This window comes from Streptomyces sp. NPDC059355 (genome assembly GCF_042752335.1).
GTDB lineage: Bacteria > Actinomycetota > Actinomycetes > Streptomycetales > Streptomycetaceae > Streptomyces.
On record NZ_JBHYXN010000043.1, the window covers coordinates 1 to 56,184 of the forward strand.

Here is a 56,184-nt window from a genome sequence, read left to right on the forward strand (position 1 = left end):
GGTCCCGGTACGGCGCCCACGGTCGCCGCGAGGTCCGCGCCGCCCCCGGCGGGTGCGCCCCGGCGCCGGCCGGTCGGGGCGGCGGGCGGGGGGCCCGCCTCGGCGCTCTTGCGTCGACGGGCGGCCCGCCGGTCCCCGGTGCGCGGGGCGGGCACCACGGCGGGCTCGGGGTCCGGGGCGACGGCCTCGTTCCCGTGCACCCCGGTGAAAGGACTCTCGCTCACGACGCTCGCTCCACTGGTCCGGCCCCATCGGTTCGGGCACGGCACCCTAGCGGACGTCCGTCACTCACCAAAGCCGTACGACTACCCGGCGTGTCGAGCGGGTGGGTGGTCCCAGGGCGTGTCCGCGAAGTGGCGCCGGCCGCCCGGAGGGCGGTCCCGCGGCGTCCGGTGCAGGCGGGACTTCGCGGACACGCCCTGACGGCCCCTCAGTAGTCGAAGGCGCGCGCCGTGTTCGCCGCCAGGGCGGTAGCCATCGCGTCCTCGTCGATCCCCCGCACCGCCGCCATCGCCCGTACGGTCAGCGGAATGAGGTACGGCGCGTTGGGGCGTCCGCGGTACGGCGCCGGGGTGAGGTACGGGGCGTCGGTCTCGACGAGCACGAGCTCCGGAGGGGCCGCGGCGAGGGCCTCGCGCAGCGGAGCGGCGTTCTTGAAGGTCACGGTCCCGGCGAAGGACATGTAGTACCCGGCGGCGGCGCATTCGCGCGCCATCTCGGCGTCCCCGGAGTAGCAGTGGAACACGGTCCGCTCGGGCGCGCCCTCCTCGCGCAGGATGCGCAGGACGTCGGCGTGGGCCTCGCGGTCGTGGATGACCAGGGCCTTGCCCCGGCGCTTGGCGATCTCGATGTGGGCGCGGAAGGAGCGCTCCTGCGCGGCCATTCCGTCGGGTCCGGTGCGGAAGTGGTCCAGCCCGGTCTCGCCGACCGCCTTCACGTGCGCGAGCTTCGCGAGCTCCTCGATCTCGGCCAGCGCCTCGTCGAGCGCGGCTTCGCCGCCGCCTGCCCGGGCGCCCTGGCGGGACCATCCGTCGGGGTCCCCGAGCACGATGCGGGGCGCTTCGTTCGGGTGAAGGGCGACGGCCGCGTGGACGTTCTCGTACGCGGCGGCGGTCTCGGCCGCCCAGCGGGATCCCTTCACGTCGCAGCCGACCTGGACCACGGTGGTCACGCCGACCGAGGCGGCCTTGGCGAGGCCCTCCTCGACGGTTCCGCCCTGCATGTCCAGGTGGGTGTGGGAGTCCGCCACCGCCACCCGGAGGGGTTCGGGCAGCGGCGGCGGGGTGTCCTTGGAGGCAGTGCTCATGGAACCGATCTTATGACCGGGCCCTCGGACGCTCGGATCCTCAGGGCTTCAGGCCCTCAGGGCTTCAGGCCCTCAGGCCCTCATGCCCTCAGGACCTCATGCCGTCAGGCCCTCACGACCGGCGGAAGCGTCGCATCAGCCGCGAGAGCCAGCCCCCGCGCCGCGCGCCTTCGTCCGCCGACACGGGTCCGGGGGCGTCGTGCAGCGGGATCGTGCGCTGCTTCGGGGCCCTCGGGACGTTCGCCCCGGCCGGCACCGGGCCGGCGATCCCGGGCGAGATGCGGTGGTGGTAGAGCTTGTCGATCGTGCCGAGAACCGAGGACACCTGGCCTTCTCGCATGATCCGCACCACGTGCCCGCCGCAGTTGTGGCAGGTCGGGTTCGACAGCGGAGAAGGGACCCGCTCGCCCTGGACGGTGTAGATGATGAAGGGCTGGCCCTCGCCGTCGACGTGGTGCTCGATCTCGTAGCCCTGCTCCCAGCCGTAGCCGCACTTCATGCACGCGAAGGAGTAGGCCTCGTGCACGGTGTGCACACCAGGCTTCGGCAGGGAGACGGGTACGGCCACTGCGGGCGCGGGTACGGGTGCCGAGGTGTCTGCGATCTCACTCATGCCAGCTCCTCTTGTTCCACTGGTGCCATTGCCAGTGGACGCCTCTTCGGGCAGGAGCGCATCAGGCCCTGTCGACTGTTGGACGGCCTTTGGGCGACTCATGTCCCAAAGCGCCCGGTGCGCGGTCTGAGCTTTGCTTTTCAGGTTAGCCCTTTACCGTCTTACAGCACCTTTTGAGCCGCATTCTTTGCCGCGACGACCGCGTCGAAGACCTCCCGCTTGGGTACTCCGGCCTCGGCCGCGACCGCCGCGATGGCTTCTTTTCGCCGCTCCCCGGCCTCCTCGCGCACGCGCACCCTGCGCACCAGCTCCTCGGCGTCCACATCGCCGGGCCGGGCCGCCGGTGCGCCCTCCACGACGACGGTGATCTCGCCGCGCACGCCCTCGGCGGCCCAGGCCGCCAGCTCGCCGAGCCCGCCGCGCTTGACCTCTTCGTACGTCTTGGTCAGCTCGCGGCACACGGCGGCCCGCCGCTCGGCGCCGAAGACCTCGGCCATCGCGGCGAGCGTGTCGTCGAGCCGGTGCGGGGCCTCGAAGTAGACGAGCGTACGGCGCTCGCCCTCGACCTCGCGGAGCCGGCCGAGGCGCTCGCCCGCCTTGCGCGGCAGGAACCCCTCGAAGCAGAAGCGGTCGACCGGCAGCCCCGACAGGGCGAGCGCGGTGAGCACCGCGGACGGCCCGGGCACGGCGGTGACCTTGATGTCCTTCTCGACGGCGGCGGCGACCAGGCGGTAGCCGGGGTCGGAGACGGACGGCATGCCGGCGTCGGTCACCAGCAGCACCCGCTTGCCCTGCTCCAGCGCCTCCACCAGCTCCGGGGTGCGCGCCGATTCGTTGCCCTCGAAGTACGAGACGACGCGCCCGGTGGTGTGCACGCCGAGCCCCTGGGTCAGCCGGCGCAGCCGCCGGGTGTCCTCGGCGGCGACCACGTCGGCCCGCTCCAGCTCGGTCGCGAGCCGCGGCGGGGCGTCGGCGAGATCGCCGATCGGGGTGCCGGCGAGCACGAGCACGCCCGCGGAGCCCGCGGAGGTGGAGGTCGAGGAGGGGGTTTCGGAGCCGGAGGGCTGGTCAGTCGTCACCCGCCCATCCTCTCAGCCGTCCCGCCCGGCACACGTCATCCGTCCCACCCGGCACACGCACCGAGGGTCCCCGGCACTGGGGTTCCCACAGGTGCGTTCCCTACGATGACCCGGTGACCAGTACCGCGACGCCGCCGCCCAGCCCCGCGGGGGCCCCGCCCGCCCCTCCGGCGGGGCGCGTAGACCAGCCCTCCACCTGGCTGCGCCGCCTGCGCAGCTTCGGCTACGCGCCGCCCGCCGACGCCCGGCGCCAGGGCTCCGGGCGCGCGGACGCCCCGAGTCCGGACGTCCGCGCCCGCCTGGTGCCCCCGTACGCCCGCCCCTCCGCGCAGTTGTGGACGGCGCTCGGCATCCCGCTCTCCGCGGCGGGCACCTGGCAGCGCGTGCTGGCGTGGGCGGGGCCGCTGCTGGTGGCGCTGGTGGCCGGGGTGCTGCGCTTCGTACACCTGGGCAGCCCGAAGGCGGTGATATTCGACGAGACGTACTACGCCAAGGACGCCTGGGCCACCATCCGGCAGGGCTACGAGGCGAGCTGGCCCAAGGACATCGACAAGTCGATCCTCGCCAACCCCGAAGGGGTCTCCCTCCCGCTGGACCCCGGTTACGTGGTGCACCCGCCGGTCGGCAAGTGGGTCATCGGGCTCGGCGAGTGGATGTTCGGCTTCACGCCGTTCGGCTGGCGGTTCATGACGGCGGTGCTCGGCACCCTGTCGGTGCTGATGCTGTGCCGGATCGGGCGCCGCCTGTTCCGCTCCACCTTCCTGGGATGCCTGGCGGGCGCGCTGCTCGCGGTGGACGGCCTGCACCTGGTGATGAGCCGCACGGCCCTCCTCGACCTCGTCCTCATGTTCTTCGTCCTGGCCGCCTTCGGGGCGCTGCTCATCGACCGGGACCGGGCGCGGGCCAGACTCGCGGACGCGCTCCCGGTGGACGACGAGGGGCGCACCCGCCCGGACGTCACCGTCGCGGAAACGCTGCGCCTGGGCTGGCGCCCGTACCGGATCCTGGCGGGCGTCTGCCTGGGCCTGGCGTTCGGCACGAAGTGGAACGGCCTCATCGTGCTGGCGTTCTTCGGCGTGCTGACCGTCCTGTGGGACGCGGCCGCGCGCCGCACCGCCGGAGCGGGCGCCCCGTACGCGGCGATGCTGCGCCGCGACGCGCTGCCGGGCTTCCTGTCGACGGTGCCGGTGGCGATCGCGGTGTACCTGGCCTCGTGGGCCGGCTGGATCCTCTCCCCCGACAACGGCAAGGGCGGTTACTTCCGCGACTGGGCCGCCAAGAACGACCAGCACAGCTCGCTGTCGTTCCTGCCGGAGTGGCTGCGCAGCCTGTGGCACTACGAGACGGAGGTCTACGCGTTCCACGTGGGCCTGACCTCGGGCCACACCTACCAGTCGAACCCGTGGAGCTGGCTGGTCCTGGGCCGGCCCGTCTCCTATTTCTACGAGTCCCCCGACCCGGGGACGGACGGCTGCCCGGCGACGGAGGCGGGCAAGTGCGCCCGCGAGGTGCTGGCCCTGGGCACCCCGCTGCTGTGGTGGGCGGGCTGCTTCGCGCTGTTGTACGTGCTGTGGCGGTGGTTCTTCCGCCGTGACTGGCGGGCGGGCGCGATCGCGTGCGCACTGGCCGCGGGCCTGCTGCCCTGGTTCAACTACCAGGAGCGGACCATCTTCTTCTTCTACGCGGTGGTCTTCGTCCCGTACCTGTGCCTGGCGGTGGCGATGATGATCGGCGCCCTGCTGGGCCCGTCGGGCTCTTCGGAACGCAGACGCGCCCTGGGCGCGATCGCGGCGGGCGTGCTGGTCCTCCTCATCATCTGGAACTTCATCTACTTCTGGCCGATCTACACGGGCGAGACCTTGCCCATGGACTCCTGGCGCGGCCGCATGTGGCTGGACACCTGGGTCTAGAGCCCGCCCGCGCCGAGCACGGCCCGTCACCGCTCGCGGGGGGTGGCGGGCCGTGCCCGTGCTGGACGGAGGAGGTGAAGCCTATACGACGGCTGCTCGACCTCGCTCTCGCCACGGCGGCCCTGGCCGGCGCAAGCGCCCTCGGTACCGCGACGGCGCAGGCGGCGGCGTCACCGACCATCACGTCCGCGGACTGCACGGCCCAGGGCGGAACGGTCAGGAACATCCCTTACGGCGCAACGGTCTGCGTGCTCCCCGACGGAACGCAGGTGAGGGTCGACTGACCGGCCGCGGTGTTCCGGTCTGGTAACAAGCTGTACGCGTTCGGTTTGCACAGCGTAAGGTCCGCACCAGAGGTTCTTTGAACATGTTCAGAGAACGCGGGGATCTGGGGAGGAACGTACGTGAACGGGGCGGCGAAAGGTGCCATCGTCGGCGGGGTGTTCCTCGCAATGCTCGGCGGCGCCGGGTACGGGGTGTACGCGCTGGTCGGAGACGGCGGCGACGACGGCAAGGGCGGTGACACCGCCATCCGGGCCGAGAAGGGCGGCGGGCCCGTCACGGACAAGGAGGCCGCGCAGACCGCGAAGGCCTTCCTCACGGCATGGGCGGCCGGGGACGCGCGGGCCGCGGCGGAGCTGACGAACAACGTGCAGGCCGCGCAGACCGCCGTGGCCGACTACCGGGCCAAGGCGTACGTGTCCAAGGCGGTGATCACTCCGGGGACGCAGGCGGGCACGACCATCCCGTTCGCCGTCGCCGCGGAGATCACGTACGAGGGCGCCACCAAGCCGCTCGCCTACGAGTCCAAGCTGACCGTCGTACGGGGGCTGACCAGCGGGAAGCCGCTCGTCGACTGGCAGCCCTCGGTGATCCACCCGCAGCTGCAGAAGGACGAGAAGCTGCGCGCGGGCGCTCCCGCGGCCCCGCCGGTCAAGGCCGTGGACCGGAGCGGTGAGGAGCTCAGCGCCGAGAAGTACCCCTCGCTGCGGCCGGTCCTCGACCAGCTGCGCCAGACGTACGGCGGCAAGACCGGCGGCAAGACGGGGGCCGAGCTGTGGATCGAGCCGGCCGTCCAGGACGCGCCGAAGCGGACCCTGCTCACGCTGGTGGAAGGGGAGCCGAGCACGCTGAAGACGTACCTGGACGTGAAGGTCCAGGCGGCGGCCGAGAAGGCCGTCGCCAAGTACCCGGAGTCCTCGGTGGTCGCGGTCCAGCCGAGCAACGGGCACGTCCTGGCCGTCGCCAACAACCGCAAGGACGGCTTCAACGCGGCGACGGAGGGGCGGCGGGCCCCCGGCTCGACGATGAAGATCGTGACGGCGGCGATGCTGATCGACCGGGGCAAGGCGGCGGCCGACCAGCCGGCGGAGTGCACCAAGGACGCCTCCTGGGGCGGTCGTACGTTCCACAACCTGGACAACTTCGAGCTGCCGGGCGCGAACTTCGCGACCAGCTTCGCCAAGTCCTGCAACACCGCCTTCATCAAGCAGATCGACAACGTCGACGACGACTCGGCGCTGGCGAAGGAGGCCCGTGAGGTCTTCGGCCTCGGGCTGGACAACTGGAAGACGGGCATCCGGTCGGCCGACGGCCAGGTGCCGGAGGCGAAGGGCGCGGAGGCGGCCGCCGAGTACATCGGGCAGGGCCGGATCACCATGAACCCGCTGAACGTCGCCTCGTTCACGGCCACCGCGCGCAGCGGGGTCTTCCACCAGCCGCTGCTCGTCTCGCCGGAGCTGGACGGGCGGCCGATCGCGCAGGCGGGACGGCAGATGAAGCCGTCGGTCCAGCAGCAGCTGGTGCGGATGATGAAGCAGACGGCGAGCAGCGGCACGGCGGCGAAGACGATGGCAGCGGTCGGCGGCTCCGACAAGGGCGCGAAGACCGGATCGGCGGAGGTCGACGGCGCGGGCAGCCCGGACAGCTGGTTCACGGGCTACAGCGGCGACGTGGCCGCGGCGGCGATGGTCGAGGCGGGCGGCCACGGCGCCGACGCGGCCGGCCCGATCGTGGCCTCGGTGCTGTCCGGGTCCTGACGCCGGGTCCCGGCGGGCAACGGCAGGGCGGGCAACGGCACGGCGGAACAGCGTGGCGTGAGCCGGAGGCGGGGCGCTAGCGTGCCCGCATGACGACCGGTACCCACCCCCGTTTCGCGCAGGCCCTCGCCGAGCTGGGGCTCGACGTGGGCGTACGCACCTTCCCCGACGGCACGAGGACCGCCGCCGACGCGGCCGCGGCGATCGGCTGCGAGCTCGGCCAGATCGCGAAGTCGCTGGTCTTCGCGGCGGACGGGGTTCCGGTGGTGGTCCTGATGGACGGGGCCTCACGGGTCGATGTGGAGGCGGTCCGCCGGGAGCTCGGGGCGCGGGAGGTCACCCGGGCGGACGCCGCGCTGGTCCGGGAGACCACCGGCTACGCGATCGGCGGCGTGCCTCCCTTCGGGCACCGCACCCGGACCCGGGTCCTGGCGGACCGCTCGCTGCTGGCCCACGAGGTGGTCTGGGCCGCGGCGGGAACCCCGCACTCGGTGTTCCCGATGCCCCCGCGGGAGCTGATCGCCCACGCCGGTGCCGCCCTGACCGACGTACGCGAGCGCTGACGGTCCGGCGGCCCCCGGACGGGGCGTCCGGCCGTCGGGCTGTCGGATCGCCGGGCGCCGCGTGGCGGCGCCACCGGGTCACAGGGAGCTGCGCACCGCCCGGATCAGGGCCTGGGCCCGGGGATCGGCGGTGACCGACTTCGCGTGCGCGTTCGTCACGTACCCGAACGCCACCCCGGACTCCGGATCCGCGAAGCCCAGCGATCCACCCCGCCCCGGGTGCCCGAACGAGCCCGCCGACAGCAGCGGCGACGCCGGACTGTGCAGCATGTACCCCGGCCCGAAGCGCGTGTTGACCACCAGCACCCGGTCCGGCCCGGCCGACAGCTCCGTACCCGCCAGCCTGCGCGTGTCGGGGGTGAACAGCCCCGCGCCGTCCTCCGTGTCCCCCAGCAGCACCGCGTACACGCCAGCCAGGCCCCGCGCGGTGCCGATGCCCGCCGAAGCCGGGAGCTCGGCCGCCCGGAACTCCGGGGCGTTCTCGTCCGGCAGCGGCGTGATCGCCGCGAAGGCGCGCCGGGTCAGCGAGGAGGGGTCCTCCCACGCCTGCGAAACGTTCCTGCGCGGCCGCGTCCTGAGTCCGCCCGCCGTCTCCGCAGGCGGCTCCACCGGCCCCACCCGGCCCACCCGCCCTGCCTCCTCGGCCGGCAGGCCTATCCAGAACTCCAGCCCCCGCGGCCCCGTGACCTCCTGCGCCAGCCACTGGCCCAGCGAGGCGCCGGTCACCTGCAGCACCAGCTCCGACAGCAGCCAGCTGTACGTCTGCGCGTGGTAGCCGTGCGCGGAACCCGGCTCCCAGAAGGCCCGCTGCCCGGCGACCGCACGGGCCCCCGAGACCCCGTCCACCGCCTGCGCGGGCGTCAGCGGGACGTCCAGCGCCGGCACTCCCGCCCGGTGTGCGAGCAGGTCCCGGACCAGCGTCCGCTCCTTGCCGCCCGCCTTGAACTCCGGCCAGTACGCCCCCACCGGCGCGTCCAGGTCCAGCAGCCCCCGCTGGTGCAGCAGCAGCGGGACGACGGCGGCCACGCCCTTGGTCGCCGAGCGCACCACCTGCGCGGTGCCGGCGGCCCAGGGCTCCGCGCCGGGAACCCCGGCGCCGTCGGCACTCCCGGCGCCCCCGGCGACGTCCTTGGGGCCCGCCCACAGGTCGACGGCCTTCCGGCCGTCCCGGTACACGGCCACCGCCGCGCCCCGGTCCCCGAGCACCTCGAAGTTGCGTACGAAAGCGTCCCGGACGGCCTCGAAGCCCTCGGCCACGGTCCCGTTGACGTCCACGTCCCTGCTCCTCGTTCACCGCGGGTGCCGCTTGGTCGGTCCGCCCCGAAGAGTCCAACACGGACCGGCTCCGTCTCCTTCCCCGGGGCCGGTCAGTGCGAGGGCCGCGCCAAGGAGGGCGTGCGCGGGTCGAACCCGAACGGCAGCTCCAACCGGTGCGCCCGCATCAGCTCCTCGTCGCACATCAGGTCCTGCGTGCGCCCGTCGGCCGCGATGACCCCCTCGCTCAGGATCACCGACCGCGGGCACAGCTCCAGCGCGTACGGCAGGTCGTGGGTCACCATCAGCACCGTCACGTCCAGCGAGCGCAGGATGTCGGCGAGCTCCCGCCGCGAGGCCGGGTCCAGATTGGAGGAGGGCTCGTCCAGGACCAGGATCTCCGGCCGCATGGCCAGTACGGTCGCCACCGCGACCCGGCGGCGCTGCCCGAACGACAGGTGGTGCGGCGGCCGGTCCGCGAAGGACTCCATGCCGACCTGCTCCAGCGCCTCGCGGACCCGCGCCTCCAGCTCCGCGCCGCGCATCCCGGCGGCCGCCGGGCCGAAGGCCACGTCCTCGCGCACGGTCGGCATGAACAGCTGGTCGTCGGGGTCCTGGAAGACGATGCCGACCCGGCGCCGGATCTCGGCGAAATTCCGCTTGTCCACCGGCAGCCCGGCCACCGTCACGGTGCCGACCCCGCCGCCGAGGATGCCGTTGAGGTGCAGCACCAGCGTGGTCTTGCCGGCGCCGTTCGGGCCGAGCAGGGCGACCCGCTCGCCCTGTCCGACGGTCAGGTCCACGCCGAAGAGGGCCTGGTGCCCGTCCGGATAGGCGTACGCGAGGCCGCAGACCTCGAGGGAGGCGGGAGAGGCAGGGGCAGCCGGAGAGGGAGTCACAGGGTCCATCCCATCAGACAGACGGCGAGGGCCGCCGCCGGGAGTACGGCCGCGTACGCCCACTGGGCGCGCGTGGCGACGACTTCGTCGATCACCGGCATCGAGCCGGCGTAGCCGCGGCTGACCATCGCGAGGTGGACCCGCTCACCACGCTCGTACGAGCGGATGAACAGCGCCCCGGCGGTCTTGGCCAGCACCCCCCAGTGCCGGATCCCGCTGGCCTCGAACCCGCGCGAGCGGCGCGCGATCGACATCCGGCGCAGCTCGTCGGTGATCACGTCGCCGTACCGGATCATGAAGGAGGCGATCTGCACCAGCAGCGGCGGCAGCTTCAGCCGCTGGAGCCCGAGCAGCAGCGCGCGCAGCTCGGTGGTCGAGGCGAGCAGGACCGACGCGGCGACCCCCAGCGTGCCCTTGGCCAGTACGTTCCAGGCGCCCCACAGGCCCGAGACGCTGAGGGACATGCCGAGGACCTCCACCCGCTCGCCCTGCGCCACGAACGGCATGAGCACGGCGAAGGCCACGAACGGGACCTCGATCAGCAGCCGCCGCAGCAGGAACCCGGCCGGGATCCGGGCCGCGGCCGCGACCGCCGCGATGAGGACGGCGTACAGCCCGAAGGCCCACACCGCCTCGCGCGGTGTGGAGACGACGACCAGGACGAAGGCGAAGGCCGCGGCCAGTTTGCAGTGCGGCGGCAGCGCGTGGATCGGCGAGTGGCCGTGCCGGTAGAGCTTGTGGGCGTGGCCCGCGCCCATCTCAGACCGCCGTGGACGCGGTCGAGGCGGCCGTCAGGTCCTCCGCGCGCCGGCGGCGCACGGTCCAGAAGATCCCGGTGCCGACGGCGACGGTCGCGCCCACGCCGATGACGCCGGCGAGGCCGCCGGAGAGACGGGCGTCGTCGACGTCCTTGACGCTGTAGTCGGCGAGCGGGGAGTCGGCGCCGGCGTGCTCCTTCACGTTCTGGTCGATGCCCTTGTCGGCTGCGACCTTCTCCAGGCCGTCGGGGCTGGTGGAGGCGTAGAAGGAGACGAACCCGGCCAGGACGAGGGCGGTGATCAGACCGGTGACCCAGACGGGCTTCGTGGACCGCGCGGTGGCGGGGACGGCGGCCGGGGCGGCGGCGGGGGCGTCGACCAGCTCGCCGCCGACCCGCAGCTTCAGCGGCGCGGCCAGCCCGCGCGCCCCGTGCACCAGGTCGGGCCGTACGGCCAGTACGGCGCCCACGGTCGCGGCGGTGATCACGGCCTCGCCGATGCCGATCAGCACGTGCACGCCGACCATGGCGGTGAACACCTTGCCGAGCGGGACGTCGGTGGTCCCTCCGAGGCCGTACAGGAGGGTGAACATGACGGCCGCGCCGGGCACCGAGAGCAGTGCTCCGGCGAAGGCGGCGACGGTGACCGAGCGGCGGGTGTCGGGCAGGAGCTTCAGCAGCCCGCGGAAGACGGCGTACGCGACGACCACGGTCACCACGGCCATGTTCATGACGTTGACGCCGAGGGCGGTCAGCCCGCCGTCGGCGAACAGGACGCCCTGCATGAGCAGCACCACGGACACGCACAGCACACCCGTGTAGGGGCCCACGAGGATCGCGGCGAGCGCCCCGCCCAGCAGGTGTCCGCTGGTGCCGGCGGCGACCGGGAAGTTCAGCATCTGGACGGCGAAGATGAAGGCGGCGACGAGCCCGGCCAGTGGCGCGGCCCGCTCGTCGAGCTCCCGGCGGGCGCCGCGGAGGCTGACGCCCACCGCGCCCGCGGCGGCGACACCTGAGGCGATGGAGACGGGGGCGTCGATGAAGCCGTCGGGCACATGCATGGGGCTGCTCCGCTTCCTGCGGTCTTTGAGCTGACAAAATCTTTAACCGTTTAAGAATAGTGCCCACTTGCAAATGATTGGCAAGAGCGTCGGCTGCACAAATACCTCCGCGCGGATTCGTGGGAATGTGCGAGGCTGGGGGCAATACGGACTCATATGTTCCGATTTGAGGAGTCTTGTCGTGTCAGCCACCGCCGAGAATCCCCCCGCGGCCGCCGTCGCCACCGCCGTCGCCACCGCCGTCGTCGCCTCCGTCGAGGACCGCGTCACCGCCCGCGTGATCAGCGACGACCCGCTCTTCCGGAAGATCCCGGTCGCCCTGCGCTTCGCCCCCGCGGAGCCGCTCGCCGTACGGATCGTCTTCCCCGCCGGGCTCTCCCCCGAGGGCACCGAGAACGAGTGGGTCTTCCCCCGGGCGCTCCTCGAAGCGGGCCTGCAGGCCCCGACCGGCACCGGCGACGTACGCGTGTGGCCCTGCGGCCGCGTCCAGGCGGTCGTCGAGTTCCACTCCCCCGAAGGCGTCGCGGTGATCCAGTTCGACATCGCCGCGCTCCGCCGCTTCCTGCGCCGTACGAACGCCGCCGTCACCCGGCAGGCGTAACGGGCCCGGACGGAACGGGAGCGGTTCGGAACGCGAGCGGTTCGGAACGGGACCAGCCTCAAACGGGACCGGCCCCGCACCTGGTGATCAGGTGCGGGGCCGGCCTTGCGGACATCGCGGGTCAGGCGTTGACCAGCTCGCGGTCCTTGTCCGGGCCGTCCGAGGACCCGGCGGAGCCTTCGAGGTGCTTGCGCAGGCTCTCGCCCTCCACGTCCACGTTGGGCAGCAGCCGGTCCAGCCAGCGCGGCAGCCACCAGGCCTTGTGGCCGAGCAGCGCGAGCACCGCCGGGACGATCGCCATGCGGACGACGAAGGCGTCGAAGAGGACGGCGATCGCGAGGCCGAAGCCGATCATCTTGATCATCTGCTCGCTGGCGCCGATGAAGCCCGAGAACACCGCGATCATGATGACGGCGGCCGCCACGACCACCCGTGCGCTGTACTGGAAGCCGGTCACGACGGCCTGGCCCGGGCGCTCGCCGTGGACGTACGCCTCACGCATCCGGGTGACGAGGAAGACCTCGTAGTCCATGGCCAGGCCGAAGACGACGCCCACCATGAAGATCGGCATCATGCTCATGATCGGACCGGTCTGCTCCACCCCGAAGAGCGAGCCGAGCCAGCCCCACTGGAAGACCGCGACGACCGCGCCGAGGGCGGCGACCACCGAGAGCAGGAAGCCGAGGGCCGCCTTGAGCGGAACCAGGATGGAGCGGAAGACCACCATCAGCAGCAGGAAGGCGAGGCCGACCACGAGCGCCAGGTAGGGCAGCAGCGCGTCGTTCATCTTCTGCGAGAAGTCGATGTTCATCGCGGTCGCGCCGGTGACGAGGACGTCCTCGCCGCTGCCGTCGCGGATCGTGTGGACCAGGTTCTCGGTCTCCACCGAGGACGGGCGGTCCTTCGGGAAGACCGTGATCACCGCGGCGTCGCCGTCCTTGTTCAGGGTCGGCGGGGTGACCACGGCGACGCCCTCCAGGCCCTTGATCCGGTCGACCGTCTCGTCGGCGAGCTTCTTGTCGCCGTCGACGACCACCATCAGCGGGCCGTTGAAGCCCGGGCCGAAGCCCTCCGACAGCAGGTCGTACGCCTTGCGCTGGGTGGTGGAGACCGGCTGGGCGCCGTCGTCCGGCAGGCCCATCTCCAGCTTGCTCGCCGGGATGGCGATGGCGCCGAGGCCGATGACGCCGACGAGCAGCACCATGACCGGGCGGCGCAGGACGAAGCGGGCCCAGCGGGTGCCGCCGTTGGCCTTGGGCTCGGCGCCGGCCGGCTTGCCCTTGCCGAACAGCTTGCTCTTCGTACCCGCCGGGAGGACCTTCTTGCCCGCGAAGCCCAGGATGGCCGGGACCAGCGTCAGCGCGACGAGGACGGCGATGACCACGGTGCCCGCGGCCGCGAAGCCCATCTTGGTCAGCATCGGGATGTTGACGACGGCCAGGCCCACGAGGGCGATGACCACGGTGAGACCGGCGAAGACGACGGCGGAGCCGGCGGTTCCGACGGCCCGGCCGGCGGCCTCGTCCCGCGCCCGGCCCTCGGCGAGCTCCACGCGGTAGCGGGAGACGATGAAGAGGGCGTAGTCGATGCCGACCGCGAGGCCGATCATCATCGCGAGGGTGGAGGTGGTGGAGCCGAGGTCCAGCACGTTGGCGAGGGCGGTGATGGAGGAGACGCCGATGCCCACGCCGATGATCGCGGTCAGCAGCGGCAGCCCGGCCGCGACCAGCGAGCCGAAGGTGATGACCAGCACGATCGCCGCGATCAGGATGCCGACGATCTCGCCGGAGCCCGTCTCGGGGGCCGTCATCAGGGCGTCGCCGCCGATCTCGACGGTGAGCCCGGCGGCCTTGGCCGCGGTGCCGGACTCCTTGAGCGCGTCGCGCGTCTCGTCCTTCAGCTCCATGCCGCTGACGGTGTACTTGACGCTCACGTACGCGGTGGAGCCGTCCTGGCTCACCGCCTGCGCCTGGTACGGGTCGGCGACCGAGGCGACCTGGGCCTTGCCCGGTCCGCCCTTCAGGTCGGAGACGATCTTCTCGACCTGGGTCTTGTTCTTCTCGTCGTTGACCGAGGAGCCTGCGGGCGCCTTGACGACGATGCGGGCGGTGGCGCCGTCGGCGGCCATGCCCGGGAACTTCTTGTCGAGCACGTCGAAGGCCTTCTGGGCCTCCGTGCCGGGTATCGAGAACGAGCCGGAGGTGGGTGCGGACGCCGTCGCCGCGCCGAAGCCGGCGGCGAACAGCAGTGCCACCCAGAGCAGGGCGACGAGGCCTCGGCGCCGGAAGGCGCCCCTGCCGAGTCGGTAGAGGAAGGTAGCCACGGAGGCGGTTCTCCCGTTCAGGTCGTGGTGGATCCGGGACGGATCAGGGCGTGGAGAGCCGGCCCGACGACGAGAGCGGCGTGTCAGGAGCAGCAGGAACGAGTCGCGGGGACTCAGACGCCGAGGGCGGGGAAGACCACGGAGTCGATGAAGTCGGCAAGGAACGCCTGGTCCACGGACCGGTCCTCCATCAGCGGCAAGGCGATGAAGGCGCCGATCAGCATGTGCGGCACGAAACGGATCGCGGGACAGTCCGGGGCGATCTCGCCCCGCTCCACTCCGCGTCGCAGGATCTCGTCGAGTCCGGAGATCTCCGGCTCCATGAGCAGCCTGCGCAGTGCCTGGTGCAGTTCGGGGCTCGTGTGCACGGCGTGGGCGAGGCCCCGCAGCAGTGCGGTGTCCTTCGCCATCTGCGCGTTGTCGGAGAGCTCGACCATGCGGTGGAAGTCGCCGCGCAGCGTGCCCGTGTCGATCTCCCGGAGGGAGGTCGGCTGGGTGCACCGCAGGGCCTTGGCGACCAGCTCGGGCTTGCTCCCCCACTGGCGGTAGAGGGTGGCCTTGCTGGACTTGGTACGGGCGGCGACCGCGTCCATGGTCAGCGCCTCGTAGCCGACCTCGCGGAGGAGGTCGAGGACCGCCTCGTGGAGCTCGGCTTCCCGCTCGGGGGTGATCCGGCTGCGCCGCGACGAGACCTCTGGTGAGACTTCTTCGGGCATCTCCGTACCTCCCATCCGAACGAAACTGTTTCGTACACCGATGACGATACCCCTGCCGCCAACGAAACGAAACCGTTCCGTTTCGTTTCGGCGCGTGGCGTGGGTCACCTGTCACGGGCATGGCTCACCTGTACGAGTTGCCAGGCCCCCCTGGCGCGGAAAGCATTGTGGGGTGAGTCACGACGGCGCGTACCTCCGCTTCCCGCACCTCCACGACGATCTGCTGTGCTTCGCGACCGAGGACGACCTCTGGGTCGCCCCGCTGGTCCCCGCAGGCGAGGCCCCCGGCCGGGCCTGGCGGATCACCGTCGACCGGACCAGGGTCGGCCACCCCCGGTTCTCCCCCGACGGCCGGCACATCGCCTTCACGAACTGGCGCAGCCTCGATCCCGAGATCCACCTCGCCCCGGTGGCCGGCGGCCCGGCCCGCCAGCTCACCTACTGGGGCGCCACCGACACCCGGGTCTGCGGCTGGACCCCTCCCGACAAGGACGGCCGCAGCGACATCCTCGCCGTCTCCTCGCACGGGCAGCCCTTCTCGTACTACGCCTGGGCCTACAGCGTGCCGACCGACGGCTCGCCCGGCGGCAAGCTCCCCTGGGGGCCGGTCTCCGACATCGCCGTCCACGAGGAACCGGGGGGCGAGCGGCGCACCCTGCTGCTGACCGGCAAACCCCCGCACGAGCCCGCCGCCTGGAAGCGCTACCGCGGCGGCGCCACCGGCCGCCTGTGGCTGCACGGCGAGCGGCTGATGGAACACATCGAGGGCCACCTCGACGCCCCGATGTTCGTCGGCGGCCGGATCGCGTTCCTCTCCGACCACGAGGGCATCGGCAACCTGTACTCCTGCCTGCCCGACGGCACCGACCTGCGCCGGCACACCGACCACGAGGAGTTCTACGCCCGGCACGCCTCCAGCGACGGCTCCCGCGTCGTCTACCAGTGCGGCGGGGACCTCTGGCTCGTCGACTCCCTCGCCCCCGAGGCCGCCCCGCGCCGTCTCGACGTCCTCCTCGGCGGTCCCCGCGCCGGCCGCCGTACGTACCAGGTCCCGGCCGCCAGCCACGTCGACTCGCTCTCCGTCGACGCCACCGGCCGGGCCAGCGCCGTCGTCGTCCGCGGCAGCCTGTACTGGCTCACCCACCGCGACGGGCCCGCCCGGACCATCGCCGACACCCCGGGCGTACGGGTGCGGCTGCCCGAGATGCTCGGCAGCAGCGGGCAGGTCGCGTACGTGACGGACGCGGAGGGCGAGGACGCGATCGAGATCGCCTACCTCCCGCGGGCCTCCGGGGACCGGGAGCCGCGCCGGCTGGCCTCCGGCGAGCTGGGCCGCGTACTGGAGCTGCTCTCCGATCCGGACGGGGAACGGCTCGCGATCGCCTCCAACGACGGGCGGCTGCTGCTCATCGACGCGAGCGAAGAGTCGAACGGCGAGGTCACCGAACTGATCCGGTCCATCAACGGACCCGTCACCGACCTGGCGTTCTCACCCGACGGGGCCTGGCTGACCTGGTCGCACCCGGGCATCGGGCGCTCGCTGCGCCAGATCAAGATGGCCCGGATCTCCGGCCCCGGGCCGCGCTCCGTCGTGGACGTCACCAACGGCCGCTTCGAGGACGAGAATCCGGTCTTCACCCGCGACGGCCGCTATCTGGCCTTCCTGTCCTGGCGCGGTTTCGACCCGGTGTACGACGTGCACACCGGCGACCTGTCCTTCCCGCTGGGCTGCCGCCCGTACCTGGTGCCGCTGTCCTCGGCGACCCCCTCGCCCTTCGCCTTCACCCCCGACGGGCGCCCGGCGGCGGGCGGACTCGACCCGGGCGACGGCGAGTCCACCGAGGGCGAGGGCGCCGTCATGGTGGAGGTGGAGGGGCTGGAGAGCCGCGTCACCCCGTTCCCGGTGACGGCGTCGAAGTACTCGGCCCTCTACCCGGTCAGCGGCGGCGGGCTGGTGTGGCTGCGCTGGCCGATCTCGGGCGCGCTCGGCGAGACCTTCGCCAACCCGACCGACACCAGCGGCAAGCCCACCCTGGAGCACTTCGAGATCACCAAGGCGCGCAAGATCGAACTGGCCTCCGGGCTCGACTGGTTCGCGGTCAGCGGCGACGGCACCCGGCTTGTCGTCTACGACGACGGCGACCTGCGCGCGGTCCCCGCGACCGAGTCCGGGGACAGCGACTCCACCGTCTACCTGGACCTGCGCCGCATCCTGCACGAGGTGGACCCGGCCGCCGAGTGGCGCCAGGCCTTCGAGGAGGCCGGGCGGCTGATCCGCGCGTACTTCTGGGAGCCGGACATGTGCAACATCGACTGGGACGGGGTGCTGCGCCAGTACCGCCCCCTGGTCGAACGGGTCGCCTCGCCCGACGAGTTCGCTGACCTGCTGCGCGAGGTGCTCGGCGAGCTCGGCACCTCGCACGCGTACGTCTCCCCCGCGCGCCGCAACGAGGGACCGCCGCACTACCACCGCCCCATCGGTCTGCTCGGCGCCAACTTCGTGCCGCGCGAGGAGGGCTGGATGCTCGCCCGGATCCTGCCCGGCGAGTCCTCCGACTCCAAGGCCCGCTCCCCGCTCGCCGGCACCGGCATCCGTGAGGGCGCCGTGCTCACCCACATCGACGGGCGGCCGGTGGACCCGGTGGCCGGGCCCTATCCCCTGCTCGCGGCGGCCGGCGGCACCACGGTCGAGCTGACCTTCGTACCCCCCGAAGGCGAGGGCCGGGCCCGGCGGGTGGCGATCGTGCCGCTGATCGACGAGCGGCCGCTGCGCTACCAGGACTGGGTGTCCAAGCGGCGCGCGGTGGTCCGGGAGCTCAGCGGCGGCAAGTGCGGCTACCTGCACATCCCCGACATGGGCGGCTCGGGCTGGGCGCAGTTCAACCGGGACCTGCGGATGGAGATGTCCCGGCCGGCGCTGATCGTGGACGTGCGCGGCAACGCGGGCGGGCACATCAGCGAGCTGGTGGTGGAGAAGCTGACCCGCTCGATCCTCGGCTGGGACCTGACGCGCAACGCCCAGCCGGTCAGTTACGCCTCCAACGCGCCCCGCGGTCCGATCGTGGCCCTGGCCGACGAGGCGACCTCGTCGGACGGGGACATGATCACTGCGGCCTTCAGGCTGCTCGGGCTCGGCCCGGTGGTCGGCCAGCGCACCTGGGGCGGGGTGGTCGGGATGACCGGCCGGCACACCCTGGGCGACGGCACCGTGATCACCGTGCCGATGAACGCCGCCTGGTTCCCGGAGTACGGCTGGTCGGTGGAGAACCACGGCGTGGAACCGGACCTGGCGATCCTGCGGACCCCGCTCGACTGGGCGGAGGGGCGGCACGCACAGCTGGACGACGCCGTGTTCCTGGCGGTGGAGCTGCTGGAGCAGGAGCCGGCCGCGGTGCCGCCCGGATACGCGGACGTACCGGACCTGAAGCGTCCGAAGCTGCCGCCGCGGCCGTAGGGCGGGAACACGCGGAGAAGGGGCGCGGCCTGTGCACCCGCACGGGCCGCGCCCCTTGCGCCACGAACTCCGGGCGTCAGAAGTCCCAGTTGTCGTCGAGCTCGTCGTGGACCTTTTCCTTCTTCTTCTTGGCCGGCTCGGAGGCGTGCGCACCGCGCTCGGACGCCTCGTCCTTCGCGCCCTGCCGGGCCGCCTTGGCCTTGTCCTCGAGCTCTTGCGCCTTGTCCTGGAACTGGTCTTTGATGCCCATGCTGTTCACTCCTGGAGGGGTGTAGGGGACCGGGCTGCGACCAGATTTGCACGAGGGGACAGAGCTCGCATTTCGATCAATGACGCTCCGTGCCCAGCGCCCGCTCCTTCTCGTCGGCGGCGCCTCCGGCGCCCACCAGCCCCCGGGAGACGCTCGTCAGCCTGGGCTCGAAGCGCTTCATCTCCCGCTGCCCGACCGTCGCGATGATCCCGGGCAGGTAGCCGCGCACGCCCTGCATCCCGCGCAGCCACCACTGGGCGTACACGTGCGGCGAGCGCCGCTCGATGCCGGCGACGATCCGGTCCACGGCCGGGCCCAGCGGGTACGTGCGGTTCGACGGCCACGGCAGCCGTTGGCGCAGCGCCCGCATGACCTCGTCCTGGTCGGCGCCGCGCACCATGTCGGTGTCGGTCCAGGAGAGGTAGCCGACGCCCACCTTGACGCCCTTGTGGCCGACCTCGGCGCGCAGGCAGTGCGCGAAGGCCTCGACGCCGGACTTGGAGGCGCAGTACGCGCTCATCATCGGCGCCGGCGTGATCGCGGCGAGCGAGGCGATCTGGAGGAAGTAGCCGCGGCTCTCGGCCAGTACGGGGAGGAAGGCGCGGGCGGTGACGGCGCCGCCGATCAGGTTCACCTCGATCACCCGGCGCCAGGCCTCGGGATCCGATTCGGCGAACGGCCCGCCGGCGGCCACGCCCGCGTTGGCGACGACGATGTCGACCTTGCCGAAGCGCTGCTTGACCTCCTGCGCGACGCGGGCCATGGCCTCGTGGTCGGTGACGTCGGCGTGCCAGTGCCCGCTGTCGGTGTGCAGCCGCTCGGAGACCTCCTTGAGGGCCTCCGGCTCCAGCCCCACCAGCGCCACCTTCGCGCCGCGCGCGGACAGCTTGCGGGCGAGGAGCTCGCCGACCCCGCGTGCCGCGCCGGTGACGACGGCGACCTGGCCTTCCAGACTCCTGCTCGCGCTCACGGCGTCTTCTCCTTCAGGTTCTTCGCGTGCTTCGGGTGCTTCGGGTGCTTCACGTGGACGGTCAGCTCGCGTACGGCGTCGGTGACGGCCTCGGGGGCCTCGATCGGGGTCATGTGCCCCATGCCGGTCAGCTCGGTCAGCCCCACGCAGTGCGGCAGCGCCGCGGCCAGCCCGCGGGCGTGCACGATCGGGGTGAGCCGGTCGTTCTTGCCGCCGATCACGGCGGTGGGCACGGTGAGCTCCGCGAGGTTCGCCTCCAGGTCCAGCCCGGCCAGCACCTCGGACCAGGCGTGCCGCACGCCGGTGGGGCAGGCGTGGACGATACGGGCGCAGGCCTCGACCTTGTCGGGCGCGGACCCGGGTCCCATGGTGGCGTACTTCAGCACCCGCTTGGCGACCGGCGTGACGGGCCCGAGGGGGGCGCGCGCTCCGAGGACCGCGCCGGTGATACGGGTCCGTACGCGTCCCGGGCGCAGGGGCACGACCAGCGCCTCCGCGACCAGCCGGGCGCTGCCGGTGCTGCACAGCAGCGCGGCGGCGGTGTGCTCGGCGAACTCCGGCCGCCCCGCGGCCGCCATGATCGTCATGCCTCCCATGGAGTGCCCGGCGACGACCGCCCGCTCCCCGGGGGCCAGGGTGGCCCCGAGGACCGCCACGAGGTCGTCGGCGAGGGCGTCGGTGCCGTAGCGGGAGGCGGCGGGGCTGCGCCCGTGCCCGCGCTGGTCGTACGCGATGACCCGGTGGTCCCGGGCGAGCTCCCGGATCTGCGCGGCCCAGAAGGCGGTGGAGCAGGTCCAGCCGTGCGCCAGCACCACGGCCGGGGCGCCCTCGTCCCCGTGCTCCTCCACGTGCAGCCGGGCCCCGTCGGCGGAGACCGCGACCAGCTCCCGCCGGGCCGCGGGCGGGGCGTACCGCCCGGAGGTGACGTACGCGGGCCGGCTCATGCCGCGCCCTCCGTGCTTTCGGCGCCGGCGGGGACCCGCTCGGCCTCGGCCTCCCGGAGCCGGATGACCTCGTACTCGGACAGGTCCACGCTCCGCGTCTCCTTCCGGAACTCGCCGGTCGTGCCCGGCCAGACCGTCGTGTTGCGGCCCTGCGCGTCCAGGTACCAGCTGGTGCAGCCGCCCGTGTTCCACACGGTCCGCTCCATGCGGGTCTGGACCTGCCGGTTCCACTGGTTCACGGCCGAGGGCCGGGCCGCGAGCGCGACCTGCCCGCCCAGTACGTTCAGCTGGCGCAGGTAGTCCGCCATGTAGTTCAGCTGTGACTCGATCATGAGGATCATCGAGCTGTTGCCGAGCCCGGTGTTCGGCCCGATGACCGTCATCCAGTTCGGGAACCCGGCCGCCGTCGCCCCGCGCAGCGACTGCATCCCGTCCTTCCAGTGGTCCGCGAGGGTCCGGCCGTCCGCGCCCACCACCCGGTCCGCGATCGGCATGTCCGTGACGTGGAAGCCGGTGCCGAAGACGATCGCGTCGACCTCGGTCTCCGTCCCGTCGGCGGCGACGAGCACCGAGCCCCGGATCTCCTTGAGCCCGGAGGCGACCAGATCCACGTTGGGCCGGGCCAGCGCCGGGTAGTACTCGCTGGAGAGCAGGATCCGCTTGCAGCCGATCCGGTACGAGGGCGTCAGCTTGGCCAGCAGCGCCGGGTCCTTGATCGAGCGCGCCATGTTGGCCTTCGCCAGCGATTCGATGAGCCCGAGCTGGTTCGGCCGCTTGGTGAAGGCGCTGACCTGGAGCTCCCGGATCCCCCACAGCAGCCCCCGGCGGGCCGCCCGGGTGAACGGCAGCTGGCGGTGCAGCCAGCGCTCCGCGCCGCTGATGGCGCGGTCGGTGCGCGGCATCACCCACGGCGGGGTCCGCTGGAACAGCGTGAGCCGCTGCACGTCGGGCGCGATGGCCGGCACGATCTGGATGGCCGAGGCGCCGGTTCCGATCATGGCGACACGCTTGCCGCGCAGGTCGTAGTCGTGGTCCCAGCGCGCGGAGTGGAAGACCTTGCCGGGGAACTCGGCGAGCCCCGGGATCTCCGGCATCTTCGGGTCGGACAGCGGCCCGGTCGCGGACACGACGACGTCGGCGGTGAGCTCGCCGGCCGAGGTCTCGATCTCCCACCTCAGCCGGTCGGCGTCCCAGCGCGCCATCCGGACCTCGGAGTTCAGCCGCAGGTGCGGGCGCAGCCCGAAGGTGTCGGCGACGTGCTCCAGGTACGCGCGGATGGCCGGCTGCCCCGAGAAGGTCCGCGGCCAGTCGGGATTGGGCGCGAAGGAGAAGGAATAGAGGTGGGAGGGTACGTCGCAGGCGCACCCGGGATAGCTGTTGTCCCGCCAGGTCCCGCCCACGGAATCGGCCCGTTCCAGGATGACGAAGTCCGTGATCCCCTCGCGCCGCAGCCGTACGGCCGCGCCCAGTCCGCCGAACCCGGACCCGATCACCGCCACTCGTACGTGCTCGCGCCCACCCATGCCACCGCTCATGCCCGCCGCCTTCCGCAGCCCCACAGCGCAACACTGCCAGCAATCACTGGCACAATCGGAGACTAGAGCAGCTCCGTACTCATGGGTAGAGGTCACGCCCGGAAAGTTACTGTCGGTACGCCATAGGCTGCGCCTGTGGAAGACACGGAAGCGGGGACGACAGTGCGTGAATACCGTACGGAGGAACTGGCCGAGGCGGCCGGCATCCCCGTCCGCACCCTGCGCTTCTACCGCGAGCGCAAGCTCCTCCCGCCGCCGCGCCGCGAGGGCCGGATCGCCTGGTACGACGAGCACCACCTGGCCCGGCTGCGCACCATCGCCGCCCTGCTGGAGCGCGGCCACACCCTCGGCGGCATCGCCGAGCTGACCGCCGCCTTCGAGAACGGGCGCGACGTCGGCCAGCTCGGCGAACTGCTCGGCATCGGCTGGTCCGAGGAGACCCCGGTACGGCTGACGCCCGAGGCCCTCGCCGACTACTTCGAGGGCGAGGTCACCCCGGAGAACCTGGCGGCCTCCCTGGACCTCGGCTACCTCGCCACCGACGGCGACGCGATCGTGCACGTCAGCCGCCGCCTGCTGGACGTCTCCTCGGCGCTGGTCCGCGAAGGCGTCCCGCTCGCAGCGGTGCTGGAGACCGGCCGCCGGGTCCGCGAGCACGCGGACGCGATGGCGGCCCTGTTCACGGAGCTGATCTCCGCCCATCTGGCGGAGGAGGCGCTGCCGCGGCTGCGCCCCCTGGCGAAGAGCGTGGTGGTGGCGGAGCTCACCATGGCGATGGACCGCCTCCTCGCCTCGGGGACCGCGCCCGCGACCTCGCCCGCGGCCCCTTCGTCCGCCCCGTCGGGGGCTCAGGACCCCAGTTCGTAGACCACCGTCACGGGCGCGTGGTCGGACCAGCGCTCGGGGTGCGTCTCGGCCCGCTCGACGAACGCCTTCACGGCCTTGGCGGCCAGCCCCGGGGTCGCGACCTGGAGGTCGATGCGCCACCCGGCGTCGTTGTCGAAGGCCCGCCCGCGGTAGGACCACCAGGAGTACGGCCCCTCGGCGTCGGGGTGCAGGCTCCGCACGACGTCCACGTACCCGGCGGTGCCGTACACCTCCCCGAGCCACTCCCGCTCCTCGGGCAGGAAGCCGGCGTTCTTCCGGTTGGTCTTCCAGTTCTTGAGGTCGACCTCGTTGTGGCAGATGTTCCAGTCACCGCAGACGACGACCTCGCGCCCGTCGGCGCCGGCGCGCACCTTCAGCGCCTCCAGGTAGGGCAGGAACTCCCCCATGAACCGGTACTTCTCGTCCTGCTTCTCGGTCCCGGCCTCGCCGGAGGGCAGGTAGAGGCTGGCGACGGTGACACCCGGAAGATCCGCCTCCAGATAGCGCCCGCTCGTGTCGAACTCCTCGCTCCCGAATCCCACCTGCACCCGGTCGGGCTCGCGGCGCGTGTAGAGCGCGACCCCGGCCCGCCCCTTGGCGGCGGCCGGCGCGAACACGGTGTGCCAGCCGTCGGGCCCCCGGACCTCGTCCGGGATCTGCCCCTCCTCGGCCCGCACCTCCTGCAGGCAGACCACGTCGGCGTCCGACCCGGCCAGCCACGGGGAGAAGCCCTTCTTGGCGGCTGCGCGGATCCCATTCACATTCACGGAGGTCACAGTGAGCATCCCCGCACGATAACGGGAGCGTTCCGTGCGATGTTCCGATGTCTCACGGGATAGAGCTCCGCGTCGTGCCGTACGACCACCCGGACGCGCTCAAACTCAACGACCAGGTCCAGCTCCGGTACCAGGTGCTCTACGGCGGTGAGGGGGATGTCACACCCCTCGACCCGGCGATGTTCGCCCCGCCGAAGGGCCTGTACCTGCTGGCGTACGACGCCTCGGGCGCACCCGTGGCCAGCGGCGGCTGGCGCCGCCAGGACGAGAACGACGAGGGCTACTCGGACGGCGACGCCGAGCTCAAGCGCATGTACGTGATCCCCGAGGCCAGGGGCCTGGGCCTGGCCCGCCGCATCCTGGCCGAACTGGAAGCCGACGCCCGCGCCGCGGGCCGCACCCGCATGGTCCTGGAGACGGGAGACCGGCAACCGGAGGCGATAGCCCTCTACTTCTCCTCGGGCTACGCCCTCTCCGCGAAGTTCGGCCATTACCGCGCATACGACTCCAGCCGCTGCATGGCCAAACCGCTCCACTCCTCCTGAGCCGACCGGCTCCGCAACGAACGGATCCCGCCCGGCCTTCCGGCCGGACGGGATCGGCTGCGCCTGTTCCGCGGATTTCCGTCAAACGCCGAGATCCCGCCCGGTCTTTCGACCGGACGGGATCTCATGACGTTCTCGGGGGCTACCCGTGAACTGTCGTTTGTGGACCTGTGGGGATTTGAACCCCAGACCCCCTCGATGCGAACGAGGTGCGCTACCAGACTGCGCCACAGGCCCTTGCGACGTGTGAAACATTAGCATCCCCGCGCTGGTGCTCCAAAACCGATACGGGGAGCGTCCGCGCAGGTCCGGTCACTCGTTCGCGGCGCGGGGGCGGTCGTCGCTCTCGTACTGGTCGAACAGCGGCGTGCGGCCGCGGCCCTGGCCGCGCGGGCGGGCGTTCGGGTGGCCCTTCTGCTCCGGCATCTGGTCCCCCTTACGGTCCGGCTTCGCCTCGGGCTTCGCGGCCGGCGAGGGCTGGGCGCGCAGTCGGGGGTCGGTCGGCTCGGCCGTGCTGGAGCGGGTCGCGCTCCAGGCGTCCGGGGTCACCGGACCGGTGGCGCGCGGGGCGACCGGGGCCGTCACGTACGTCGGCAGCGGGACCGGGACCGGCTCCCAGCTGTCACCGCGGGCGGGGCCGCGTTCGCGCTCGCGCTGCTGGTCCACCCACTCCGCGTGGTCGGTCTGCTCGACCAGCGCGCGCCGTCCGGCCTCCTGCGGGGAGACCGGTGGCGCGGGGTCCGGTTCGGATCCGGCGGCCGCCTCCGGCTCGCGGCGGCGCGGGCGGTTCTCGCGCAGCTGCCGGGCGGCGGCTTCCGCGCGCCGCCGGTCCATCGTGAACTCGTAGCGGCGCCGCTCCTGGACCCGCAGGTGCACGATGTACGCGCTCAGCAGCAGGGCCGGCGCGGCGGGCGCCCAGAGGTAGCCCAGGCCGCCGACCGCGGCGACGATCGCGCCGAGCGTGAAGACCAGGAAGAGGAGCGCGGTGGTACGCCGGCGACGCGCGAGCACCTGGAGGCGCTGCTCGCGCCGGTGCCGCTCCGCCACGGCCGACCTCGGCTCCGCCCTGGTCGGGGGTACGGCGACGGCCCGGGCGTCGGCGTCCACGGAATTCACCGTTTCCGTCGCGGCGTCCGGGTCCGCGCGGTGCTCGGGACCGGCCTCCTGGTCGCCGCGTTCACGCAGCCCCTTGGCGTAACGGCGCTCCATTCCCGCCCGGCCGGAAAGCAGCCGAATGGCAGTGGAGAAGCGTTCCGTCGGACGGGCTTCGTTCAGCTCGTCCTGCCTCCGGAGCCACATGGGCACCAAGTAGGCGGCCCAGGCCCCGACAATGACTGCGTAGATGAGGCCGCTGCTGCTCACACCTCACACCGTAGAGGGGCGCGGCCGGGCGGATCCGCCAATTGGGCCGGTGTGTCGCGCGAACCGGCTGATATCACGGACTTTTTTTGTGATTCTTCGGATCAGGTTATGGGCGAATCGGCTGCGCCCCCCATTAATTCGAACGTTTATTCGTTTATGCGCGAGCGCGGTGCCACCGGCGCAGCAGTCCCTCCGCGGCCTCTTCCGCCGTCAGCGCGTACACGAGGTGGTCGCGCCACGCACCGTCGATGTGGAGGTAGCGCGGCCGCAGCCCCTCCTCGCGGAAGCCCAGCTTCTCCACGACCCGCCGGCTCGGCCCGTTCTCCGGGCGGATGCAGACCTCGATCCGGTGCAGCCCGACCTTCGTGAAGCAGTGGTCCACGGCGAGCGCGACGGCCGTCGGCATCACGCCCCGGCCCGCCACCTCGCGGTCCACCCAGTAGCCGACGTGGCCCGCGCACATCGAGCCCCAGGTGATCCCGGCGACCGTCAGCTGGCCGACGAGGCGCCCCCGGTACTCGATGACGAACGGCAGCATCCGCCCCGCGTTCGCCTCGGCCCGCAGATGGCGGACCATCTGGCGGTACGTCGGCCGGTGGATCACCGGCCCCCAGGGCGCGGGCGGCGGAATCGTCGCCTCCCACGGCCGGAGCCAGTCGCGGTTGCGCCGGTTGACCTCGCGCCACGCGTTTTGGTCCCGCAGCTTTATCGGCCGGAGCGTGATGTCGCCGTCGGTGAGCACCACCGGCCAGGTGGGTCCGTTCAGCTCGCGCTCCCGGAAGGCTCCGCCGGTCCGGGGTGGTCGCCGCCCCGGATCTGGTCCACGGCGTGCGGCAGGATCCGGGCCAGGACGGCCAGTCCGTCGCGCACCCCGCCCGTCGAGCCCGGCAGGTTCACGATCAGGGTGTGCCCGGCCACTCCCGCCAGCCCCCGGGACAGGGCCGCGGTCGGCACCTTCACCAGGCCCTCGGCGCGGATGGCCTGCGGGATGCCCGGGACCTCGTAGTCCAGCACCCGCGCCGTGGCGTCCGGGGTGCGGTCGGTCGGCGAGATGCCGGTGCCGCCGGTGGTCAGGATGACGTCGTACCCGGCGGCCACCCCCTCGCGCAGCGCCTGCTCGACCGGGTCCCCGTCGGGCACGACCCGCGGGCCGTCCACCGCGAAGCCGAGCTTCTCCAGCCCCTCGGCCAGCAGCGGCCCGCCCCGGTCGGCGTACACGCCCGCCGAGGCGCGGTTCGAGGCGGTGACCACGAGCCCGCGCAAGGCGCGCCCGGATTCCCGGGAGCCCCCCGCCGCGTCCGGCTCGGCCGCCCAGGCGGCCCCGGACGACCCGGCCGCCGCGGGCACGTGGCTGAAGGCGTCGCCGCCGCGCGGGGCGTTCACGCGCGGCTCCAGTCGCCGGACTTGCCGCCGGTCTTCTCCTCCACCCGGACGTCCGTGATGACGGCGCCCTTGTCGACGGCCTTCACCATGTCGATCACGGTGAGCCCGGCGACCGCGACGGCCGTCAGCGCCTCCATCTCGACGCCCGTACGGTCGGTCGTCCTGACGGTCGCGAGGATCTCGACGGCGTCGTCGGCGACCGACAGGTCCACCTTCACCCCGGACACGGCCAGCGGGTGGCAGAGCGGGATCAGGTCGGGGGTCTTCTTCGCGCCCATGATCCCGGCGATCCGCGCGGTGGCGAGGGCGTCGCCCTTGGGCACGCCCTCGCCGCGCAGCAGCTCGATCACCCGCGCGGAGACGAGCACGCGCCCGCTGGCCCGTGCCGTCCGCGTCGTGACGTCCTTCTCCGAGACGTCCACCATCCGGGCCGCGCCGGCCTCGTCGATGTGCGTCAGCCTGCTGTGCGTGGTCATAGGTTCGTGCCGCTCCCGCTCCGGGCCCCGCAAGGGCCTGTGTGGTGCAACACGCTACCCGCACCGGCCGTACTTCAGCCGAGCAGGACCACTTCGAGCTCGGCCCCCGGCTCCACCGAGGTGACGTCCTCCGGTACGACCATCAGGGAGTCGGCGTGGGCCAGTGCCGCGATCAGGTGGGAGCCCGATCCGCCGACCGGGCTGACCGTGCCGCTCTGCGCGTCGTACTTGCCGCGCAGGAACTGGCGGCGGCCGGCCGGGGAGCCCAGCGCCTTGTCGGCCTCCAGGACCGCCCGCACGCTGGGCCGGCTGACGTCCGCCAGGCCCATGAGCGCGCGGATCGCGGGACGCACGAACAGCTCGAAGGAGACGTACGAGGACACCGGGTTGCCGGGCAGGGCCAGCAGGGGGGTGTGGTCGGGTCCGATCGTGCCGAAGCCCTGCGGCTTGCCGGGCTGCATGGCGAGCTTGCGGAAGTCCATCCGCCCGCCGTCGGCCTCCTCGTCCGCACGGCCCACCGAGGTCAGCGCCTCCTTGACCACGTCGTACGCGCCGACGCTCACCCCGCCCGTCGTGACCAGCAGGTCCGCCCGGATCAGCTGGTCCTCGATGGTGGAGCGCAGGGTCTCGGCGTCGTCGGCCACGGCCCCGACCCGGTAGGCGATCGCCCCGGCGTCGCGCGCGGCCGCGGCCAGCGCGAAGCTGTTCGAGTCGTAGATCGTCCCCGCGGCCAGCGATTCGCCCGGCTGGACCAGCTCGCTGCCGGTGGAGAGTACGACCACGCGCGGGCGCGGCCGCACCCGTACGGTGCCCCGCCCGATGGCGGCGAGCAGTGCGATCTGCGGCGGCCCGAGCACGGTGCCCGCGGCCAGCGCGAGGTCCCCGGCCTGGACGTCGCTGCCGCGCGCGCGGACGTGGGCCCGCGCCTCGGCGGCCCGGTGCACCCGCACTTCGCCGCCGGCGCCCTCGGGGGCCGCGCTGGCCGGGGTCATGCCGGCGGCCGCGCCTCCGCCGCTGCCGCCGTCGGTCCACTCGACCGGCACGACGGCTTCCGCGCCCGGCGGCAGCGGGGCGCCGGTCATGATGCGGGCGGTCTGGCCGGGGCCGACGGTGGGCAGCACGCCGCTGCCCGCCGCCACGTCCCCGATCACCGTCAGCACCGCGGGGAACTCCTCGCTCGCGCCCTGGACATCGGCCGTGCGGACGGCGTAGCCGTCCATGGAGCTGTTGTCGAAGGGCGGGAGCGCGACGGGCACGGTGACGTCCTCGACCAGGACACAGCCCTGGGCGTCGAGCAGCTGGAGCTCGATGGGCTCCAGCGGCCTGATGGCGGCGAGGACGTCCGCGAGGTGCTCGTCGACCGACCACAGGCGCTGGGCGGCGTGGCCGGTGTCCTGCGGTGCGCGGCTGCTCAAGGTGCTACATCTCCTCCGTGACGTAACGGTGAAGCCAGGTGCGGAACTCCGGGCCCAGGTCCTCACGCTCGCACGCGAGGCGGACGATGGCCCGCAGGTAGTCCCCGCGGTCCCCGGTGTCGTAGCGGCGGCCCCGGAAGACCACGCCGTGCACCGGGCCGCCCACGGTCTCGTCGGCGGCCAGCTTCTGCAGGCCGTCGGTGAGCTGGATCTCCCCGCCGCGGCCCGGCTCGGTCTCCCGCAGTATGTCGAAGATCGCGGGGTGGAGGACGTACCTTCCGATGACCGCGTAATTGCTGGGCGCGTCCGCCGGGTCGGGCTTCTCGACGAGCCCGGTGATCCGGACGACGTCGTCCTCGTCGGTGGCCTCGACGGCGGCGCAGCCGTACAGGTGGACGTTGGCGGGGTCGACCTCCATGAGCGCGATGACCGTGCCGCCGGTGCGGGCGTGGACGTCGGTCATCTGGCGCAGCAGCGGGTCGCGCGGGTCGATCAGGTCGTCGCCGAGGAGGACGGCGAAGGGCTCGTCGCCGACGTGCGGCTCGGCGCACAGGACGGCGTGGCCCAGGCCGCGCGGGTCGCCCTGGCGGACGTAGTGCATGGTGGCCAGGTCGCTGGACTCCTGGACCTTCTTCAGGCGGTCGTCGTCACCCTTGGCGATGAGGGCCGATTCCAGCTCGTAGTTGCGGTCGAAGTGGTCTTCGAGCGCACGCTTGTTACGTCCTGTGATCATGAGGACGTCGTCCAGACCGGCCGACACGGCCTCCTCGACCACGTACTGGATGGCCGGCTTGTCCACGACCGGGAGCATTTCCTTGGGCGTCGCCTTCGTCGCCGGAAGGAAGCGGGTACCGAGACCTGCGGCCGGGATCACGGCCTTCTTGATCACAGGGTGCAACTGAGTCATGGGCAGAACGATAGTGGGTCACGCGGACCGCTCCGGGCTTGATTCCGGTAAATAGATCCGACATTGCCCCGATTTGAAAGGAATTCAGAGTCAGCTGTGGTAGAGAAACCGCCGAACCCGTCCGAAAAGGCCGCGCTGCGCCGGGAGATCCTCGCCGCCCGCCGGGCCCTGCCCCCCGAATTCCTGCGTACGTCGGCCCGCGCGCTCTCCCGCTCCGCCTGTGAACTGCCCGAGCTGGCCGGTGCCCACGCGGTGGCGGCGTACGTCTCCGTCGGCTCCGAACCCGGCACCCGCGATCTGCTGGACGCCCTGCGCGCGGCCGGGAAGCGGGTGCTGCTCCCCGTCCTGCTGCCCGACAACGACCTCGACTGGGCCGCGTACGAGGGCCCGGGCAGCCTCGCCGAGGCCGCGCATCCCGGGAAGATGCGGCTGCTGGAGCCGGCCGGGCCCCGGCTCGGGCCGGACGCGGTCACCGCCGCCGACGCCGTCCTGCTGCCCGGGCTGGCCGTGGACGGGCGCGGCATGCGCCTGGGGCGCGGTGGGGGCTCGTACGACCGGGTGCTGGCGCGCCTGGCGCGCGCCGGGGCGCATCCTGCGCTGGTCGTGCTCCTCTACGACGAAGAGGTGGTCGCGCGGGTCCCGGAGGAACCGCACGACCACCCCGTTCAGGCGGTGGCCACCCCGTCGGGGGTGGTCAGATTCACGGCGCGGGGGCCGCTCACGGCTTGAGCGTCAGGGTCTCCGTCGTCGCCTTGTCCACGGCCTCCTTGCCGAAGGGCCAGTCCAGCAGCTCGCCCTTGGCCCACATCGTCGTCTGGTCCGTGTAGTTGTCGTGGTACGCGTGGCCCGAGGCACCGGTCAGGTTGATCCAGCGCGACTTGTCCAGGTCGTTGAGGTTCACGACCATCCGCATCGACGGGACCCAGGTGACCCCGTACCCGCTGGAGGCGTTCCAGCCGGTCGCGTTCACGGTGGCCTCGCCGCCGCCCAGGTTCCACGGGCCGCGGTTGAGGAGCCACTGCATGAAGCCCGGGCCCGCGGTGCCGATGGTCTGGTTCTTCAGCGTCAGCTGGTGCAGGCGGCCCCAGCTCCAGGTGGACTGGTCCTTGCCGAGCTTGGCGGTCAGCTCCCAGCGGGCGTCCTTCATGGCCCGCGCGAACAGCTGGTCGCGGGTGGCGGTCGCCGGCTGGTTGCGGGCGGCCGGCGTCTGCCACCAGGCCGACTTCTCGTCCTTGACCAGGCGGCGGACCACCTCGAACCAGCGGTCGCCGCCGTCCGGCTGCGCCGAGCCGGCGTCGCGCGCACCGCACTCGCGGACCGTCTTGGCCAGGTCGTCGACCGGACCGCTGCTCTCCTCCTGGACGTTCATGCAGCTGCCCTCGATCCGCAGCTCCTTCGGCATCTTGTCGCCGAAGGACAGCTTGAGGATGTTGCGCCAGACCGCGTTGAAGTACGCGGCCGCCGCCGAGTCGGGCTCCTGGGTGTAGTTCCAGCCCTCCAGCAGCTTCTGCGCGGAGCGCACGTCCGGGTCCGAGACCTCGATCTTGGCCAGCATCGGGGTCAGCAGCGCGGCGATCTCGCTGCCGTTGTCCATCTGCATGGTGCGCATGTCGTCGGTGGAGATCTTGCCGTTGTCCTTGATCTTCGCCTCGATGAGGTCGTTGATCCGCTGGCTGCGGGCGCCGTAGCCCCAGTCGGTGGTCAGGACGTACGGGTACTTGCCCGCGCCGGTACCGCTCTCCACGACCGCCTGGTTCGCGGTGACGATGTAGCCGCGCGCCGGGTTGTAGTCGTACGGCATCTCGTCCTGCGGGATGTAGCCCGCGTTGCCGTCCTTGCCGCCCTTCCAGGCGTACTTGGAGTCCCAGCCCGGAGCCGGCATGCGTCCGTCGCCGGCGCCGCGGATCGGGATGCGTCCCGGGGCCTGGTAGCCGATGTTGCCGGAGGGGCCCTTGTTGTCGGCGTAGATCAGGTTCTGGGACGGCACCTCGAAGTCGCGGGCGGCGGCGCGGAAGCCCGCGAAGTCCTTGGCCCGGTCGAGGGCGAAGACCGCGTCCATCGACTTGCCGGGGTCCAGGGCGGTCCAGCGCAGGGCGACGGCGTAGCCGTTGCCGCGGTCGGGGGCCGAGGTGGAGACGGGCGCCCGGCTGCCGACCGTACCGAGCTCGTCGCTGCGGTCGGAGATCAGCGGGCCGTTGTTGGTGGTGCGGACGGTGATCTTCTTGCTCTTGCCGCCCGCGATCTTGATGACCTCTTCACGGGTCGTGAAGGGGACCACCTTGTTGTCGTAGACGTAGCCCTCGGGCTTGACCTGCTCCAGGTAGAGGTCGGTGACGTCGGCGCCGAGGTTGGTCATGCCCCAGGCGATGTCCGCGTTGTGGCCGATGACCACCCCGGGCATGCCGGAGAAGGTGTAGCCGGCGACGTCGTACTTGCACTGGTTGGAGACCGTGCGGCAGTGCAGGCCCATCTGGTACCAGACCGAGGGCAGCTGCGGGGACAGGTGCGGGTCGTTCGCGAGCAGCGGCTTGCCGGTGGTCGTGTACTGGCCGGAGACGACCCAGGAGTTCGAGCCGATGCCGCTGCCGTTGGGGCCGAGGATCGCGGGGACCTTGTCCAGGGTCTTGGCGAGGGAGGTCAGCGAGTTGCGCAGGCCCACGGTGGCGCCCTGGGCGGTGGTGTCGTCCGCGAGGCCGGTGGGCGTGGACGGCGAACCGCCGGCCGAGACCTGCGAACCGTTGGCCGAGGCCTGGGAGCCGGTGGTGCTGCCGCCGGAGCCCTTGTTGGAGCCCGCGGCCGCGCCCTGGGGGGCGTACTTCCCGCCCTCGATCTTGCCCGCGTCGACGATCGGCTTGTTCCGGTCGAAGGGGTACGGCGGGTAGAGCTCGTCGATCTGCGCCTGCGTGAGCTTGTTGGACATCAGCGCACGGTCGATCTCGTCCTGCATGTTGCCGCGCAGGTCCCAGGCCATCGCCTTGAGCCAGGCCACCGAGTCCACGGGCGTCCACTGCTCGGGCTGGTAGTCGTCGCTGAGCTTGAGGGCGGCGTGCTCGACGGAGAGGTCCTTGCCGGACTTCCCCTTCAGGTACGCGTTGACCCCGTCGGCGTAGGCCTGCAGGTACTTCTTCGTCTCGGCCGACAGCTTCGTGTCGTACTCGGCCTGCGCGACCTGGCGCCAGCCCAGCGTGCGCAGGAAGGCGTCGGTCTCGACCTGGTCGGGCCCGAACATCTCGGAGAGCCGGCCGGAGGTCATGTGGCGGCGGACGTCCATCTCCCAGAAGCGGTCCTGGGCGTGGACGAAGCCCTGCGCGCGGAAGAGGTCGTCGTCGTTGTCGGCGTAGAGCTGGGGAATGCCGTGGGAGTCGCGCTTGACCTCGACGGTCCCGGTCAGGCCGGGGACCTTGAGGGTGCCGGTGGCCTGGGGGAACGAGGCACGGACGTTGTCCATGCTCCAGTACGTCCCGTACCCGAAGCCCGTGAGGAGCGCCAGGACCAGCACGAGCACGATCAGACGGGCGCGTCGTCCCCTCTTCTTGGCGGGAGGAGCGGTTTCGTTGGCGGGCATCGCTGTCCTTAGAGGGGCAGGGTGGTCCTGGGAGTGCTGGGAGCAACCATAGGCGCAGGACCGGGTGCGTTGATCCGCCAGGGGTCGAGGTGACGAGGACAGGGCCGAACAGGGGTTTCACAATGTGGTTATCGCGTAAAGGGCGCGTCAAATATTAGGTAAGGTAACGAAGTACCTGCCGATCTTGCCGGACTTGTCGCCTGGAGGAACGTTCCGCCGGGCGACTTGAGGAAAGGGCCGCCCGCTGACCGTCCACACGCTCAATGAGCTCCTGCTGGTCTGCTCGCTCGTGCTGCTCGTCGCCGTCGCGGCGGTACGCATCTCTTCACGCAGCGGCCTCCCCAGCCTGCTCATCTACCTCGGCATAGGCATAGCGATAGGCCAGGACGGCATAGGCAACGTCGTATTCGACAATGCCGAGCTGACACAGGTCATCGGCTACGCCGCGCTCGTCGTGATCCTCGCCGAGGGTGGTCTGGGCACCAAGTGGAAACAGATCAAACCGGCCCTGCCGGCCGCGATCGTCCTGTCGCTGGTCGGCGTCGCGATCAGCGTCGGCGTCACGGCCGCGGGCGCGCACTACCTGGTCGGGCTGGACTGGCGGCAGGCCCTGCTGATCGGCGCCGTCGTCTCCTCGACCGACGCCGCGGCCGTCTTCTCCGTCCTGCGCAAGGTCCCGCTGCCCTCCCGGATCACGGGTGTGCTGGAGGCCGAGTCGGGCTTCAACGACGCCCCCGTCGTCATCCTGGTCGTCGCCTTCGCGACCGTCGGCCCCGTGGACCAGTGGTACGTCCTGATCGGCAAGATCGCCCTCGAGCTGCTGATCGGCGTCGCGATCGGCCTGTCCGTGGGCTTCCTGGGGGCGTACGGCCTGCGGCACGTGGCCCTGCCCGCCTCCGGCCTCTACCCGATCGCCGTGATGGCGATCGCGGTGTCGGCGTACGCGGCCGGCGCTATCGCGCACGGATCCGGCTTCCTCGCCGTCTACCTGGCCGCCATGGTCCTCGGCAACGCGAAGCTCCCGCACTGGCCGGCGACCCGGGGGTTCGCGGACGGGCTCGGCTGGATCGCCCAGATCGGCATGTTCGTCCTGCTCGGGCTCCTGGTCACCCCTCATGAGCTGGCCCAGGACTTCTGGCCGGCCGTGATCATCGGGCTGGTGCTGACCATGGTGGCGCGGCCGCTGGAGGTCTTCGTCAGCCTGCTGCCGTTCCGGCTGCCCTGGCAGGAGCAGGCCCTCATGTCGTGGGCAGGGCTGCGCGGCGCCGTGCCCATCATCCTGGCGACCATCCCGATGGTGACCGGGATCGAGGGCAGCGACCGCGTCTTCAACATCGTCTTCGTGCTGGTCGTCGTCTACACCCTGGTCCAGGGCCCGACCCTGCCCTGGCTCGCGCGCAAGCTGGAGCTCGGCGACTCCGACGCCGGCGCCGCCGACCTGGGGATCGAGTCGGCCCCGCTGGAGAAGCTGCGCGGACACCTGCTGTCCTTCGCCATTCCGGAGGCCTCGCGGATGCACGGCGTCGAAGTGAGCGAGCTGCGGCTGCCGCCGGGGGCCTCGGTCACGCTGGTGGTCCGGGACGCGAAGAGCTTCGTACCGCTGCCGTCCACGGTGCTGCGGCGCGGGGACGAGCTGCTCGTGGTGGCCACGGATCCGGTACGGGACGCGGCGGAGGCCCGGCTGCGGGCGGTGGCGCGGGGCGGCAAGCTGGCCGGATGGCTGGGTACGGGCTCGAACGGGGGCTGACGGGGGCCGGCACGGCCCGACCTGACTTCAACAGAGCGTTAGAGTGTCGTTCTAATTCTACGTTTTCGGGGTTTCCGGGCCGTTTCACCCCGCTTTCATGGGCCACGGAATGCGAACTTCCAGTTAATCGCAGGTGAAGACACCGCATGTCGCCGGAATCACAGGACACACAACAGGTCTGCCTGTACGATTAAGGCACACCACATCGAACCAACTCTGCCTGACGCAGAGCTGGCGCGACCGCAAAGCGGCCGTGGCTCCCTCCCGCAGTGGGCCCAGGTATCACTCGGTTCTGCGCAAGAGGACAGCTCTCGGGGCTCCCACATGTACGGGTGCGGTCGCTCACAAGGCGGCACACCGTCCGCAGACGGGGACGCTCTACCAGGCAGCGGAAAGGCCAGGCCGTGACATCCGCGGTCACGACCGACAAGTCCGCACGCCCCGGTTACGGGCAGCTCCTGCGCACGCCCGGCGCCATCGGCTTCGTCCTCCCGGGATTCGCCGCCCGGCTCCCCTTCGGGATGCTGACCATCAGCATCCTGCTGCTCGTCCAGCACACCAGCGGTTCCTACGGCAGCGCCGGCATCGTCGCCGCCGTCACCGGCGTCTCGATGGCGCTGTCCGCCCCGGTGATGGGCAAGCTCACCGACCGCCGCGGCCAGAGTGCCGTCCTGGTCCCCGTCGTCCTCATGCACTCCGCGGCCGTCAGCACCCTGGTGGCGCTCGCGCTGCTGGGCGCTCCCGTGTGGGCGCTGGCCCTCGCGGCCGTCCCCGCCGGCGCCTCCGTCCCGCAGGTCGGACCGATGGTCCGGGCCCGCTGGGCCGCCAAGCTGGAGGGTTCGCCGCTGCTGCCGACGGCCGCCGCGTTCGAGTCCGTCACCGACGAGTTCACCTTCGTCGTCGGCCCGGTGCTGGCCACCGCGCTGTGCACCGGCGTCCACCCGGCCGCCGGCCTGATCACCGAGGCCGCGCTGACGCTGGCCGGCGGTCTGGTCTTCGCCGCCCAGCGTGCCACCCAGCCCCAGCCGCACGCCGTCGCGGCCGACGGCGAGAAGCGCGCCTCCGCGCTGTCCTTCCCGGGCCTGCGCGTCCTGATCGTGGCCTTCCTCGGCATCGGCGCCGTCTTCGGCGGCATGCAGGTGTCGCTGGCCGCCTTCTCCGACGAGATCGGCAACCCGGGCGCCAACGGCCTGCTGTACGGCGTCTTCGCGGCCGGCAACATGACCGCGGGCATCGCCTGCGGCGCCATCGCCTGGAAGATCGGCCCGCGCCGTCGGCTGCTGCTCGGCTACGCCGGCCTCACCGTGGCCGCCTCGGTCCTGTGGACCGCGCACTCGATGATCCTGCTGGGCGCGCTCGGCCTGGTCGTCGGCCTGTGCATCGCCCCGGCCCTGATCACCGGCTACACGATGATCGAGTCCCTGATCCCGGCGAACGCCCGGACCGAGGCCTTCACCTGGCTGACCGGCGCCGTCGCCTTCGGTCAGGCCACCGCCGTGACCCTGGCCGGCCGCCTGACGGACGCGCACGGGTCCTCGTACGGCTTCCTGGTGCCGATGGCGGGCACCGTGCTGGCGCTGGCGACCCTGCTCGCGCTGCGCTCGAGCCTGGCCCCGAAGGCCCCGAGCCGGATCATCAACTCGTCGGCGGGATCGTCTGCCACCGTTGCTCCCGAGGCCCCTGCTTCGCGGGTGAACGAGCGTGGTGTCGGTCACCGCGTGCCGGTGACGGTGGACTGATCGGCCGGAATACGTCACCATGGAACGTCGTTAGCACTCATCGAGTCAGAGTGCCAGGAGGAAATTCGTGCCGACCTACCAGTACCAGTGCACCGAGTGCGGTGAGGGCCTTGAGGCCGTGCAGAAGTTCACCGATGACGCACTGACCGAGTGCCCGAACTGCCACGGACGCCTGAAGAAGGTGTTCTCCGCGGTCGGCATCGTCTTCAAGGGTTCCGGTTTCTACCGGAACGACAGCCGTGGCGCTTCGTCGAGCAGCACCCCTGCCGCCTCGAAGCCGTCGACCCCCGCCGCCGCTCCGGCCGCTTCTTCGTCGTCCTCGACGTCGAGCACGAGCACCGGCTCCACGTCGGCTGCCTGATCCCCGGCCTCGTCCGATCTTCGTAAGGCCCCGCCGCCCTTCCGGGCGGCGGGGCCTTGCGCATGCCCGGTTAGGGTGGCGGCATGGCTAACGCAGAGATCGGTGTCATCGGCGGCTCGGGCTTCTACTCCTTCCTGGACGACGTCTCCGAGGTCCGGGTGGACACCCCGTACGGGCCCCCGAGCGACTCCCTCTTCCTCGGCGAGCTGGCCGGGCGCCAGGTCGCCTTCCTCCCCCGCCACGGCCGCAGCCACAAGGTCCCGCCCCACAAGATCAACTACCGGGCCAACCTGTGGGCGCTGCGCTCGGTGGGCGTGCGCCAGGTGCTCGGCCCGTGCGCGGTCGGCGGCCTGCGCACCGAGTACGGTCCGGGCACGTTGCTCGTTCCCGACCAGCTGGTCGACCGTACGAAGTCCCGCGCCCAGACCTTCTTCGACGGGGAGCCGCTGCCCGACGGAACGGTGCCGAACGTCGTGCACACCACCTTCGCCGACCCGTACTGCCCGGTGGGCCGCTCGGTCGCACTGGCGGCGGCGCGGGGCCGGGAGTGGGAGCCGGTGGACGGCGGCACGATGGTCGTCGTCGAGGGACCCCGCTTCTCGACCCGCGCCGAGTCGAAGTGGCACGCGGCGATGGGCTGGTCGGTCGTCGGCATGACGGGCCACCCGGAGGCGGTCCTCGCCCGCGAGCTGGGGCTCTGCTACACCTCGATGGCACTGGTCACGGACCTGGACGCGGGCGCGGAGACGGGTGAGGGCGTGTCCCACACGGAGGTCCTGAAGGTGTTCGGCGAGAACGTCGGCCGCCTGCGCGAGGTCCTCTTCGACGCGGTCTCGGCCCTCCCCGCCACGGATTCCCGCGCCTGCCTGTGCACCCACGCCCACGACGGCTGGGACCTGGGCATCGAACTGCCGTGAGCGTGGACGCCCTCGACGCGGCCTGGGTCAAGGCCTGGGCCGCGGACCTCACGGCGCAGGTGGACGCCGTCCTCGCGGCCTTCGACACCTACTACCCGTTCCCGCCCGGTCAGAACGAGGTCGTCCCGGCCGCCCCCGGCCGCGACGGCTCACGGGCACACCCCGGACTGCCCGACGATCTGCTGACGTTCTACGGCGTGATCGACGAGGTGGTGCTGTCGGACATCGGCAACGCCTTCTTCATCCACCCGTCGGGCGGGGCCCTCGGCGACCGCGTGGAGCTCGACGCCGCGGGTGACGCCGTCGGTGACGGCTTCGTCTTCGCGAGCGACGGGGGCGGAATCCTGTACGCCGCCGGCGCCGACGGCAGCGTGTACCGCTCGCGGACCGCGTCCGCGGACAGCGGGTTCGACCTGGTCGCGGACGGCCTGCGCGGCTTCCTCGAACGACTTGGGAACGCGGTGGTGGAGTTCGCCGCCACGAGGACTCCGACGGCACTCTGACGCCGGTGACGGGTACGGGACCGCACCGCGCGTCCTCGTCGAGGAGCTCGTCGGGCGCGGGCACGAGGTGTTCCCGGACCTGAAGCTCTTCGAGATCCCGCATTCCGTGGCGGGCGCGGTACGCGCTGCGGGCGCCCTGGGTGCGTCCATGGTGACCGTGCACGCCATGGGCGGTACGGGGATCATGGCCGCGGCGGTGGACGCGGCCCGGGAGTTCCCCGGGCCGCGGGCGCTGATCGTGACGCGGGGCGTGACCCTGGCGGGCGGGAGCGCGGGCGAGCACGGATCCCGGGCCGGGACGGCGCAGGCCGCCTTCGCCGCCGGGGCGTCGCACGCGGTGGTGGGCCGGGCGGTGACGCGGGCCGCCCACTCGTGTGGGTGACGGGGTTGTCCACAGGGTGGGGACTGTCCACAGGCGTGAGCGGGATTTCGCGGGACGGCGGATCGTGAGGGGTGTCCGGGCGCTGGGTCCGGGCGTCGGAATCCGATTCACCGGTGGTGGCCGTCATGTCCAAGTCCTCGTGTTTCTCCTCCCCTTCCACCCCTTCCACGTGTCCCCCCGCGCGCCCGGTCCCGTCCTTTCCCCCGCTCCGCGTCGGCCGGGGCGGAGACCGGTTGCGCCGGGCCGTCCGGCGACGGCGGCGTGCCGCGTCGGGCGGCCTGGCCGTCCTGGCGGCCGCGCTGGCGGTGGTGGGCGGGACGGAGGCGGCCCAGGCTTCGCGGGGCGCCGCGCCCCCGGAGGTGAAGTCCCCGCCGGCTGCGGTGTGGTGGGTGTCGGCGCCGGTGCGCATCGCGGACGCGGCGACGGTGCGGCTGTTGCGGCCCGGGGACCGGGTGGACGTGGTCGCGGCGGAGCGCGCGGGTCCGCCACGGGTGGTGGCCGCGGGCGCCCGCGTGGCTGAAGTGCCCGATCCGGAGAAGGGTGTTGGGGACGCCGGGGCGCTGGTCGTCCTGTCGGTGCCCCGGGACACGGCGCGGGCCCTCGTCGGGGCGGGCGCGGTGGCGCGACTGGCGGTGACACTGTGTTGAGGCGGACCGCGGCGAATCGGACTGGCGTGCAGTCACGTCCCCACAAGTCCGGCCCCGATTGGACACGCCGGGCCCGGACTGCCGTAGCTTTCGGAACCGTTGGCTCCATGTTCGGCGGATTCGAAGAGAGGCTCGGTAGTGAGCGAGAAGAAGAAGGAAGGCGTGCTGGCAGGCTTCAAAGCCTTCCTGATGCGCGGCAACGTGGTCGACCTGGCGGTGGCGGTCGTCATCGGCGCCGCGTTCACGAACATCGTGAACTCGGTGGTGAAGGGGATCATCAGCCCGCTGGTCGGCGCGATCGGCACGAAGAGCCTGGACGGCTACACGTCCTGCCTGAAGGGCCCCTGCGGCATCGACGCGAAGGGGGATGCCATCGGCGTGAACATCCTTTGGGGCTCGGTGCTGAACGCCGCGCTGACCTTCCTGATCACCGCCGCGGTCGTCTACTTCCTGATGGTGCTGCCGATGTCGAAGTACCTGGCGAGGATGGAGCAGCGCCGCCGCGCCAAGGAGGGCGTGCAGGAGACGATGGAGATCACCGAGCTGGTGGTCCTCAAGGAGATCCGGGACGAGCTCATCGCCCAGCGCGGCCAGAACGGGCAGGGCGGCCAGGGCGGGTACGGCGGCCAGGGCGGCCAGTACGGTCACCCCGGCTCGGGGTACTAGCAGGTCAGACGTGGTGCGGCGGCTTCTCGTCGAGGAAGCGGGCCAGGTCGGCCGCGCTCCCGGCGGAGGCCGGCCGCTCACCCCACCCGCGGTCGGTGTCGTCCGAGGACTGCTGGTCCAGCGGGTCGTCGAAGACGAGCCGGCGCTTGGGGCGCGGCGCGGGGGCGGCCTCGGGCCGGGGCTCGGGCTGCGAGGGCTGCGGGTCGGAGGCGGGGGCGCTGCTCATGCCTCCAGGGTACGGCCGCCCCCGCCCCGCCCCGCGATCCCGCTTCGGCCCTGACCTCGGCGCGGGTTCAGCTGGGGGCCTCGGCACCCGGGCGGGCGTAGAACCACCAGCACACGGCGAGGCAGGTGGCGTAGAAGCCGATGAAGAGCCACAGCGCGTTCGTGACGGCCATGGCCGCGAACATCGCGGGGATGAAGAAGAACCCGTAGGCGGCGATGGCGGAGGAGAAGCCGGTGACGGCGCCCGCCTCCATCTCCGACTGCTTCAGGGCCGCGGCCTGCGCCTCGGCCCCCTTGCCCTCGGCCTCCCGCATGTGCTGGTCCCGGAAGATCACCGGGATCTGCCGGAAGGTCGATCCGTTGCCGAGCCCGGAGAAGGCGAAGGCGGCGAGGAAGCCGACGAAGAACGCCCAGAAGCTGCCCTGGTCGCCACCCGATGGCAGCGCGAAGACCACCACGACCAGGGACGCGGCCATGCCGACGAACGACAGCATGGTGACCCTGGCGCCGCCCATCTTGTCGGAGAGCCAGCCGCCGGCCCAGCGCATGAGCGCGCCGACGAAGGGACCGATCCAGGCATAGGTGGTCGCCTGGTAGCCCTGCACCTCGAAATTGTTCTTGATCAGCAGAGGCAGGCCCGCGGCGAAGCCGATGAAGGACCCGAAGGTGCCGACGTAGAGCCAGGTCATCAGCCAGTTGTGCTTGCGCTTGAAGATGACCTTCTGCTGGCTGAAGGGGGCCGCGGCCACCCGGAGGTCGTTCATCAGGAACCAGGCGAGCAGCGCCATGATCACCAGCAGCGGCACCCAGAGGAACGCGCCGTTCTGGAGCCAGATGTCGGTGTTCTCCTTCGCGTCGTGCTGTGGACCGCCCGCGGGCGCGCCCAGTACGGCGGCGGTGACCACCAGAGGGGCGACCAGCTGGACCACGCTCACGCCGAGGTTGCCGAGGCCGCCGTTGAGGCCGTTGGCGCTGCCCTTCTCCCGCTTGGGGAAGAAGAAGCCGATGTTCGCCATCGAGGAGGCGAAGTTCGCGCCGCCGATCCCGCAGACGGCCGCGATCAGCGCCAGCTCCCAGTACGGGGTGCCGGTGTCCTGGAGCGCGGAGCCCAGCCACAGCATGGGCACGATCAGGATGATCGTGCTGAACGCGGTGAACTTCCGCTCGCCGAAGATCGGCCCGATGAAGGTGTAAAGGATCCGGAAGGTGCCGCCGGTGATGCCCGGGATGGCGGTCAGCCAGAACAGCTGCGACTTCGAGAAGCCGAAACCCACGTCGTTCAGCTTGACCACGGTGACCGACCAGACCTGCCAGACCACGAAGCCGAGCATCAGCGCGGGGATCGAGACCCAGAGGTTGCGCTGGGCGACGGTGCGACCGGTGGACTGCCAGAAGCCCTCGTCCTCGGGCCGCCAGTCACCGATGGTGGCACCGGGCTTGTAGGTCTCTCGGCGGTGCGAGCGCACCGGGGACGAAGTGGGGGTGGGTATGGACATGGTCATCGGTCCTTCGGGTCGAGGAGCCACAGCCCCAGCACGGCGAGGAAGGACAGGATCAGGAATCCCGCACCCCACCAGGCCGTGCCGGTGTTGCCCTTCATCCACTCGTTGACGGTCACCGTCAGCCCCCAGAGCTGGCCGATCACGACCGTGAGGGCCAAGGCCAGACGGGCGTTGAGCTTCGAGGAGCGCTCCGGCTCCTGTTCGGAGCCGGCGCCGGGGCCGGGGCCCGTGTGCCGGATCCGCGGGTCGCCGTATCCGCTGGTGGGGCGGATCTGCGGATACCGCTCCCGCACCGGCCGGTTCAGCCGGGGCTGGGCGCTGCCCGGTCGGTAGTCCGGGCGCGGAGGCAGTGCGCCGTCGCTCATGTCCGCCCGCTCTCGGTGGCGCGGTCCGCCCCGGCGCAGCCGAGCCTGCGGGCCGTCTCGGGGCGGGACTCGCCGAACTGCCGGCACAGGGCTTCCTTCGCCGGCTCTCCCGACCGGGCGGTCGCGACGGCCCAGACGCTGCCGTCGACCTCCTCGGTCAGGAAGATCCTGGGGAGGGGACGCGGCGGCGGGCCCGCGGTGACCTCGCCGGTGCGGGCGTCGAAGACGCCCTCGTGGCAGGGGCAGTACAGCTCCCCGTCGGCGCCCCGGTCCTCGCGCCACAGCACGGCGCAGGCCAGGTGGGTGCAGACGGCGGAGTAGCCGACGAGGGAGCCGTCCGACAGCCGTACGGCCGGGCCCTGTCCTCGTCCCCGGGGAAGCGGAAGGCCACGGACTCGCCCGGCGCCATCTGGTCGGCGACCTTCTTGGCCCGGGGCAGGCTCTCGCTGTCGCCGTGCCGGTGCAGGATGCCGGAGGCGACGCCCACACCGCCGATGGCGAGGCCGCCGGAGACGGTTGCCACGATCCGCAGGTAGTCACGGCGGGTGGTGAGGGAGTCGGCGCTGATCCGGTCGCGCAGCCGTTCGGCGGCGTCCTCTCCCGCAAGTTCCGCTCCCGTGGCGGGCGGGGGCGGTTCGGTGAGGCTCATCGCACATCCACTCCGTTGATCTCGACGACGGGCAGGCCGCCGGGGACGGGCCACTGGACCTTGTCGGCGGGGACGACCATCGCGACGCCGGTGCTGACCATGACGTCGCCGAAGGCGAAGGAGTCGGCGACCTGGACGCCGGGGCGCTCGGCCTGGAGCTCTTCGAGGGTTCCGTAGAAGAGGGCACCGGTCGGGCAGACGGTGGCGCACATCGGTGCCAGCCCGTAGGCGGTGCGGTCGTAGCAGAGGTTGCACTTCATCTGGAGCTTCGCCTGGAGGTCGATCTTCGGGACTCCGAAGGGGCAGGCGTTGACGCAGTTGGCGCAGCCGATGCAGCGGGTGGTGTCGGCCTGTTGGACCACACCGTCGGCGGTCACCAGGATCGCGTCGGCGGGGCAGACCTGGGCGCAGGGCGCGACCGGGTCCTCGCAGTGCATGCAGACGGTCGGAAGGGAGGCGACGGACATGCCGGGGTCGGTGTAGTCCAGGTGGATCATCGACTTGCCGCGGTGGGAATCGCATTCGCGGCAGGCGGAGACGCAGGCCTGGCAGCCGATGCAGCGCCCCGGGTCGATGAAGATCGTGCGGCCCATCATGGCGGGGTCAGCTCCTCTCCGCCGTGCCACGGCCCTGCGGGGACGTGGGAGGCAGGCGGTCGGTGCGGGAGGCCTGGGTCTCCGGGTACGCCTCGTGGCCCGGGGCCGTGGGCGGCGCGGGCACCTCGTCGACCCGCTCGGCGGCCTCGATCCGGGCGGCGCAGACCTTGTACTCGGGGATCTTCGAGCGGGGGTCGAGGGCGTCGATGGTCAGGGCGTTCGCGGCCGTCGGGACGGGCCAGTGGTACGGGATGAAGACCGTGTCGGGGCGGATGGCCTCGGTGACCAGGGCCGGGAAGACCTCGCTGCCGCGGCGGGTGACCACCCGGACCGGGGCGCCGTTGCGGAAGCCGTGCGAGGGGTGGACCTCGACCCAGGGGCGCGGGGTCTGCTCGACCAGGGCGCCCAGGCGGCGGGTCTGGTTGCCGGAGAGGAAGTGCGCGACGGTGCGGCCGGTGGTGAGCGAGAGGGGGAACTCGTCGGTGTAGGCGTCCATGGGCGGATGCCACTCCACGACCTGGAGGTGGACCCTTCCGTCGGGGTGGTAGGTCCGGCCGTCCTCGAACAGCCGGGGTGTGCCCGGGTGCTCGGTGGACGGGCAGGGCCAGGCGATCCCGCCGGTCTCCTCCAGCCGGTCGTAGGTGATGCCGTAGTAGTCGTTGACCGTGCCCGCGGAGGCGATCCGCAGCTCCTCGAACACCTCGCGGGAACCGGGGAACTCGAAGTGCTGCCCGGCGCCGAGCCTTCGGGCCAGCTCGCAGATGACCCAGGTGTCGGTGCGCACCCCGGCAGGGGGCTCCTGGGCCTTGTTGTGCTTGACCACGCGGGCCTCGGCGTTGGCCATCACGCCCTCGTCCTCGGCCCAGGTGGTGACGGGGAAGACGACGTGGGCGTTGGCCGCGGTCTCGGAGAGGAAGAAGTCGAACTGGGCGTGGAACTCCGCGGTGTCGTAGCCGTCCTTGACCACCGCGTAGTTGGGAAGGGAGACAAAGGGGTTGTTGCAGATGCCGATGAGGCCGCGGATCTCCCTCCGCTGCATCTGCCAGACCATCTCCATCATGGAGGTGCCGGCGCCGGGGAGTTCGGATTCCTCGATGCCCCAGATGCGGCAGATCTGCGCCCGGTGTTCCGGGTTGGTGATGGAGCGGCCACCGGGGAGGAGGTCGGACTTCTGGCCGTGCTCCCGGCCGCCCTGGCCGTTGCCCTGGCCGGTGATGGTGCCGTAGCCGGCGCCGGGCTTGCCGATGTGGCCGGTGGCGACGCACAGGTTGATGACGGAGAGGCAGTTCTCGACGCCCTGGGAGTGGTGTTCGATGCCGCGGGCGTGCCAGGCCATGGCCTTGCCCGCGCCGGCGAAGACACGCGCGACCTGGACGATCTGCTCGGCGGGGACCCCGCAGGTCTCGGCCGAGCGGGCGGGCGGGTACTGGGCGACGGTCGCCTTGACCTCGTCCCAGCCGGTGGTGTGGGCGGCGAGGTAGGCCTCGTCGGTCAGACCCTCGGCGACCACCACGTGCAGGACGGCATTGAAGAAGGCCGAGTCGGTGCCGGGCTTGATCGCGACGTGGATGTCGGCGGTGCGGGCGATCGCCGTCTCACGCGGGTCGACCACGATCAGCGTGGCACCCCGGTCCCGCGCGCCCCACAGGTACTGGGTCATCACGGGGAAGCACTCCCCCACGTTCGACCCGGCGATGAGCAGGCAGTCCGTGAGGAGGATGTCGGAGAAGGGGTTGCCGGCCCGGTCGATGCCGAAGGCGAGCTTGTTGGCGCCCGCGGCGCTGACCATGCACAGGCGGCCGTTGTAGTCGACGTGCTTGGTCTTCAGCGCGACCCGGGCGAACTTGCCGACCAGGTACGTCTTCTCGGAGAACAGGCTGGCGCCGCCGAGCAGCCCGAACGCGTCGTTCCCGTACGCGCCCTGGATGCGGCGGATCTCGGAGACGGTGTAGTCCAGGGCCTCCTCCCAGGAACACTCCCGCAACTCCTCGTCCCGGGAGCGGCGGAGCAGCGGACTTGTGAGCCGGTCGGGGTGGTTGACCTGCTGGTACGCGTTGATGCCCTTGGGGCACAGCCGCATCCGGTTGATGTCGTGGTTGCGGGGCTCCACGCCGAAGACCTTGCCGCCGTGGTCCACCCGCAGGTACATCCCGCACTGCACCCCGCAGAAGCAGCAGTGGGTGGGGACGAGGGTCTCGCCGTTCTGGTCTGCGTGCCACTGGTCGGCCGGGATGCCGCCCGCGTCGCGGAAGTTGCGCGTGCCGGGCGGGGCGATCAACGGGTCGAGGGGCGGGGTGGCCGCCTTGGCGGGGTCCGTCGCGGTCACTTGAAGCCCTTCTTGACCTGCGCGAGGTAGGCGTTGCCGCACAGCGCCCGCTTGCAGCGCGGGCAGTATTCGACGAAGGCGTCGAAGTCGAGCTTCAGGTCCTGCATCGTGCCGCGCAGGTTCTCGACGTACGGGGCGGTGTCGACGGGTTCGCCGCAGCGCTTGCAGGCGAAGACCTGCTCGTCCTGGCGGGCGGTGTACTTGAACAGCTGCATGCCGACGGCAGCGGGCCGCTGGACGATGTGGAAGAACTTCCCGAACGGGATGTAGATGAGGGTGAACACCACGGACACCATGTGCATCAGCGCCAGGAACTCGTACCCGCCGCCGTGCAGGAAGATCGAGGAGAAGGTCAGCAGCAGCCCGGTCACCGAGATCACGATCAGGCAGATCAGCGGCAGCAGGTCGTAGGCGAAGCGCTGGCCGGTGATGGCCCCGCGGTCCTTCATCCGCCGCCACAGGTAGTACGAGGCCCCGGGGATGACGAGCACGGCGGCGATGTCCAGGCCGTGGAACATCAGCCAGCCGACGATGTTCAGCGCGTTGAAGCCGAGGATCTTGAAGCCCCAGATCCGCATCTCGTAGCCGGGTCCCGAGCCGGTGGACGAGGTGAAGGTGAACCAGCCCCAGGTGAGCGGGAAGGTGATCGCCGCGGCCAGCAGGCAGCCCCAGAAGATCAGCTGGTGGGCGGCCCAGCGGGAGCGGGAGCGGGCGCCGAGGAACTTCTGGAAGCCGAGGTAGGTGGCGATCATCCGCGGTACGGCGGTGGGGGCCTTGCGGAAGTTGGCGGCGGAGAAGAAGCTGCCGAAGCCCTTCTTGAACAGGCGCCGGGCGCCGGGCGCGGAGACCCAGACCGTGTACCGGTAGGCCACCCCGAAGGCGAGGAAGACGGTGGCGACGGCGTACGGGAGCAGCGCGGAGTCGAAGTCGCGCAGGAGCCGGCTGCCGAGCACGATCGCGGCGATGAGCAGGATCGAGACGACCGTCCCGGCGAGCGTGGCCCGTGCCGTGACGGACGGCCCGGCCGGCGGGAGGGTCCCCGTCAGCGGCGGTGAGGCCGGGTGCGGAGGCAGGGACGGGGGCGGTGGCGTCGGCGGCTCTGCGGCGAGGGCTTCTGAGGGCTCGGGCACAGCACCACGCTAGGTGGTCTGTACCGATTGGGCCCGTTATAACGTAATTGAGGGTAGGCCGGACGGGTGAGGGTCCGGCGGGCCCACACCGCCCCCGCGGCTCAGACGGCCGCCAGCCCCCGCTGCTCGAAGACCGCCCTGGCCCGCGCGATCTGCTCCGCCGTGGGCGACGGGGTGTCGTGCAGCGTGAACTCCTTGCCGAGCGCCTGCCACTTCCCCTCCCCCGGCTTGTGGAAGGGCAGGACGTCGACCCGCGAGACGTTGCCGGGACCCGCGGCGAAGGCGGCGACGCCCTCGACGTTCTCCCGGGGCGTCGGTCAGCCCCGGCACCAGCACGAAGCGCAGGTGCACCTCCTTGCCGAGGCCGGCGAGGCGCCGGGCGAAGTCCAGCGTCGGCTGCAGCGGCCGCCCGGTCCTTCCGGTAGGTCCCGTGGTCCCAGGACTTGATGTCCAGGAGCACCAGGTCCGCACCGCGCAGCAGCGCGTCGGTGGCCCGTGCGCCGAGGAACCCGAAGGTGTCCGGGGCGGTGTGCAGCCCGAGCTCGTGCTTCATCCGGTGCAGCAGTTCGCCCGCGAAGACGGGCTGGAGCAGCGGTTCGCCGCCCGCGGCGGCGATGAACCGCGTGTACTTGTGGGCCTCGGCGATGACGTCGGCGGCCGAGGTGCGCTTGCCGGCCCGCATCCGCCAGGTGTCGGGGTTGTGGCAGTACAGGCAGGTCAGCGGGCATCCGGAGAGGAAGGTGACGAAGCGGGTCCCGGGCCCGTCGACACCCGTCGACACCCGTCGACAGGTCCCAGGAAGGGGAAGCAGGATGGTCATGGCAGGCACCCCTTGAGCGGTGGTCCGTCGTTTCTCGATCTCGGTCGGCGATCCTTGGTGGGCGGTCCGGAGCCGGATGAGGGCCGGCCCCGGACCGCACGGTCGTGCGGGCTACAGCGAGCCGTGGAAGGTGCGGTTCAGCACGTCGAGCCGCTGGTCCCGCGTCAGCCGGACGAAGTTCACCGCGTGGCCGCTGACGCGGATGGTCAGCTGCGGGTGGTCATGCTCTCCGGGTGCTCCGTGGCGTCCCGCAGCACCTCGCGGTTCAGGACGTCGGCGTTCATGTGGAAGCCGTCGCCGTCCATGTACCCGTCGAGGACGCCCGCCAGGTCCTTGATCCGCTCCTCGGGGGTGCGACCCAGGCCGTCGGGGGTGACGGTGCTGGTCAGCGAGATGCCGTCCTCGGTTGCCGGTCTTCTTGCAGTTGACCACGTTCGAGGTGATCGTCGGCACGGACTGCGTGTGCTCGGCGCCGCGGCAGATCGCGGGGCGGCGCACCTTGCGCATGAGCGCCTCGACCAGCCGGACCGCGATGTCGTCGACCCGGTCGTCGTTGTTCCCGTACGCCGGGTACTCGCCGTCGACGGTGTAGTCGACGGCCGGCCCGGTCCCGTCGCGGACCACGCCGACCTTGGCGTACTTGATGGCGGCCAGGGAGTCGGCGGCCACCGACAGACCGGCGATGCCGAAGGCCATCGTGCGCCGCACGTCGCGGTCGTGGAGCGCCATCTCGATGCGCTCGTACGCGTACTTGTCGTGCATGGAGTGGATGACGTTCAGCGCGTGATGGTGCGGCCGGGGCGGTACCGCGCCGGATCGGGCGCCTGCGCTCGGCGGCCCGCCTGCGTGCGCAGATCCTGCCTGGCGGAACTCATGGCATGTCCTGGGGGTTTGAGAAGACCCCTGAGGGTCCTGACCCGTCCAGGCTCCGTCCCGGCGGGCCCTCGGCATCAAAGGAGAACGTCGGGCGGTCGACAAGGACAGGGTCCCGTCGCCCACAGTTCGCAGGTCTGGGGCCCCGGCCGCGCGCCTCGCCTGCGGACCGGCGTACGGCTGCTGTCCTGTGCGGTATGACGTACGTACGGATGACCTCCCGCAGCCGCCGCGAGAGCCACCGGGCCTCGACCCCGCTGGAGCTGTTCTTCGACCTCTGCTTCGTCGTCGCCGTGGCGCAGGCCGGCCGCCAGCTCGTCCACGCGCTCGCCGAAGGCCATGTCGGCGCCGGCATCACCGGCTACCTCTTCGTGTTCTTCGGGGTGTGGTGGGCCTGGATGAACTTCACGTGGTTCGCCTCCGCCTACGACGTCGACGACGTGCCGTACCGGATCGCGACCCTCGTGCAGATCACCGGTGTGCTCATCTACTCGGCGGGGATCCCGCGCGCCTTCAACGACAACGACTGGACCATCTGCGTCCTCGGCTACGTGGTGATGCGGCTCGCGCTCACCGTGCAGTGGCTGCGCGCCGCCGCAGGGGAGCAGGGGGCGGCCCGGCGCACCGCGCTCACGTACGCGATCGGTCTGCTCGTCTGCCAGGCCGGCTGGGTGGCGCTGCTCGCGGCCCCCGAGCACTCCCGCAGGTGGCTGTTCCTGATCCTGGTGCTGGTCGAGCTGCTGATTCCGGCCGTCGCCGAGCGCAGCTACCAGACCCATTGGCATCCGCACCACATCGCCGAGCGGTACGGCCTGTTCACCATCATCGTGCTCGGCGAGACCATCGCCGCCAGCACGGTCGCGGTCCAGTCGGCGATCGACGAGCACGAGGCGCTGGGCGAGCTGCTGCCGATCGCCGGCGGCGGGCTGCTGCTGGTCTTCGCGGCCTGGTGGATCTACTTCGCCGTCCCCGCGCACGACCGGCTGCGGGGCAACCGCGAGGCCATCCCGTGGGGGTACGGGCACTACGTGATCTTCGCGTCGGCCGCCGCCGTCGGCGCCGGCCTCGAGGTGGCGATCGAGCACGCGGTCGGCAAGGCCCACGTCTCGGCCCTGTCCGCGAATCTCACGGTGTGCGTTCCGGCGGCGCTCTTCCTCGCCTTCGTCTGGCTCCTGCACTCCCGCCACTTCAAGCGGGGCGCGGCTCAGCAGCTGGTGCTGCCGCTCACGGCGCTGGCGATCCTCGCCTGCGCGTGGACCGGCGCGCAGGCGGTGCTGTGGGCCGGGCTGGTCGCCTCGGCCTCCGTCGCGGTGGGCGTGACCTTGGCCCACCAGGAGCGTTCTGGTGCGTGAGGACGGCGGGCGGCACGGCCGCGGCGGCCAGGGCGAGCGCGTCGGCGACAGGGAGAAGAAACGATGAAGGTCCCGGTACAGCGGTACGCGGACACGGGCGCGGCGGTGGCGGAGTACGGGGAGCTCGCCGACCCGGCGTTCTGGCAGCAGCCCCCGGCGGCCCGGCTCGCGGCGTTCGCCCGGCTGCGGGCCCTGGACTCCCCGGTCTACGTGCCCGAGGGCAAGGGCCGCGGGCACTGGGCCCTCGTACGGCACGCTGACGTGCAGGAGGCGAGCCGGCTGCCCAAGGTGTTCGCCAGCGCGCCCGGGGTGACCACGCCCGAGCCGGCCCGCTGGGTGCGGGCGCTGTTCGGGGACTCGATGGTCAACCTGGACGGCGCGGACCACGCGCAGCTGCGCAAGATCGTGCAGCGGGCGTTCACACCGCGGCTGCTGGCGGCGGCCGAGGAAGACATCCACGCGGTGGCCGCCCGGATCGTGGACGACGTACTGGCGCGGGAGCCAGACGAGTTCGTCACGGCCGTGGCCTCCCGGCTGCCCCTGGAGGTCATCTGCAACATGATGGGCATCCCGGAGCGCTACCGCGCCGAGATCGCCGACCGCGTCAACCACGCCTCGGAGAACATCGGCGTGGAGCGGGGGCTGGCCTCGCGGCTGCGGATGCCCGGGCGCGGGCTGCGGGCCCTGGCCAAGATGCAGCGGATGGTCGCGGGCATCGGCCGGGAGCGGCGCAAGAACCCCACCGACGACCTGATCTCGGCGCTGGTCCGCGCCGATGTGGACGGGCAGGCGCTGAACGCCCGCCAGCTCGGCGCGTTCTTCTCGCTGCTGATGGTGGCCGGGGTGGAGACCACCCGCAACGCGATCACCCACGGGCTGACTCTGCTGACCGACCACCCCGGCCAACGGGACCTGCTGCTGGGGGACTTCGAGACGTACGCGGACGGAGCGGTGGACGAGATGATCCGCCACTCGACGCCGATCATCCAGTTCCGCCGGACCGTCGCCGCCGAACACACCCTGGGCGGGCACCTGTTCCACCCCGGCGACAAGGTGGTGCTGTACTACGCCTCCGCCAACCGCGACGAGGCGGTCTTCCCCGACCCCGATGCCTTCGACATCACCCGCTCGCCCAATCCGCACCTGGGCTTCGGCGGCGGCGGCCCGCACTTCTGCCTGGGCGCGCACCTGGCGCGGGTGGAGATGAAGGCCCTGTTCCGCGAGCTGCTGACCCGGCCGGTGGGACTGCGGGCGGTGGGGCTGCCGGACCTGGCGGGCTCGAACTTCGACAACCGGGTCCGCTCGCTCAAGTTCGCCTTCGAACGCCCCTGAGGGCGACGGTACCGGCCACCGGGCGGGCTGGGGGCCCGGCGGCCGGAGCTGGGGGGCGCCTCTACTGGAGGCGTCGCACCGCGAGCACGCAGTGGGCGCTGCCCGTGAGCACGGACTCGTCGGCCGCGAACTCCTGGAGGGTCTTCGGATCGACCGGCCGGCCCGGAACCGCCTCGGGCCAGGCGCGCGTGGCGAACAGGAAGTAGGCCTGGCCGCTCTCGATGGCCGCGGCGACCCACTCGTCCGGGGCGGTGCAGGTCGCGTTGAGCCCCGGCAGGGTCAGCGCGACCTGGTTGTCCGCGAGCACGATCTGCACGGGGAAGCCGGCCGGGTTGCGGGTGCCGTCTATGACCACGTCACCGATGGGCAGGCCGATCTCCTCCAGAAGCCCGCGGGCGGCCTTCTCCCCGGCCTCCGCGCCCAGCGGCCCGTCACCGAGGGTGTAGGCGAGCAGGTACGGGATGTCGTGGCCCTCGGAGGGGTCGCCGATCCAGGCGAGCACGGAAAGGGTGCCGAGGTGGGACCGGTCGGTTTCGGCTTGAGTTGAAGTCATGCGCCGCACCCTAGTGCTCTCTCCGCCGCGCCTTTTCGGCCTTTCACCCGGGCGGGCTACACGGCCCAGAATCCCTCTCCGGAATTCGCCCGCATGTTCGCGTCCTGGTACTGGAGGCGCACGATGCGCGCCTTTTCCGGGATTTCGAACACCACCCATCCCTCGGTCCGCCGACCCACCGCGAGGGAATCGAAGACGAGCGGCTTCCCGGTGGTCAGTTCACCGGTCGGCACCACCCCGTGTCGCCCGCCCGCGCTGTCGTACGCCCACATGCGCCCGAGCTCCCCGTACGAGTCCCCGCCGACGTTGACGAACGACATCGAGGCCGCCACCCAGCGCTTGCCCGCGGGCGGGGCGTAGTTCTTCTCCACGCTGACCGCCGGGTCGACGTACGCGTTGAGCACGGCCTGCAGGTGCCGGCCCACCTGGCGGCCGCGCACCCGTACGGAGTCACCGACATGGGCGTCCTTCGAGGCGGCCCGGGCCCCCTCCGGGGCCGCGGGATCCCCGCCGGCCCCCGGGGCGCCGTCGTCCACCGGGACGGCGGGCGCCGCGGCGGGGGCGAGCGCGGCCCCCTCGGGGGTGCCGGAGCAGGCCGTGGCACCGAACAGCAGGAAGGGCAGGAGAGCGGCGGCGAGGACGGAAGCGGGCTGGCGCATGCGTGATCCCTTCGGGGACCTTCGGGAGCTATTCCGGCCAGTCTCACGCGCCCGAGCGGGCAATTGCACACACCGACACGAGTGTGCGGAAGGAGTTGCCCGCCATCTGCCAGCACAATGCGTTTCGGCGCTTTTGTGCCGACCCACCCCCATGGAGGATTCATGCGCGTTTCCACCCGCCGCCTGGCCGTGACGGTGCTTTCCGCACTGACCGCCGCCACCGCATTCACGGCCCCGGCCGACGCCCGCTCCCACCAGAATGCGATTTCCGTACAGGAAGTCGGTCACATTTCCGAAGGCGGCCACGTCACTCTTTACGGGACGTACGCGTGCGCGCCCTCGTCACCCCGTGGAGTGCAAATCCAGGTCACGCTCACCCAGGACGCCGGCGACCAGGGCACCACCCGCCTGGGCTTCGGCGGCCAGGAGGCCGAGTGCGACGGGCAGCTGCACAACTGGTCCGCGTCCGCCGACGTGAACCCGGCCCTGGTGAGCCTGCACCCGGGCGCGGCCAATGCGCAGGCCAGGCTCCAGACGGCGAGCCTGCACTCCGGGTTCAAGCTGAGCGTGTCCCACCTGGCGCAGGCCGATCGGGACGTCCTCCTGGAGGAGAAGCACCGCTGAGCCTGCGCCGGCCGGACCCGCGCCCTCGGCCGGTGGCCGCCGCTACCGGCAGGCGGGGGCCACGCCGGTCATCGACATGAACGCGACGGTGCGGCAGCCGGGATCCGCGTGCGGGCGCCCGGCCGTACGGTGCACGGCCGCCGGTACGCCGACGGCCAGCAGGAGCAGCGCGAGAAGAGCGGTCGCGGCCCCCTTGCCCGGCCGCTTGTTCAGCCGGTGCACGGCGGGATCCCGGTCCGAGTGGTCGTCCGTTCCATGGACCGCATCATCACTCCGGCCCCGACATCCGGCAACTCGGAGCGACCGGACGGTCACCCCATGTCGCGTACGCTGCCCGCGACGTCGAACTCGCACCACACCGCCTTGCCGTCGCCCCGTGACTCCACGCCCCAGTGCGTGGCCAGCGCGTCCACCAGGAGCAGCCCGCGCCCGGTGGTCGCGGCCTCCCCCGGGGTGCGCCGGCGCGGCCAGACGCTGGAGCGGTCCTTGACCCACAGCCGGATCCGCCGGACCGGCTCCGGCAGCACCTCCATGGTCAGCACCGCCCCGCCGTCCGTGTGCAGCAGGGCGTTGACCAGCAGCTCCCCCGCGGCCAGTTCCACGTCGTCGGCGAGCTCCGGCATGCCCCAGTCGCGCAAGGCCTGGCGCAGGGCGTAGCGGGCCTCCGAGAGCCCCTCCGGGTCCGCCTGGTGGATGTACTGGTGGATCCGCGGGGCCCGGTGGGTGCCCGGGTCGGGGGCCCGGCGCAGCACCAGCAGAGCCACGTCGTCCCCGGAGCCCCAGCGCTCCCAGAGCCGGTCCGAGAGGTGGTCGGCGAGCGCCCCCGCCTCCTGCGGGCCGCTGCGCACGGCGTGGGCGAGGGCCTCCATGCCCTGGGTGATGGCGGTGCCGGGCTCCTCGACCAGGCCGTCGGTGCACAGCACCAGCGTCTCCCCGGGCACCAGGTCGAGCCGGGTCTCGGGGAAATCCTCCTGTTCGAAAACCGAGGCCAGCCCGAGCGGCAGTCCGCCTCGTACGTTGGGCCAGCCCGTGCGCCCGTCCGTGTGCCGGATCAGCGGGCCGAGATGGCCCGCGCGGACCGCCCGTACGCCCCCGGTCTCCAGGTCCACCTGTGCGTACATGCAGGTCGCGAAGCGCTCGGTGTCCAGCTCGGCCAGGAAGCGGGAGGCCCGGGCCAGGACGGTGGACGGCGGATGGCCCTCGCCCGCGTACGCCCGCAGCGCGATCCGCAGCTGGCCCATGATCGCCGCCGCGTGCGTGTCGTGGCCCTGTACGTCGCCCACGACAATGCCGACCCGGTCGCGGGGCAGCGCGATCACGTCGTACCAGTCCCCGCCGACCTCCCGCCCGCTCCACGCGGAGTGGTAGCGCACCGCGATCTCCCCGCCGCTGATCTCGGGGATCCGGCGCGGCAGCATCGAGGCCTGCAGGCCCGTGGCGAACTCCCGCTCCTGGTCGAACAGGAGTGCCCGCTGGAGGGACTGGGCGACGATGCCGGCCAGGCCCAGGCAGAGGTTGCGCTCCTCCGGGCTGAAATCGCTGCGCCGCCGGTAGAACAGCACCAGCCCGCCGATGGCCTTGGCCTGCGCGATCAGCGGCAGATAGGCGGCGGCGTCGAAGCGGATCCGCCGCAGGTAGTCCGCGAGCAGCGGGAACTCGCCCGCCAGATCGGCGAGGGAGGTGACGAAGCGCGCCTTGCGGGTGAGCACCGCCTGGGACAGCGGCAGCGAGCCGTCCAGCCGGGTGAACCGCCGCTCGCTGAGGATCTCCAGGGACTCCCCGCTGAGCGCGATGATCTTGATGGCGCCGTTCTCGACCAGCCCCAGGGCCAGCCCGTCCGCGCCGAGCCGCTCCAGCGCCCCCGCCCCGGTCAGCGTGGCGGTGACGTCGTCGACCGTCACGGCCCGCGACAGGGCCTCCGTGGTCCGCTGCACGATCGCGGCCTGCTGCGCCCGCGCCGACTCCAGCTTGCGCAGCACGGTGGCGTGCGCGAGCTCGGCCGTCGCGTCCCGGACGATCCCGATGATCCGCAGGGGCCGGCCCGCGGCGTCCCGCAGGATCCGGCCCTGCGTGTGCGTCCACTGGTCGACGCCGTCGCGCCGCTGCACGGTGAAGTACGAGCCGTACGTCTCCATGCCGCCGTCCAGGGCCGCCTGCGTGGACTCCGCCAGCCGGGCGCCGTCGTCGGGCGGGATCCGCAGCCCCAGCGTCTCGGGGGTGTCGTCGAACTCCTCCCGCTCCAGGTCGAAGACCACGAGCCCGGACTCGTCCAGCGTCAGCGTCCCGGCGTCCAGGTCCCACTCGAAGCTGCCCATGCCGTTCAGCGCGAGCCGCTCGCCGGGCCCGGTCACGGGGTCCCGGCTGCCCTGCCCGGATCTGTCGCGCTCCGCCGCTGCCACGAGACACACCACCTAACGGCCGGGCCAGCACGGCTGGGAGATCAACCGCTCCCACTCCTCGTCAGGATGCCCCGGAAGGGTGCGCCCGGCCTCCTGCCAGCGCTTGACGAGGGAAAGGTAGATCGTCGGCTGGTCCGGTGCCGCGTGCGCGGGAGGGCCGTAGGTGGGAGGGGCGTACGGCGAGGCGGCGGCCTTCGCCGCAGGCCTCGCGGCAGGCCTCGCCGCGGGCCCGGCGCCGGGGCCGGGC

Annotated in this window: 52 protein-coding genes, 1 tRNA gene and 4 pseudogenes (1 of these 57 only partly in view); 20 read left to right on the top strand and 37 right to left on the bottom strand. The window is 72.0% G+C overall.

The window, feature by feature from the left end; all coding sequences use genetic code 11:
- The 4 genes and pseudogenes from ACFXGI_RS30650 to rsmI form a co-directional block, all read right to left on the bottom strand.
- Positions 1–224: pseudogene (locus ACFXGI_RS30650) on the bottom strand (hypothetical protein); the annotation flags it as partial.
- Positions 225–430: 206 nt separating this feature from the next.
- The gene (locus ACFXGI_RS30655) at positions 431–1,306 is read right to left on the bottom strand and encodes a TatD family hydrolase (protein WP_384713601.1); all 876 of its coding nucleotides are present in this window, start codon (positions 1,304–1,306) and stop codon (positions 431–433) included.
- A gap of 112 nt (positions 1,307–1,418) precedes the next feature.
- Complete coding sequence (locus tag ACFXGI_RS30660) at positions 1,419–1,919, bottom strand: hypothetical protein (protein WP_384713604.1); 501 nt, start codon at positions 1,917–1,919, stop codon at positions 1,419–1,421.
- Positions 1,920–2,080: 161 nt separating this feature from the next.
- Positions 2,081–2,998, bottom strand: a complete 918-nt coding sequence (rsmI, locus tag ACFXGI_RS30665) for a 16S rRNA (cytidine(1402)-2'-O)-methyltransferase (RefSeq protein ID WP_384713607.1) — start codon at positions 2,996–2,998, stop codon at positions 2,081–2,083.
- Positions 2,999–3,111: 113 nt separating this feature from the next.
- Here rsmI and ACFXGI_RS30670 point away from each other — a divergent pair, with 113 nt between their 5' ends.
- From ACFXGI_RS30670 to ACFXGI_RS30685, 4 genes are all read left to right on the top strand, one after another.
- Positions 3,112–4,908: a dolichyl-phosphate-mannose--protein mannosyltransferase gene (locus ACFXGI_RS30670; RefSeq protein WP_384713610.1), complete on the top strand. Its 1,797-nt coding sequence runs from the start codon at positions 3,112–3,114 to the stop codon at positions 4,906–4,908.
- Positions 4,909–4,982: 74 nt separating this feature from the next.
- Positions 4,983–5,192: a hypothetical protein gene (locus ACFXGI_RS30675; protein WP_384713613.1), complete on the top strand. Its 210-nt coding sequence runs from the start codon at positions 4,983–4,985 to the stop codon at positions 5,190–5,192.
- A gap of 120 nt (positions 5,193–5,312) precedes the next feature.
- Positions 5,313–6,947 carry a penicillin-binding transpeptidase domain-containing protein gene (locus tag ACFXGI_RS30680; protein WP_384713615.1) on the top strand — a complete coding sequence of 545 codons (1,635 nt, stop codon included), beginning with the start codon at positions 5,313–5,315 and terminating at the stop codon, positions 6,945–6,947.
- 89 nt (positions 6,948–7,036) lie between these two features.
- Positions 7,037–7,510 (top strand): YbaK/EbsC family protein, encoded by a 474-nt coding sequence (locus tag ACFXGI_RS30685; protein WP_384713618.1) that lies wholly within the window; start codon positions 7,037–7,039, stop codon positions 7,508–7,510.
- Between the two features lie 78 nt (positions 7,511–7,588).
- On the opposite strand, the gene ACFXGI_RS30690 is transcribed toward ACFXGI_RS30685, so the two are convergent.
- From ACFXGI_RS30690 to ACFXGI_RS30705, 4 genes are all read right to left on the bottom strand, one after another.
- Positions 7,589–8,785 carry a serine hydrolase domain-containing protein gene (locus tag ACFXGI_RS30690; RefSeq protein WP_384713621.1) on the bottom strand — a complete coding sequence of 399 codons (1,197 nt, stop codon included), beginning with the start codon at positions 8,783–8,785 and terminating at the stop codon, positions 7,589–7,591.
- A 92-nt stretch (positions 8,786–8,877) separates the two neighbouring features.
- Positions 8,878–9,672 carry an energy-coupling factor ABC transporter ATP-binding protein gene (locus tag ACFXGI_RS30695; protein WP_384713624.1) on the bottom strand — a complete coding sequence of 265 codons (795 nt, stop codon included), beginning with the start codon at positions 9,670–9,672 and terminating at the stop codon, positions 8,878–8,880.
- On the bottom strand, positions 9,660–10,421 hold the full coding sequence (gene cbiQ, locus ACFXGI_RS30700; protein WP_384713627.1) for a cobalt ECF transporter T component CbiQ: 762 nt from the start codon (positions 10,419–10,421) through the stop codon (positions 9,660–9,662). Before cbiQ ends, ACFXGI_RS30695 begins: the two co-directional genes overlap by 13 nt.
- A gap of 1 nt (position 10,422) precedes the next feature.
- Entirely contained in the window at positions 10,423–11,481 is a 1,059-nt protein-coding gene (locus ACFXGI_RS30705) for an energy-coupling factor ABC transporter permease (protein WP_384713629.1), read from the bottom strand.
- Between the two features lie 181 nt (positions 11,482–11,662).
- Here ACFXGI_RS30705 and ACFXGI_RS30710 point away from each other — a divergent pair, with 181 nt between their 5' ends.
- The gene (locus ACFXGI_RS30710; RefSeq protein WP_384713632.1) at positions 11,663–12,082 is read left to right on the top strand and encodes an SsgA family sporulation/cell division regulator; all 420 of its coding nucleotides are present in this window, start codon (positions 11,663–11,665) and stop codon (positions 12,080–12,082) included.
- Positions 12,083–12,203: 121 nt separating this feature from the next.
- Here the strand turns inward: ACFXGI_RS30710 and ACFXGI_RS30715 are convergent, their stop codons facing one another.
- A complete protein-coding gene (locus ACFXGI_RS30715; RefSeq protein ID WP_384713635.1) occupies positions 12,204–14,405 on the bottom strand; it encodes an MMPL family transporter in 2,202 nt (733 codons plus the stop codon).
- A 113-nt stretch (positions 14,406–14,518) separates the two neighbouring features.
- Positions 14,519–15,121 (bottom strand): TetR/AcrR family transcriptional regulator, encoded by a 603-nt coding sequence (locus tag ACFXGI_RS30720; RefSeq protein ID WP_384713638.1) that lies wholly within the window; start codon positions 15,119–15,121, stop codon positions 14,519–14,521.
- Positions 15,122–15,293: 172 nt separating this feature from the next.
- Between ACFXGI_RS30720 and ACFXGI_RS30725 the strand changes: the two genes are divergently transcribed.
- A complete protein-coding gene (locus ACFXGI_RS30725) occupies positions 15,294–18,575 on the top strand; it encodes a S41 family peptidase (RefSeq protein WP_384713641.1) in 3,282 nt (1,093 codons plus the stop codon).
- A gap of 76 nt (positions 18,576–18,651) precedes the next feature.
- On the opposite strand, the gene ACFXGI_RS30730 is transcribed toward ACFXGI_RS30725, so the two are convergent.
- The 4 genes from ACFXGI_RS30730 to ACFXGI_RS30745 form a co-directional block, all read right to left on the bottom strand.
- Positions 18,652–18,825 carry a hypothetical protein gene (locus ACFXGI_RS30730; protein ID WP_384713644.1) on the bottom strand — a complete coding sequence of 58 codons (174 nt, stop codon included), beginning with the start codon at positions 18,823–18,825 and terminating at the stop codon, positions 18,652–18,654.
- A gap of 76 nt (positions 18,826–18,901) precedes the next feature.
- Positions 18,902–19,795, bottom strand: a complete 894-nt coding sequence (locus ACFXGI_RS30735; RefSeq protein WP_384713647.1) for an SDR family oxidoreductase — start codon at positions 19,793–19,795, stop codon at positions 18,902–18,904.
- On the bottom strand, positions 19,792–20,739 hold the full coding sequence (locus ACFXGI_RS30740) for an alpha/beta fold hydrolase (RefSeq protein ID WP_384713650.1): 948 nt from the start codon (positions 20,737–20,739) through the stop codon (positions 19,792–19,794). Before ACFXGI_RS30740 ends, ACFXGI_RS30735 begins: the two co-directional genes overlap by 4 nt.
- Positions 20,736–22,262, bottom strand: coding sequence for a flavin-containing monooxygenase (locus ACFXGI_RS30745; protein WP_384713782.1), 1,527 nt, complete (start codon positions 22,260–22,262; stop codon positions 20,736–20,738). Before ACFXGI_RS30745 ends, ACFXGI_RS30740 begins: the two co-directional genes overlap by 4 nt.
- A 147-nt stretch (positions 22,263–22,409) precedes the next feature.
- Here ACFXGI_RS30745 and ACFXGI_RS30750 point away from each other — a divergent pair, with 147 nt between their 5' ends.
- Positions 22,410–23,141, top strand: coding sequence for a MerR family transcriptional regulator (locus ACFXGI_RS30750; RefSeq protein WP_384713653.1), 732 nt, complete (start codon positions 22,410–22,412; stop codon positions 23,139–23,141).
- Here the strand turns inward: ACFXGI_RS30750 and ACFXGI_RS30755 are convergent.
- Entirely contained in the window at positions 23,123–23,926 is an 804-nt protein-coding gene (locus tag ACFXGI_RS30755) for an exodeoxyribonuclease III (protein WP_384713656.1), read from the bottom strand. The genes ACFXGI_RS30750 and ACFXGI_RS30755 overlap by 19 nt on opposite strands.
- A gap of 38 nt (positions 23,927–23,964) precedes the next feature.
- Here ACFXGI_RS30755 and ACFXGI_RS30760 point away from each other — a divergent pair, with 38 nt between their 5' ends.
- On the top strand, positions 23,965–24,462 hold the full coding sequence (locus tag ACFXGI_RS30760; RefSeq protein ID WP_384713659.1) for a GNAT family N-acetyltransferase: 498 nt from the start codon (positions 23,965–23,967) through the stop codon (positions 24,460–24,462).
- 163 nt (positions 24,463–24,625) lie between these two features.
- Here ACFXGI_RS30760 and ACFXGI_RS30765 read toward each other — a convergent pair.
- The 7 genes from ACFXGI_RS30765 to galU all read right to left on the bottom strand — a co-directional run bounded on the left by ACFXGI_RS30765 (position 24,626) and on the right by galU (position 30,005).
- Positions 24,626–24,699: transfer RNA gene (locus ACFXGI_RS30765), tRNA-Ala, on the bottom strand.
- Positions 24,700–24,774: 75 nt separating this feature from the next.
- Complete coding sequence (locus ACFXGI_RS30770) at positions 24,775–25,824, bottom strand: hypothetical protein (protein ID WP_384713662.1); 1,050 nt, start codon at positions 25,822–25,824, stop codon at positions 24,775–24,777.
- A 154-nt stretch (positions 25,825–25,978) separates the two neighbouring features.
- A complete protein-coding gene (locus tag ACFXGI_RS30775) occupies positions 25,979–26,569 on the bottom strand; it encodes a GNAT family N-acetyltransferase (protein WP_384713665.1) in 591 nt (196 codons plus the stop codon).
- A gap of 17 nt (positions 26,570–26,586) precedes the next feature.
- The gene (locus ACFXGI_RS30780) at positions 26,587–27,087 is read right to left on the bottom strand and encodes a molybdenum cofactor biosynthesis protein B (RefSeq protein ID WP_384713785.1); all 501 of its coding nucleotides are present in this window, start codon (positions 27,085–27,087) and stop codon (positions 26,587–26,589) included.
- Positions 27,088–27,203: 116 nt separating this feature from the next.
- Positions 27,204–27,683 (bottom strand): cyclic pyranopterin monophosphate synthase MoaC, encoded by a 480-nt coding sequence (gene moaC / locus ACFXGI_RS30785; RefSeq protein ID WP_384713668.1) that lies wholly within the window; start codon positions 27,681–27,683, stop codon positions 27,204–27,206.
- 74 nt (positions 27,684–27,757) lie between these two features.
- Entirely contained in the window at positions 27,758–29,098 is a 1,341-nt protein-coding gene (gene glp, locus ACFXGI_RS30790) for a gephyrin-like molybdotransferase Glp (protein WP_384713671.1), read from the bottom strand.
- A gap of 4 nt (positions 29,099–29,102) precedes the next feature.
- Positions 29,103–30,005, bottom strand: a complete 903-nt coding sequence (gene galU / locus ACFXGI_RS30795) for a UTP--glucose-1-phosphate uridylyltransferase GalU (protein ID WP_384713674.1) — start codon at positions 30,003–30,005, stop codon at positions 29,103–29,105.
- A 96-nt stretch (positions 30,006–30,101) separates the two neighbouring features.
- Between galU and ACFXGI_RS30800 the strand changes: the two genes are divergently transcribed.
- Positions 30,102–30,734, top strand: a complete 633-nt coding sequence (locus ACFXGI_RS30800) for a 5-formyltetrahydrofolate cyclo-ligase (protein ID WP_384713677.1) — start codon at positions 30,102–30,104, stop codon at positions 30,732–30,734.
- Here ACFXGI_RS30800 and ACFXGI_RS30805 read toward each other — a convergent pair.
- A complete protein-coding gene (locus ACFXGI_RS30805; protein WP_384713680.1) occupies positions 30,724–33,570 on the bottom strand; it encodes a penicillin acylase family protein in 2,847 nt (948 codons plus the stop codon). The two genes, ACFXGI_RS30800 and ACFXGI_RS30805, sit on opposite strands and share 11 nt — an antisense overlap.
- 289 nt (positions 33,571–33,859) lie before the next feature.
- On the opposite strand from ACFXGI_RS30805, the gene ACFXGI_RS30810 reads away from it, so the two are divergent.
- The 8 genes from ACFXGI_RS30810 (at position 33,860) to mscL (ending at position 40,532) form a co-directional block, all read left to right on the top strand.
- Positions 33,860–35,317 carry a potassium/proton antiporter gene (locus ACFXGI_RS30810; RefSeq protein WP_384713683.1) on the top strand — a complete coding sequence of 486 codons (1,458 nt, stop codon included), beginning with the start codon at positions 33,860–33,862 and terminating at the stop codon, positions 35,315–35,317.
- A gap of 404 nt (positions 35,318–35,721) precedes the next feature.
- Positions 35,722–37,056 (top strand): MFS transporter, encoded by a 1,335-nt coding sequence (locus ACFXGI_RS30815; RefSeq protein WP_384713686.1) that lies wholly within the window; start codon positions 35,722–35,724, stop codon positions 37,054–37,056.
- A 67-nt stretch (positions 37,057–37,123) separates the two neighbouring features.
- Positions 37,124–37,417, top strand: a complete 294-nt coding sequence (locus ACFXGI_RS30820) for an FmdB family zinc ribbon protein (protein ID WP_384713689.1) — start codon at positions 37,124–37,126, stop codon at positions 37,415–37,417.
- A gap of 83 nt (positions 37,418–37,500) precedes the next feature.
- Positions 37,501–38,334 (top strand): S-methyl-5'-thioadenosine phosphorylase, encoded by an 834-nt coding sequence (locus ACFXGI_RS30825; RefSeq protein WP_229338983.1) that lies wholly within the window; start codon positions 37,501–37,503, stop codon positions 38,332–38,334.
- On the top strand, positions 38,331–38,837 hold the full coding sequence (locus ACFXGI_RS30830) for a hypothetical protein (protein ID WP_384713692.1): 507 nt from the start codon (positions 38,331–38,333) through the stop codon (positions 38,835–38,837). Before ACFXGI_RS30825 ends, ACFXGI_RS30830 begins: the two co-directional genes overlap by 4 nt.
- The gene (locus tag ACFXGI_RS30835) at positions 38,785–39,219 is read left to right on the top strand and encodes an orotidine 5'-phosphate decarboxylase / HUMPS family protein (RefSeq protein ID WP_384713695.1); all 435 of its coding nucleotides are present in this window, start codon (positions 38,785–38,787) and stop codon (positions 39,217–39,219) included. The genes ACFXGI_RS30830 and ACFXGI_RS30835 overlap by 53 nt, the downstream gene beginning before the upstream one ends.
- Positions 39,220–39,452: 233 nt before the next feature.
- Positions 39,453–39,866, top strand: coding sequence for a hypothetical protein (locus tag ACFXGI_RS30840; protein ID WP_384713698.1), 414 nt, complete (start codon positions 39,453–39,455; stop codon positions 39,864–39,866).
- Between the two features lie 138 nt (positions 39,867–40,004).
- Entirely contained in the window at positions 40,005–40,532 is a 528-nt protein-coding gene (mscL, locus tag ACFXGI_RS30845; RefSeq protein ID WP_384713701.1) for a large conductance mechanosensitive channel protein MscL, read from the top strand.
- Positions 40,533–40,536: 4 nt separating this feature from the next.
- Here mscL and ACFXGI_RS30850 read toward each other — a convergent pair whose 3' ends face one another.
- The 9 genes and pseudogenes from ACFXGI_RS30850 to ACFXGI_RS30890 form a co-directional block, all read right to left on the bottom strand.
- On the bottom strand, positions 40,537–40,758 hold the full coding sequence (locus tag ACFXGI_RS30850) for a hypothetical protein (protein ID WP_384713704.1): 222 nt from the start codon (positions 40,756–40,758) through the stop codon (positions 40,537–40,539).
- A gap of 67 nt (positions 40,759–40,825) precedes the next feature.
- Entirely contained in the window at positions 40,826–42,253 is a 1,428-nt protein-coding gene (locus ACFXGI_RS30855; protein ID WP_384713707.1) for a NarK family nitrate/nitrite MFS transporter, read from the bottom strand.
- Positions 42,254–42,255: 2 nt separating this feature from the next.
- On the bottom strand, positions 42,256–42,624 hold the full coding sequence (locus tag ACFXGI_RS30860) for a hypothetical protein (RefSeq protein ID WP_384713710.1): 369 nt from the start codon (positions 42,622–42,624) through the stop codon (positions 42,256–42,258).
- Positions 42,621–43,273 (bottom strand): annotated as a pseudogene (locus ACFXGI_RS30865) (ubiquinol-cytochrome c reductase iron-sulfur subunit). The gene ACFXGI_RS30860 and the pseudogene ACFXGI_RS30865 overlap by 4 nt, the downstream one beginning before the upstream one ends.
- On the bottom strand, positions 43,270–43,869 hold the full coding sequence (locus tag ACFXGI_RS30870; protein WP_384713713.1) for a 4Fe-4S dicluster domain-containing protein: 600 nt from the start codon (positions 43,867–43,869) through the stop codon (positions 43,270–43,272). Before ACFXGI_RS30870 ends, ACFXGI_RS30865 begins: the two are co-directional and overlap by 4 nt.
- A 7-nt stretch (positions 43,870–43,876) precedes the next feature.
- Positions 43,877–46,195 carry a molybdopterin oxidoreductase family protein gene (locus ACFXGI_RS30875; RefSeq protein ID WP_384713716.1) on the bottom strand — a complete coding sequence of 773 codons (2,319 nt, stop codon included), beginning with the start codon at positions 46,193–46,195 and terminating at the stop codon, positions 43,877–43,879.
- Positions 46,192–47,325 carry an MFS transporter gene (locus ACFXGI_RS30880; RefSeq protein ID WP_384713719.1) on the bottom strand — a complete coding sequence of 378 codons (1,134 nt, stop codon included), beginning with the start codon at positions 47,323–47,325 and terminating at the stop codon, positions 46,192–46,194. Before ACFXGI_RS30880 ends, ACFXGI_RS30875 begins: the two co-directional genes overlap by 4 nt.
- Positions 47,326–47,426: 101 nt before the next feature.
- A pseudogene (locus tag ACFXGI_RS30885) lies at positions 47,427–48,145 on the bottom strand (radical SAM protein).
- 111 nt (positions 48,146–48,256) lie between these two features.
- Positions 48,257–48,931: pseudogene (locus tag ACFXGI_RS30890) on the bottom strand (pyruvate formate lyase family protein); the annotation flags it as partial.
- A gap of 284 nt (positions 48,932–49,215) precedes the next feature.
- Here ACFXGI_RS30890 and ACFXGI_RS30895 point away from each other — a divergent pair.
- Both ACFXGI_RS30895 and ACFXGI_RS30900 read left to right on the top strand, forming a co-directional pair.
- A complete protein-coding gene (locus tag ACFXGI_RS30895; protein WP_384713722.1) occupies positions 49,216–50,370 on the top strand; it encodes a low temperature requirement protein A in 1,155 nt (384 codons plus the stop codon).
- Between the two features lie 63 nt (positions 50,371–50,433).
- Complete coding sequence (locus ACFXGI_RS30900) at positions 50,434–51,702, top strand: cytochrome P450 (RefSeq protein ID WP_384713725.1); 1,269 nt, start codon at positions 50,434–50,436, stop codon at positions 51,700–51,702.
- A 61-nt stretch (positions 51,703–51,763) separates the two neighbouring features.
- Here the strand turns inward: ACFXGI_RS30900 and ACFXGI_RS30905 are convergent, their stop codons facing one another.
- Positions 51,764–52,255: a DUF5949 family protein gene (locus tag ACFXGI_RS30905; protein ID WP_384713728.1), complete on the bottom strand. Its 492-nt coding sequence runs from the start codon at positions 52,253–52,255 to the stop codon at positions 51,764–51,766.
- 56 nt (positions 52,256–52,311) lie between these two features.
- Positions 52,312–52,914, bottom strand: a complete 603-nt coding sequence (locus ACFXGI_RS30910) for a hypothetical protein (protein WP_384713731.1) — start codon at positions 52,912–52,914, stop codon at positions 52,312–52,314.
- Positions 52,915–53,076: 162 nt separating this feature from the next.
- Between ACFXGI_RS30910 and ACFXGI_RS30915 the strand changes: the two genes are divergently transcribed.
- Positions 53,077–53,538 carry a DUF6299 family protein gene (locus tag ACFXGI_RS30915; RefSeq protein ID WP_384713734.1) on the top strand — a complete coding sequence of 154 codons (462 nt, stop codon included), beginning with the start codon at positions 53,077–53,079 and terminating at the stop codon, positions 53,536–53,538.
- A 42-nt stretch (positions 53,539–53,580) separates the two neighbouring features.
- On the opposite strand, the gene ACFXGI_RS30920 is transcribed toward ACFXGI_RS30915, so the two are convergent.
- From ACFXGI_RS30920 to ACFXGI_RS30930, 3 genes are all read right to left on the bottom strand, one after another.
- A complete protein-coding gene (locus ACFXGI_RS30920; RefSeq protein WP_384713737.1) occupies positions 53,581–53,760 on the bottom strand; it encodes a hypothetical protein in 180 nt (59 codons plus the stop codon).
- 89 nt (positions 53,761–53,849) lie between these two features.
- A complete protein-coding gene (locus tag ACFXGI_RS30925) occupies positions 53,850–55,937 on the bottom strand; it encodes a SpoIIE family protein phosphatase (protein ID WP_384713740.1) in 2,088 nt (695 codons plus the stop codon).
- 12 nt (positions 55,938–55,949) lie between these two features.
- Positions 55,950–56,184: the 3' portion of a hypothetical protein gene (locus tag ACFXGI_RS30930; protein WP_384713743.1), read on the bottom strand. Its footprint extends 68 nt past the window's final position; only the last 235 of its 303 coding nucleotides appear in the window; its start codon lies beyond the right edge, outside the window; its stop codon occupies positions 55,950–55,952.

What these genes read in the sequence shown, in the direction of transcription:
- ACFXGI_RS30895 (WP_384713722.1), top strand. Translation starts at nt 49,216, where the DNA reads ATGACGTACGTACGGATGACCTCCCGCAGCCGCCGCGAGAGCCACCGG.
- ACFXGI_RS30855 (WP_384713707.1), bottom strand. Translation starts at nt 42,253, where the DNA reads ATGTCCATACCCACCCCCACTTCGTCCCCGGTGCGCTCGCACCGCCGA.
- ACFXGI_RS30755 (WP_384713656.1), bottom strand. Translation starts at nt 23,926, where the DNA reads ATGCTCACTGTGACCTCCGTGAATGTGAATGGGATCCGCGCAGCCGCC.
- ACFXGI_RS30695 (WP_384713624.1), bottom strand. Translation starts at nt 9,672, where the DNA reads ATGGACCCTGTGACTCCCTCTCCGGCTGCCCCTGCCTCTCCCGCCTCC.
- moaC (WP_384713668.1), bottom strand. Translation starts at nt 27,683, where the DNA reads ATGACCACGCACAGCAGGCTGACGCACATCGACGAGGCCGGCGCGGCC.
- cbiQ (WP_384713627.1), bottom strand. Translation starts at nt 10,421, where the DNA reads ATGGGCGCGGGCCACGCCCACAAGCTCTACCGGCACGGCCACTCGCCG.
- ACFXGI_RS30900 (WP_384713725.1), top strand. Translation starts at nt 50,434, where the DNA reads ATGAAGGTCCCGGTACAGCGGTACGCGGACACGGGCGCGGCGGTGGCG.
- ACFXGI_RS30915 (WP_384713734.1), top strand. Translation starts at nt 53,077, where the DNA reads ATGCGCGTTTCCACCCGCCGCCTGGCCGTGACGGTGCTTTCCGCACTG.
- ACFXGI_RS30730 (WP_384713644.1), bottom strand. Translation starts at nt 18,825, where the DNA reads ATGGGCATCAAAGACCAGTTCCAGGACAAGGCGCAAGAGCTCGAGGAC.
- ACFXGI_RS30740 (WP_384713650.1), bottom strand. Translation starts at nt 20,739, where the DNA reads ATGAGCCGGCCCGCGTACGTCACCTCCGGGCGGTACGCCCCGCCCGCG.
- ACFXGI_RS30760 (WP_384713659.1), top strand. Translation starts at nt 23,965, where the DNA reads ATGTCTCACGGGATAGAGCTCCGCGTCGTGCCGTACGACCACCCGGAC.
- ACFXGI_RS30660 (WP_384713604.1), bottom strand. Translation starts at nt 1,919, where the DNA reads ATGAGTGAGATCGCAGACACCTCGGCACCCGTACCCGCGCCCGCAGTG.
- ACFXGI_RS30685 (WP_384713618.1), top strand. Translation starts at nt 7,037, where the DNA reads ATGACGACCGGTACCCACCCCCGTTTCGCGCAGGCCCTCGCCGAGCTG.
- ACFXGI_RS30745 (WP_384713782.1), bottom strand. Translation starts at nt 22,262, where the DNA reads ATGGGTGGGCGCGAGCACGTACGAGTGGCGGTGATCGGGTCCGGGTTC.
- ACFXGI_RS30910 (WP_384713731.1), bottom strand. Translation starts at nt 52,914, where the DNA reads ATGCGCCAGCCCGCTTCCGTCCTCGCCGCCGCTCTCCTGCCCTTCCTG.
- ACFXGI_RS30905 (WP_384713728.1), bottom strand. Translation starts at nt 52,255, where the DNA reads ATGACTTCAACTCAAGCCGAAACCGACCGGTCCCACCTCGGCACCCTT.
- ACFXGI_RS30805 (WP_384713680.1), bottom strand. Translation starts at nt 33,570, where the DNA reads ATGCCCGCCAACGAAACCGCTCCTCCCGCCAAGAAGAGGGGACGACGC.
- ACFXGI_RS30860 (WP_384713710.1), bottom strand. Translation starts at nt 42,624, where the DNA reads ATGAGCGACGGCGCACTGCCTCCGCGCCCGGACTACCGACCGGGCAGC.
- ACFXGI_RS30850 (WP_384713704.1), bottom strand. Translation starts at nt 40,758, where the DNA reads ATGAGCAGCGCCCCCGCCTCCGACCCGCAGCCCTCGCAGCCCGAGCCC.
- ACFXGI_RS30720 (WP_384713638.1), bottom strand. Translation starts at nt 15,121, where the DNA reads ATGCCCGAAGAAGTCTCACCAGAGGTCTCGTCGCGGCGCAGCCGGATC.
- ACFXGI_RS30825 (WP_229338983.1), top strand. Translation starts at nt 37,501, where the DNA reads ATGGCTAACGCAGAGATCGGTGTCATCGGCGGCTCGGGCTTCTACTCC.
- galU (WP_384713674.1), bottom strand. Translation starts at nt 30,005, where the DNA reads ATGACTCAGTTGCACCCTGTGATCAAGAAGGCCGTGATCCCGGCCGCA.
- ACFXGI_RS30705 (WP_384713629.1), bottom strand. Translation starts at nt 11,481, where the DNA reads ATGCATGTGCCCGACGGCTTCATCGACGCCCCCGTCTCCATCGCCTCA.
- ACFXGI_RS30655 (WP_384713601.1), bottom strand. Translation starts at nt 1,306, where the DNA reads ATGAGCACTGCCTCCAAGGACACCCCGCCGCCGCTGCCCGAACCCCTC.
- ACFXGI_RS30870 (WP_384713713.1), bottom strand. Translation starts at nt 43,869, where the DNA reads ATGATGGGCCGCACGATCTTCATCGACCCGGGGCGCTGCATCGGCTGC.